The 57,671-nt window shown below is 40.1% G+C and carries 48 protein-coding genes and 2 tRNA genes (2 of these 50 cut by a window edge); 30 read left to right on the plus strand and 20 right to left on the minus strand.

Translation table 11 applies throughout. The features are described from left to right. On the plus strand, window positions 1-2,018 hold the 3' portion of the coding sequence (locus GJV03_RS02875; protein WP_154129423.1) for a Tex family protein. 355 nt of this gene lie to the left of the window's left edge; the window shows 2,018 of its 2,373 coding nt (coding positions 356-2,373); its start codon lies beyond the left edge, outside the window; the stop codon is at window positions 2,016-2,018. A 50-nt stretch (window positions 2,019-2,068) separates the two neighbouring features. Here GJV03_RS02875 and GJV03_RS02880 read toward each other — a convergent pair whose 3' ends face one another. Next, window positions 2,069-2,446 carry a MerR family transcriptional regulator gene (locus GJV03_RS02880; RefSeq protein WP_004725368.1) on the minus strand — a complete coding sequence of 126 codons (378 nt, stop codon included), beginning with the start codon at window positions 2,444-2,446 and terminating at the stop codon, window positions 2,069-2,071. Between the two features lie 99 nt (window positions 2,447-2,545). Between GJV03_RS02880 and GJV03_RS02885 the strand changes: the two genes are divergently transcribed. Beyond that, a complete protein-coding gene (locus GJV03_RS02885; protein ID WP_354666827.1) occupies window positions 2,546-3,637 on the plus strand; it encodes an SDR family oxidoreductase in 1,092 nt (363 codons plus the stop codon). A gap of 38 nt (window positions 3,638-3,675) precedes the next feature. Here GJV03_RS02885 and GJV03_RS02890 read toward each other — a convergent pair whose 3' ends face one another. Continuing rightward, window positions 3,676-4,431 (minus strand): SDR family oxidoreductase, encoded by a 756-nt coding sequence (locus GJV03_RS02890; RefSeq protein WP_004725372.1) that lies wholly within the window; start codon window positions 4,429-4,431, stop codon window positions 3,676-3,678. A 105-nt stretch (window positions 4,432-4,536) separates the two neighbouring features. Here GJV03_RS02890 and GJV03_RS02895 point away from each other — a divergent pair, with 105 nt between their 5' ends. After that, window positions 4,537-5,433 carry a LysR family transcriptional regulator gene (locus GJV03_RS02895; RefSeq protein WP_154129424.1) on the plus strand — a complete coding sequence of 299 codons (897 nt, stop codon included), beginning with the start codon at window positions 4,537-4,539 and terminating at the stop codon, window positions 5,431-5,433. Between the two features lie 2 nt (window positions 5,434-5,435). On the opposite strand, the gene GJV03_RS02900 is transcribed toward GJV03_RS02895, so the two are convergent. Then, window positions 5,436-6,323 carry an SDR family NAD(P)-dependent oxidoreductase gene (locus tag GJV03_RS02900; RefSeq protein ID WP_004725376.1) on the minus strand — a complete coding sequence of 296 codons (888 nt, stop codon included), beginning with the start codon at window positions 6,321-6,323 and terminating at the stop codon, window positions 5,436-5,438. Between the two features lie 357 nt (window positions 6,324-6,680). Then, window positions 6,681-7,034, minus strand: coding sequence for an SEL1-like repeat protein (locus GJV03_RS02905; protein WP_004816626.1), 354 nt, complete (start codon window positions 7,032-7,034; stop codon window positions 6,681-6,683). A gap of 267 nt (window positions 7,035-7,301) precedes the next feature. Between GJV03_RS02905 and GJV03_RS02910 the strand changes: the two genes are divergently transcribed. The 4 genes from GJV03_RS02910 to GJV03_RS02925 are packed head-to-tail and all read left to right on the plus strand — an operon-like array spanning window position 7,302 to window position 13,688. Then, the gene (locus tag GJV03_RS02910) at window positions 7,302-7,778 is read left to right on the plus strand and encodes a hypothetical protein (protein WP_056517521.1); all 477 of its coding nucleotides are present in this window, start codon (window positions 7,302-7,304) and stop codon (window positions 7,776-7,778) included. A gap of 58 nt (window positions 7,779-7,836) precedes the next feature. After that, entirely contained in the window at window positions 7,837-9,201 is a 1,365-nt protein-coding gene (locus GJV03_RS02915) for a TolC family protein (protein WP_154129425.1), read from the plus strand. Between the two features lies 1 nt (window position 9,202). After that, window positions 9,203-10,507: an efflux RND transporter periplasmic adaptor subunit gene (locus tag GJV03_RS02920; RefSeq protein WP_105713822.1), complete on the plus strand. Its 1,305-nt coding sequence runs from the start codon at window positions 9,203-9,205 to the stop codon at window positions 10,505-10,507. Continuing rightward, entirely contained in the window at window positions 10,497-13,688 is a 3,192-nt protein-coding gene (locus tag GJV03_RS02925; protein ID WP_004725386.1) for a CusA/CzcA family heavy metal efflux RND transporter, read from the plus strand. The genes GJV03_RS02920 and GJV03_RS02925 overlap by 11 nt, the downstream gene beginning before the upstream one ends. Before the next feature lie 72 nt (window positions 13,689-13,760). Here GJV03_RS02925 and GJV03_RS02930 read toward each other — a convergent pair whose 3' ends face one another. Further along, complete coding sequence (locus GJV03_RS02930) at window positions 13,761-14,561, minus strand: DUF4198 domain-containing protein (RefSeq protein WP_151956393.1); 801 nt, start codon at window positions 14,559-14,561, stop codon at window positions 13,761-13,763. Between the two features lie 152 nt (window positions 14,562-14,713). Here GJV03_RS02930 and GJV03_RS02935 point away from each other — a divergent pair, with 152 nt between their 5' ends. Next, window positions 14,714-15,682 carry a cation diffusion facilitator family transporter gene (locus tag GJV03_RS02935; protein ID WP_105713824.1) on the plus strand — a complete coding sequence of 323 codons (969 nt, stop codon included), beginning with the start codon at window positions 14,714-14,716 and terminating at the stop codon, window positions 15,680-15,682. A gap of 40 nt (window positions 15,683-15,722) precedes the next feature. Here the strand turns inward: GJV03_RS02935 and GJV03_RS02940 are convergent, their stop codons facing one another. From GJV03_RS02940 to GJV03_RS02960, 5 genes are all read right to left on the minus strand, one after another. After that, window positions 15,723-16,064: a hypothetical protein gene (locus GJV03_RS02940; protein WP_004725393.1), complete on the minus strand. Its 342-nt coding sequence runs from the start codon at window positions 16,062-16,064 to the stop codon at window positions 15,723-15,725. Window positions 16,065-16,216: 152 nt separating this feature from the next. Beyond that, window positions 16,217-16,292 (minus strand) — tRNA-Glu (locus GJV03_RS02945). A gap of 26 nt (window positions 16,293-16,318) precedes the next feature. Further along, window positions 16,319-16,394, minus strand: a tRNA-Ala gene (locus GJV03_RS02950). A gap of 58 nt (window positions 16,395-16,452) precedes the next feature. Then, the gene (gene gltX, locus GJV03_RS02955; RefSeq protein WP_151956394.1) at window positions 16,453-17,961 is read right to left on the minus strand and encodes a glutamate--tRNA ligase; all 1,509 of its coding nucleotides are present in this window, start codon (window positions 17,959-17,961) and stop codon (window positions 16,453-16,455) included. Window positions 17,962-18,099: 138 nt separating this feature from the next. Beyond that, a complete protein-coding gene (locus GJV03_RS02960) occupies window positions 18,100-18,411 on the minus strand; it encodes a hypothetical protein (RefSeq protein WP_056517508.1) in 312 nt (103 codons plus the stop codon). Between the two features lie 363 nt (window positions 18,412-18,774). On the opposite strand from GJV03_RS02960, the gene GJV03_RS02965 reads away from it, so the two are divergent. From GJV03_RS02965 to GJV03_RS03010, 10 genes are all read left to right on the plus strand, one after another. Beyond that, the gene (locus tag GJV03_RS02965) at window positions 18,775-19,767 is read left to right on the plus strand and encodes a sulfate ABC transporter substrate-binding protein (protein ID WP_004725400.1); all 993 of its coding nucleotides are present in this window, start codon (window positions 18,775-18,777) and stop codon (window positions 19,765-19,767) included. A 245-nt stretch (window positions 19,768-20,012) separates the two neighbouring features. Beyond that, window positions 20,013-21,029: a sulfate ABC transporter substrate-binding protein gene (locus tag GJV03_RS02970; RefSeq protein ID WP_154129426.1), complete on the plus strand. Its 1,017-nt coding sequence runs from the start codon at window positions 20,013-20,015 to the stop codon at window positions 21,027-21,029. 101 nt (window positions 21,030-21,130) lie between these two features. Further along, complete coding sequence (locus GJV03_RS02975; protein WP_154129427.1) at window positions 21,131-21,565, plus strand: GNAT family N-acetyltransferase; 435 nt, start codon at window positions 21,131-21,133, stop codon at window positions 21,563-21,565. A 173-nt stretch (window positions 21,566-21,738) separates the two neighbouring features. Then, window positions 21,739-22,665: a 16S rRNA (cytosine(1402)-N(4))-methyltransferase RsmH gene (gene rsmH / locus GJV03_RS02980; RefSeq protein WP_154129428.1), complete on the plus strand. Its 927-nt coding sequence runs from the start codon at window positions 21,739-21,741 to the stop codon at window positions 22,663-22,665. Continuing rightward, a complete protein-coding gene (gene ftsL / locus GJV03_RS02985) occupies window positions 22,662-22,994 on the plus strand; it encodes a cell division protein FtsL (protein ID WP_004725407.1) in 333 nt (110 codons plus the stop codon). Before rsmH ends, ftsL begins: the two co-directional genes overlap by 4 nt. Window positions 22,995-23,003: 9 nt before the next feature. Beyond that, window positions 23,004-24,839, plus strand: coding sequence for a penicillin-binding protein PBP3 (gene ftsI / locus GJV03_RS02990; protein WP_004816649.1), 1,836 nt, complete (start codon window positions 23,004-23,006; stop codon window positions 24,837-24,839). Window positions 24,840-24,846: 7 nt separating this feature from the next. Continuing rightward, the gene (locus tag GJV03_RS02995) at window positions 24,847-26,343 is read left to right on the plus strand and encodes a UDP-N-acetylmuramoyl-L-alanyl-D-glutamate--2,6-diaminopimelate ligase (RefSeq protein WP_354666828.1); all 1,497 of its coding nucleotides are present in this window, start codon (window positions 24,847-24,849) and stop codon (window positions 26,341-26,343) included. 9 nt (window positions 26,344-26,352) lie between these two features. Then, window positions 26,353-27,762, plus strand: a complete 1,410-nt coding sequence (gene murF, locus GJV03_RS03000) for a UDP-N-acetylmuramoyl-tripeptide--D-alanyl-D-alanine ligase (RefSeq protein ID WP_154129430.1) — start codon at window positions 26,353-26,355, stop codon at window positions 27,760-27,762. Next, window positions 27,762-28,880 carry a phospho-N-acetylmuramoyl-pentapeptide-transferase gene (mraY, locus tag GJV03_RS03005; protein ID WP_004725416.1) on the plus strand — a complete coding sequence of 373 codons (1,119 nt, stop codon included), beginning with the start codon at window positions 27,762-27,764 and terminating at the stop codon, window positions 28,878-28,880. Before murF ends, mraY begins: the two co-directional genes overlap by 1 nt. 71 nt (window positions 28,881-28,951) lie before the next feature. Then, complete coding sequence (locus GJV03_RS03010) at window positions 28,952-29,755, plus strand: putative RNA methyltransferase (protein WP_154129431.1); 804 nt, start codon at window positions 28,952-28,954, stop codon at window positions 29,753-29,755. Window positions 29,756-29,816: 61 nt separating this feature from the next. Here the strand turns inward: GJV03_RS03010 and ponA are convergent, their stop codons facing one another. Further along, window positions 29,817-32,360, minus strand: coding sequence for a penicillin-binding protein PBP1a (gene ponA, locus GJV03_RS03015; protein WP_154129432.1), 2,544 nt, complete (start codon window positions 32,358-32,360; stop codon window positions 29,817-29,819). A gap of 163 nt (window positions 32,361-32,523) precedes the next feature. Here ponA and GJV03_RS03020 point away from each other — a divergent pair, with 163 nt between their 5' ends. From GJV03_RS03020 to GJV03_RS03065, 10 genes are all read left to right on the plus strand, one after another. Beyond that, a complete protein-coding gene (locus GJV03_RS03020; RefSeq protein WP_004816660.1) occupies window positions 32,524-33,582 on the plus strand; it encodes a pilus assembly protein PilM in 1,059 nt (352 codons plus the stop codon). After that, entirely contained in the window at window positions 33,582-34,223 is a 642-nt protein-coding gene (locus tag GJV03_RS03025) for a PilN domain-containing protein (RefSeq protein ID WP_004725427.1), read from the plus strand. Before GJV03_RS03020 ends, GJV03_RS03025 begins: the two co-directional genes overlap by 1 nt. After that, window positions 34,220-34,966, plus strand: coding sequence for a type 4a pilus biogenesis protein PilO (pilO, locus tag GJV03_RS03030; protein WP_004725428.1), 747 nt, complete (start codon window positions 34,220-34,222; stop codon window positions 34,964-34,966). The genes GJV03_RS03025 and pilO overlap by 4 nt, the downstream gene beginning before the upstream one ends. Next, on the plus strand, window positions 34,963-35,493 hold the full coding sequence (locus tag GJV03_RS03035) for a pilus assembly protein PilP (protein WP_056517482.1): 531 nt from the start codon (window positions 34,963-34,965) through the stop codon (window positions 35,491-35,493). Before pilO ends, GJV03_RS03035 begins: the two co-directional genes overlap by 4 nt. A 20-nt stretch (window positions 35,494-35,513) precedes the next feature. Further along, complete coding sequence (locus GJV03_RS03040) at window positions 35,514-37,688, plus strand: type IV pilus secretin PilQ family protein (RefSeq protein WP_154129433.1); 2,175 nt, start codon at window positions 35,514-35,516, stop codon at window positions 37,686-37,688. A gap of 36 nt (window positions 37,689-37,724) precedes the next feature. After that, entirely contained in the window at window positions 37,725-38,267 is a 543-nt protein-coding gene (gene aroK, locus GJV03_RS03045; protein ID WP_004725433.1) for a shikimate kinase AroK, read from the plus strand. 36 nt (window positions 38,268-38,303) lie between these two features. Further along, a complete protein-coding gene (aroB, locus tag GJV03_RS03050; RefSeq protein ID WP_154129434.1) occupies window positions 38,304-39,383 on the plus strand; it encodes a 3-dehydroquinate synthase in 1,080 nt (359 codons plus the stop codon). A 16-nt stretch (window positions 39,384-39,399) separates the two neighbouring features. Next, entirely contained in the window at window positions 39,400-40,266 is an 867-nt protein-coding gene (locus GJV03_RS03055; protein WP_154129435.1) for a hypothetical protein, read from the plus strand. Between the two features lie 425 nt (window positions 40,267-40,691). Then, window positions 40,692-45,167, plus strand: coding sequence for a glutamate synthase large subunit (gene gltB / locus GJV03_RS03060; RefSeq protein ID WP_171501830.1), 4,476 nt, complete (start codon window positions 40,692-40,694; stop codon window positions 45,165-45,167). Window positions 45,168-45,257: 90 nt separating this feature from the next. Continuing rightward, window positions 45,258-46,679: an FAD-dependent oxidoreductase gene (locus tag GJV03_RS03065; protein WP_004725441.1), complete on the plus strand. Its 1,422-nt coding sequence runs from the start codon at window positions 45,258-45,260 to the stop codon at window positions 46,677-46,679. 75 nt (window positions 46,680-46,754) lie between these two features. On the opposite strand, the gene GJV03_RS03070 is transcribed toward GJV03_RS03065, so the two are convergent. Continuing rightward, window positions 46,755-47,303: an NAD(P)H-dependent oxidoreductase gene (locus GJV03_RS03070; protein ID WP_056517469.1), complete on the minus strand. Its 549-nt coding sequence runs from the start codon at window positions 47,301-47,303 to the stop codon at window positions 46,755-46,757. Window positions 47,304-47,393: 90 nt separating this feature from the next. Between GJV03_RS03070 and GJV03_RS03075 the strand changes: the two genes are divergently transcribed. Continuing rightward, window positions 47,394-47,747 (plus strand): helix-turn-helix domain-containing protein, encoded by a 354-nt coding sequence (locus tag GJV03_RS03075; RefSeq protein WP_056517466.1) that lies wholly within the window; start codon window positions 47,394-47,396, stop codon window positions 47,745-47,747. 573 nt (window positions 47,748-48,320) lie between these two features. Further along, the gene (locus GJV03_RS03080; RefSeq protein ID WP_056517463.1) at window positions 48,321-49,211 is read left to right on the plus strand and encodes a metal-dependent hydrolase; all 891 of its coding nucleotides are present in this window, start codon (window positions 48,321-48,323) and stop codon (window positions 49,209-49,211) included. Window positions 49,212-49,253: 42 nt separating this feature from the next. Here the strand turns inward: GJV03_RS03080 and GJV03_RS03085 are convergent, their stop codons facing one another. The 8 genes from GJV03_RS03085 to GJV03_RS03120 all read right to left on the minus strand — a co-directional run. After that, entirely contained in the window at window positions 49,254-49,880 is a 627-nt protein-coding gene (locus GJV03_RS03085; protein ID WP_154129437.1) for a riboflavin synthase subunit alpha, read from the minus strand. A 691-nt stretch (window positions 49,881-50,571) separates the two neighbouring features. Beyond that, a complete protein-coding gene (locus GJV03_RS03090) occupies window positions 50,572-50,952 on the minus strand; it encodes a Na+/H+ antiporter subunit G (protein ID WP_154129462.1) in 381 nt (126 codons plus the stop codon). 23 nt (window positions 50,953-50,975) lie between these two features. Then, a complete protein-coding gene (locus tag GJV03_RS03095; RefSeq protein WP_004725452.1) occupies window positions 50,976-51,251 on the minus strand; it encodes a monovalent cation/H+ antiporter subunit F in 276 nt (91 codons plus the stop codon). Continuing rightward, entirely contained in the window at window positions 51,248-51,769 is a 522-nt protein-coding gene (locus GJV03_RS03100) for a Na+/H+ antiporter subunit E (RefSeq protein WP_004725454.1), read from the minus strand. Before GJV03_RS03100 ends, GJV03_RS03095 begins: the two co-directional genes overlap by 4 nt. Further along, window positions 51,770-53,572, minus strand: a complete 1,803-nt coding sequence (locus GJV03_RS03105) for a monovalent cation/H+ antiporter subunit D (RefSeq protein ID WP_154129438.1) — start codon at window positions 53,570-53,572, stop codon at window positions 51,770-51,772. Further along, complete coding sequence (locus tag GJV03_RS03110; RefSeq protein WP_004725457.1) at window positions 53,572-53,937, minus strand: Na+/H+ antiporter subunit C; 366 nt, start codon at window positions 53,935-53,937, stop codon at window positions 53,572-53,574. The genes GJV03_RS03105 and GJV03_RS03110 overlap by 1 nt, the downstream gene beginning before the upstream one ends. A gap of 3 nt (window positions 53,938-53,940) precedes the next feature. Then, on the minus strand, window positions 53,941-56,778 hold the full coding sequence (locus GJV03_RS03115) for a monovalent cation/H+ antiporter subunit A (protein ID WP_154129439.1): 2,838 nt from the start codon (window positions 56,776-56,778) through the stop codon (window positions 53,941-53,943). A 458-nt stretch (window positions 56,779-57,236) separates the two neighbouring features. Next, window positions 57,237-57,671 carry the end of an AAA family ATPase gene (locus tag GJV03_RS03120; protein WP_154129440.1) on the minus strand. It continues 939 nt past the right edge of the window, so only the last 435 of its 1,374 coding nucleotides appear in the window; its start codon lies off the right edge, out of view; it ends in the stop codon at window positions 57,237-57,239.

Here is a 57,671-nt window from a genome sequence, read left to right on the forward strand (position 1 = left end):
CAGGATTAGGGGAATTTGCTGAGAAAATTATCGCAGAGCAAATTGATCCGGCTGAAGCTTTGGCTGGTTTTAGCCATGAAGAATACCCAGATGTTGAAAGCCAATTAGACGCGATTCAACACATCATCATTGATGACTGGGCACAAAATATTTCATTAACCACAGAACTTAAATCAACATTTGCCAAAACAGCGGTGTTAAAAAGTTTGGTGGCATCTGATGAGAAAAAAGAAGTCGGTAAGAAATTCCGTGATTACTTTGATTTCTCTGAAAATTTAAATAAAGTTCCTTCGCATCGTTTATTGGCAATGCTACGTGGCCGCCAAGAAAATGTATTGGGTCTTAAAGTTGATGGTGATGATCATGCACCACTTGCACGTATTGAAACTGAATACGCGCTTGAAAGTGTTCAGCCACAAGCACGTCAAGATTTCTTAAAGCAAATCGCAAAGCTGTTTTGGTTAGGTAAAATTCGCCCAACGATTGAGCATTCTTTGTTGACTGAAAAGCGCCTTGCAGCTGAATCAGAAGCAATGGACGTGTTTGCAGAAAACTTACGTCATTTATTGCTTTCTGCACCTGCAGGTTCGCGCACAACTTTAGGTGTTGACCCTGGTATTCGTACAGGGGTAAAACTGGCGGTTGTTTCAAATTCAGGTGATGTGCTTGCACATAGCACGATTTACCCATTTGCACCAAAAGAAGATAAAGCAGGTTCGATTGCTGAACTTGCACGTCTTTGCCGTGAATTTAATGTGGATTTAATCGCGATTGGCAATGGTACTGCGAGTCGTGAAACTGAAGCTGTTGTTGCAGAAATGATGGCTGCAAATGCGGATCTTACATTAACGCGTGTTTCAGTAAGTGAAGCTGGTGCATCTGTTTACTCAGCATCAGAATTGGCTTCTGCTGAACTGCCTGAGCTTGATGTTGCGATTCGTGGCGCTGTTTCAATTGCACGTCGTTTACAAGACCCATTGGCTGAACTGGTAAAAATTGACCCTAAATCTATTGGTGTAGGTCAATATCAGCATGATGTGAATCAAACCAATTTGGCAAAAACATTAGATGCTGTGGTTGAAGACTGTGTGAATGCGGTGGGTGTAGATGTAAATACAGCATCTCCAGCAATCTTGGGCTATATCGCAGGTTTAAATAAAGCCATTGCACAGCAAATTGTAGATTACCGTAAAGAAAATGGTCGTTTTGACAATCGTCAAGCATTGAAAAATGTACCACGTTTAGGCGAGCGCACATTTGAGCAAGCTGCTGGTTTCTTACGTATTCAAGATGGCTCAGAACCTTTAGATGCATCATCTGTTCATCCTGAATCGTATGGTTTGGTCAACAAAATTGTTGAAGCGAAAGCGACCACAGTGAAAGATATCATTGGTAATACTGAAATTATTCGTCAAGTGAAAGCAGAAGATTTTGCTGACGACAAATTTGGTCTACCGACGATTCAAGATGTGTTAAGCGAGTTGGAAAAACCAGGTCGTGACCCTCGTCCAGAATTCCGTACAGCAAAATTCCGTGAAGATATCACTGAAGTCAGTCAATTGACTGAAGGGATGCAGCTTGAGGGTGTGATTACCAATGTGACTAACTTCGGTGCATTTGTCGATGTTGGTGTGCATCAAGATGGTCTAATACATATTTCAGAACTTGCCAATGAATTTGTTTCTGATCCACATAAAGTGGTGAAACCAGGGCAAATCGTACAAGTACGTGTGTTGACAGTAGATGCTGAGCGAAATCGTGTGAATTTATCGATGCGCCCAGAAGGTTCGGAAGCACCAGCTAAAGCACCACGTCAAAAGCGTGAGTTCAATAACAATGAACAACGTGGTGAGCGTAAGCCTCAGGGTAAACGTCCACAGCAAGGTCGTCCAAACCATGACAATAAAGACAAAGCACCACGTCATGACAAGAAACCACAAGCAGCTAAACCTCAAGAAAACAAAATTGGTGGTTTAGGTGCGTTGTTATTACAAGCAGGGATTAAAGGATCTAAATAAGCCTTAATTTCTCCATAAAGAAACCGCCGTAAGGCGGTTTTTTTTATGGATTAGACAATTGCGGAAAGATCACAATCTTTTTTAAATGGACATGCTTCCCCGACCACAAGATTTTCAAGTAGATTTTGAATATTTTGCAATTGGAGAATTTTTTCACCAATGACACTGAGCTTGTCTTTTAAAATCATATGAAATTGTTCTGCTGGAATTTCATTAACGTTGACCAAGTCTAAAATCTGTTTAATTTCAGCCAAAGTAAAACCTAAATTTTTAGCGACTTGAATCAGTTGTAATTGCTGTAAGTCTTGTTTTGAATAATCCTTATAACCATTATTTCGTGTCAATGGGCGGATAAGATCAAGCTTTTCATAAAAACGAATGGTATCCCGACTGAGATTTAATTGCTCTGATAATTCACCGATTAACATCACTTGCTCCAAATTTTATGTATTTGCAAGAAACACTTGACTGTGGAGTGTACTCCATCCTTTAGCTTAAGTGCGAGCATATAAAGGGTGTATAAAGTGATACAAAATAATCAAAGTGTAGAAAAAGTTGCTTTGGTGGTTGGTGCAACAGGGTTTATTGGTAAATTTCTTGTAGCACGATTACTTCAAAGCAATGACCAAGTTTTTGCTTTGTGTCGCCGTCTGGATCAGCAAGAGCCGAGTTTGAGAGCGTGGCTGGAAAAACAAGGAATAAGTCATCAAAAGTTATTCTGTCTACAAGGCGATGTTACCTTGCCTGATTTGGGTGTTTCAGCTGGAGATTGGGAACGGCTTGCTGAGGTAAATTATTTATTTAATACCAGTGCATTATTTGCATGGAATCTTTCAATACAACAGGCAAGGGAAGTTAATGTTAAGGGCTTAATCAATTTACTTGAATGCATAAACGAGCATTGCCAATTGAAACGGGCAATTCATCTTTCTGGCTATATGTTGACACTCACTCAGCACTTACAAGATGCTGGAGTCTGTTTGGGAAATATCGAGAGAACGAATTGGGGGCGGGTGTACCAAAAACTGGGTGCTTATGAGGCTTCTAAAATTGAAGCTCATTTTGCTTGGGTGAAATGCGCTCAACAGTTGAAAATTGACTGGACAGTGATCCATCCTGCAACAGTAGTAGGGGATGAAAATTCTGGCGAAATTGCAGAAAACCAGCCAATTGCTCACCTGATTACCCAGCTTAAACAGGGTAAAATGACCGCAATTCCTGCAACCCCTCAGCATTATTTACCTTTGGTTTCAGTGACAATGTTGGTCAATGCGATATTCAAAGCATCACAGGATCAACTCACAATTCACCAAGATATATTGATTGCCAATCCTACTCAGATTTCTTTGCAAGCTCTTATTGACAATGCGGCTCACAGATTAAACCTAAAAGCACCGCAATATTTTGTTTCGCTACACATCTTAAAATTGATTTTAAGATGGAAGTGGCTTGCTCAAAAGCTGGATCTATCTGCTGAGATGTTGAGCTTTATCCGAACTGAGCAATTAAATATGGATCAGTTTTTAACATTAAATAAGAAATGGCAAATACCAGAAACCAATCTTAAACAGACCATTGCACTGACTGCAGAATGGGTAGATCGGAATCATCAGATCTAGCAATAAATTGCCCATTTCAATAAATGGGCAATTTATTATTATCGTGTTGTATAACCACCATTGGCAAAAATAGTTTGACCTGTAATCCACCAACCCTCTGTCACTAAAAAGCGTACCAAAGGTTCAATATCTTCAATCTTGGTTAGACCACCCAGTGCAGAGGCAGATTTATGATAGGCCACTGCTTCAGGCGCTTCTTGACCATAGAAAAATGGTGTATCCATTGGACCCGGTGCAACAGCAGTGACGGAAATACCACGATCGCCGTACTCTTTCGATGCTGCACGTGTATAGTGCTCCACAGGTGCTTTTAAGCCTTCATAGGTTGAATATAATCCTGTGTAGGCTGCTAAAAGACTGGTCACGATAGAACAAATTTTTCCACCATTGTTAAGATGTTTACCCGCAGATTGGATGAAGAAATAGGCAATTTTATTGTTAATGTCATTCATTGAATCAAACTCTTGTTCAGTTGTTTCAATCAATGGTTTTTTAAGTACGCGTCCTACGGTATTAATCGCGATATCGACACCACCAAAGATTTCTTTGGCTTTGATGAACAATGTTTCGATATTTTGAATATTAGAGAGGTCTGCTTGTATCAACGTTGCATTAACACCAAGTTGTTCAACGGCTTTGAGTGTTTCTTCTGCATCTTTTTGGGTTTCTAGGCTGTTGTAGTGAATGACAAGATTTGCTCCTTGTTCTGCAAATTTTCGCGCGATCAGACCACCTAGGTTTTTAGCGCCACCCGTAATAATCACTGTTTTATCTTTTAAGCTATGCTGCATCATTTTTATTCTCCAATTCTGATAAATGATGCTGAAATTCTAAAAGCTATTTTTTGTTCTAAATAGTGATTAGAATCGAATAGATTGTTTGAAAAAGTTGAATAATAAATGGATAAAATTGACCGGCTAAAAATTTTTTGCTTAGTTGCGGAAAAACATTCATTTGCCCAAGTCGCTAAAACGCTGGATTTACCACGTTCAACAATTACCTATGCAATACAAGGCTTAGAAAAAGAATATCAAGTATTGTTATTTAATCGAACCACACGAAAAGTTAACTTAACCAATGATGGGGTTCAGTTTCTTAAAGAAGTTCAACAATTGATTTTTCAGGCTGAAGGGCTAAATAAGTTTAAATTAAAAAACCGTCAATATAAGGGACAAGTTAAAATTGGCTTACCGTTAAGGATTTCAACGCAATATCTTCTTCCTTATCTGCATGAATTCTATGCAAAGTATCCCAATATTAAAATTTCAATTTATAGCCACGATCACTATTCGGATTTAATTGAACAGCGACTGGATTGCGTGCTTCGTGTTGGAAATGTGATGAATGAAAATCTAATTGTGAGACCCATCACAAACGTTGATTTATATACAGTTGCTGCTCCAAAATATTTAAATACATTGAAGAATACTCTAGAAAAAGAGCCGTTAAATCAGCATATTATGATTGGTTATCAAATGAAAAATATGGATTCAGATTTTGGAAGCTTAGTATTTAAAGATACCCAGATCAAACTCCCTTATCAACTTTCAGTTGAGGATACCGAAAGTTATTTACATGCGGGCTTGCAAGGGTTGGGGATTATTCAGATTCCAGCTTTTGATGCAATCCCGTTTATCGAGACCAAAAGATTAACCAGAATATTTGAGCAAGAAGCATGTCTAAAAATACCCATTAATTTTCTTTTTTTAGAAAGAAAGTATCGACCAGTATATTTCCAATTCTTTATTGATTGGTTGGAAAGCTTACTCAAGCGTAAACTTTCCATGACATCTTAAGCTTACCAATGCTCACCTGGGAACAAACGCGCATATGCTCTTTGTACCAGATTCAATTTTTGTGGCTCACCCACAGACGCAGTAGAACTTGGGAACAAATTAAAGCCAATTGACATTAATTTGTTATTGATTCCAGGCGCAATCGAATAAGTAATAGAAGCTAAACGGCCTAAGTTTGTCGCAACTTTCTTCGGTCGTTTCACAATCGCATATGCCACTAAATCTGCTGCTTGTTCAGGCGAAAGTGTTGGTACATATTTATAAATTTTAGTCGGTGCAATCATCGGCGTGCGGACTAAAGGCATATAAACTGAAGTAATCGCAATTTTATGTGAATGTACTTCCGCAGATAAACAACGGCTAAATGCATCCAATGCTGCTTTTGATGCAACATAAGCAGAGAAGCGAGTTGCATTCGCCAAAACACCAATTGAACTGATATTGATAATTTGACCGTCTTTACGAACCATCATTTGCGGTAAAATATTCAAAACTAAACGAACTGCGCCAAAGTAATTCAGCTGCATCGTACGTTCAAAATCATGGAAACGGTCAACAGATTCATGTACCGCGCGGCGAATCGAGCGACCTGCGTTATTGATCAAAATATCAATATGATCAACAGAGGCAATGATTTGTTTAGACACTTCATCAATAGCATCCATATCATTTAGGTCGCAAGGGAAAATATCAGCCTGCCCACCTTCAGCCTGAATTTCAGCTTGAACTTCTTTCAATGTTTCTTCAGTACGAGACACTAAAAGTACATGTGCACCTGCTGCTGCGAGTTTTTTTGCAACCGTTAAACCGATACCACTAGATGCACCTGTGATTAGTGCAATTTTACCTTGAACCTTTTTTTGAAAAAGTTGCTCTAATTTTTGATTCATAGCTATTTTCCTGATTCTACTGGCATAAATATATGCTGTATTTTTTGTTTCGGGTGATTGGGTCTTTGTTTAAAAGATGATCACTTTTGTTGGAAGGCAATAATATACAAAAAAAATAAAAATACTAGTATTAAGTGACTGAATTTATAAAATATTTTTAGAGTAAATACTCTATTATATTTTTACTTATTTCGTGATTTTTACCATATAAAAATGAGTATTAAAAGCAAAAAATCAATCTTGCTGTATAAAACATAACCAAATAAATTCACTTGAAAATTTGAATATATTTTTAAGTAAACAGAGTTGATTTCAACTCTGTTTATAGGTGGATATATGTAATATTTTTATCATGATTTATGAAAAAGCAAGCTCATCATATGCTTTTTTTAATTGTTCTTTGGCGTGGGTATGACCTTGATGTGCAGCTTGTTCAAGCCACTTTTCTGCATGACTATAACTTCGGTCTAACCCAAGTTGTCCATTTAAGTAGCTGAGTCCCATTTTATACTGAGCTTCTTGATCTCCACGTAAAGCAGCTCTTAAGTAGCACCACATAGCATTACGATTTGCGATTTCATCTAAACTTAGATTTTGATCTTCAAAATGATGTGCTTGCGCTTTTTCGAGAGCAGCTTCGGAAGCATTCTGTTCAAATGCCCGGCGAGATGTTGAATCTCCTAAAAAACGGTTAAAAATATGTACCAACATATACAACCTCCTTGCTAATCCATTAACAAAGTAAAAGAGACTGCTAATCACAAAAAAATGATTAGATATAATTAATCTAGCTGATTTTTTTCACTTTGCAAATAGTTAAATGTAATTTGTCAATTGCGATTTTTACACATTTGTTAAAAAATACATTATTTAACAAACCAACAATTTTTATTTAAAAGATTAAATCACGCACTGTAATTTTATTACATTGAGAAAATTTGCTATATTTAGGTTGTTTTTTGATTTCGGATAGAATCTGTGAAACGCTCAAGTGTTTTCATCACAGTCTTGCTTAGTTTGTTTATGTTCCAAAGTCTTTGGAATGTAGCGGCAGCTTTTTGTGATCATGAAAGCACTACACTTCCATCACAAAGTCTAATTAGTCAGCATTTTGGACACCATAATGCGCCTGATTGTACTCAGGATCAGCAGCAGCATCCGCAGCTATTGGATGTGTATGGGATAGATAAACCGATTTCTGATCAGTCCGCATCAAAACAATTATCAGCACACCAACATGATGTGCGCTCCAATGATTTCCTTAATCATATAAATGATGATCATCGTGACCATTTGCCTTCCTTTGCGCATTTTATTGTGGTTGATGATCAGCAACAAACAGCGCAGCCTAAGTTTATAGGCTACCCTGAATCCCGCTTTATTGGCTGGAATAATTTGTACCAGTCACCTGATCTATATTTGCCCAATCCTCCGCCTCTCTCATCCCCGCTATAAGGTGGGGTAGCCAAAAAGATTGCCCACCGCTAATGGTTTAATTTAGTGGGGCATTTTTATGTCAAAAGAAATACGTAATTTAGTACAAAAACCTGTATTTGGTTTTAGGCCGTCTTTGCTCGGTGCACTGATGTTGAGTGTGATGTCATCTCTTAGTTGGGCAGACAACCCATCTCAAGCATTAACCTTACAACAGGCAATTGCAAAAACTGAGCAATATCAGCAAACGCAGAACGTCTGGCAAACACAGCAACAAATTGCAACTGCGAACATCAAACAAGCAAAACTGTGGACAAATCCAGAGTTATCCGTATCGCAAACGGGTTTTGGTTCCAATCAAGATCAAGAGCTTTCGATTGGTGTGTCTCAACGCTTGGATATTTTTGGTGAACGTAGGTCAGCACAGAGGTTGGCACAACTTTCAAAAGATCAAAGTGACTTAAATCAGCGGATTTATCAGGCTCAACTTGAATTGGCTGTGAAATACCAATGGTCACAGCTCGCGATTTTTGAATTAGAACGCAACGTGGTTCAAGAGCAGCTCAACGTCAGTGAAGAAAATCTGAATGCGATTCAGAAGCGCTATCAAGCCGGAAGTGTCGCTCAGGTTGATGTAGATCGTGCCAGACTGAGTCATGCAGAAAATGCTCGCTTATATCGTCAAGCCGATTTGCAGGTGCAAGTTGCCAAGCAGCAATTGTCCAACCTTTGGGGGGATGCTGATAAATCGATTCGTATCGGTTTAAATCCTCAATCTTTATGGCCGTCTTCGACACACCAACAGGTACAAGAATATCTCGCGGACAATCTTTTTGAAAAATCACGTCAGTTACAGGTGTTGCAAGCAAAAGCGACAGTGGCGCAATTAAAAGCTTCGGCACGGCCTAATCCGACTGTGAATTTAGGCGTGAATCGTACTCGATCACCTGAAACCTCGACTGACAATGCTTTAGTTGTGGGGGTCTCTATCCCATTGAATATTTTCAACCGCCAGCAATACGGTGTGCAAATTGCGCAAGCAAAGCAGGATTTACTCAGTAGACAACAGGAGTTTTATCTCCGCCAAAATGCTTTGCAGGTGGGAACATTATTGACTGAATTGCAAGGACTGGAAGTACAGTTTAAAGCAGTCGATGAGTCTCAGATTCCGCTTGCAGCTCAGGTTCAACGTAAAACTTTGCAGGGGTTTACTGTCGGTAAATTTGCCGTTAACGATGTGCAACTCGCAACGTTACAGTTGCAAGAAGTGCGTTTGAGAAAAGTGCAATTATTGAAAGATGGCTGGCAACGTGCCATTGAAGCGGAAAGTCTGAGTCTCGGTATTGAACCAAGTCAAATCATGGCAAAAGACGCTTTAGCACAGATCAATCAGAGTTTATGGCAGGAAACACAAGCTTTACCAATCGTGGGCGGGGGAAATTAATATGCTGAATCAATTTAAATCTTTTAAACTTCAGAAAGGCAAAATTTCTCAACGCCTACTGATCATCATTACTATTGTAATGACTGCTCTTATTGCCATGGGGTTGTTCTTTTCAACCAAAAAAGGCACGAGCAAAGAAGGCGGTGAAAAAGAAGCAGAACATGCTGAAGAAGGACATTCACATGATGAAAATGCTAAGGGAACCACCAAAGATGGTTCCGAAGAAGCGAAGCACAGTGAAGAAGAGGGTGGCGAGAAAGAGAATGCTGAAGCCATTAGTCTGACCGCGCAACAGATTACTGAACAAGGAATCAAACTTGCTAAAGTAGAGATGGGCACTGTTACCAAATCAGCTTCTTATCCTGCAAAGGTTATGGTCAATACCGACCGTCAAGCACATGTATCACCTGCATTTAGTGGGCAGGTGGTTGCAGTCAATGTTGAGTTGGGACAGCGTGTGCAAAAAGGGCAGGCATTGGCGACATTGGTGGTGCCTGATTTGGTTGATCAGCAGGCGAATTTACAGGTCGCACAAACAAGCTTAGAGCTGGCACGTCAGGACTATGAACGAGAGCGGCAGTTATGGTCACAAGGTATTTCTGCCAAGCAGGATTATCAACGAGCTTACAATGCCTATAAGCAAGCACAGATTCAGGTACAAGCCACCAGATCTCGTTTATCTGCTTTTGGTGCCTCATCGAGCAGTAATGGTCGTTATGTTCTCACAGCACCAATTGCAGGCATTATCAGTAAAAAAGACTTGGTTATGGGTGAAAATGTACAGCTTGCCAGCCAGTTATTTATCATCGATCAACTGGATCAGCTATGGCTTGAATTTATTGTACCAAGTTCTGAATTCTCAGCGATTGCACCAAATCAACAGCTGGAATTTAAGTCACTGCAAACGGGGAATACCTTTAAAGCACAGATTCAAAGTTTAAATAGTGAAGCTGATGTGCAGACTGGACGTTTACAAGTGCGTGCCAAAGTATTGTCGAATGCGGCTGAATTACGTCCGAATTTGATGGTCAATGTTCAGCTACAACAGCAAGGCACTGCTCAAGCATTGCGTGTACTCAAAAGTGCCATACAGAAAGTTGAAGGAAAGGATATTGTTTTCGTTTCCAGTGAACATGACAAGAAAATCGAGTTTACTGCACAGCCTGTTGTACTGGGTCAGGTATCCGGTGATGGTCAGTGGGTTGAAGTGAAGTCTGGTCTGACTCAAGGTCAGCAATATGCAGGTCAGGGTAGCTTTTTGCTGAAATCTGAATTGGAAAAAGGAGAGGCGAGCCATGGGCATTAATGATTCTTCTGATTCTAAGTTAGATCTCGATGCGGATTCAGCATTACCTCAACCTGAAGGTTTATTTGATCGACTGATTCAATTTTCGATTAAAAATGCCATTTGGGTCATGCTGTTTATTGTGGCATGGATTGGCGTGGGGATTTACGGTTATCAAAAATTACCGATTGATGCTGTACCCGATATCACCAATACCCAAGTGCAAGTGAATACCCAAGCGGCTGGTTTTACTGCATTAGAAGTTGAGCAAAGGATTACCTATCCCATCGAAACTGCGATGGCGGGTTTACCTAAGCTAGAGTTGACCCGTTCTATTTCCCGTTATGGTTTATCGCAAGTGACCATTATTTTTAAAGATGGGACGGATATTTATTGGGCACGACAACAGATTAATCAACGCTTACAAGAAGCCCAAACCGAACTACCAGATGATATTGCACCGACAATGTCCCCTGTATCGACAGGGCTAGGGGAGATTTATCAGTGGGTGATCAAGGCTGAGCCGAATGCGAAAAAACCTGATGGTACGCCCTATACTGCGATGGATTTACGTGAAATTCAGGACTGGATTGTACGACCACAGTTACAGCGTGTTCCCGGCGTTGCAGAGGTCAACTCCATTGGTGGCTTCAATAAAACCTATGTGGTCACGCCCGATTTAAATCGTTTGCAACAATTACAAATCCCTGTCAGTGATCTACAAAACGCTTTAACTGGAAACAATGAAAACCGTGGTGCTGGTTTTATTGAAACCAATGGGCAGCAATTGACAGTACGTGTTCCAGGAACCTTGAACAATATTGAAGATATTCAAAATGTAAGTATCGGCAATAAAAATGGTTTTCCGATCCGAGTTGCAGATGTAGCGACTGTTTCGATTGGACATGATCTACGTACAGGTGGTGCAACTTACAATGGCGAGGAAACAGTACTCGGTATCGCCATGATGATGATGGGTGAAAATAGCCGTACTGTGGCGAAATCAGTGGATGCCAAAATCAAGGAAGTCCAGCAATCTTTACCGAAAGGTATTGTGATTCAAACCGTATATGACCGGACAGCTTTGGTCGAGCGTGCGATTAGTACAGTACAGAAGAACCTTGTAGAAGGGGCAATTCTGGTTATTGTTATTCTGTTCCTATTTCTTGGTAATTTCCGTGCCGCGTTAATTACTGCGTGTGTAATTCCGTTATCGATGCTGTTTACTTTGGCGGGTATGGCTGAGCAGAAAATTAGTGCCAATCTGATGAGCTTAGGCGCACTAGATTTCGGGATTATTGTGGATGGTGCGGTCGTTATTGTTGAAAACTGTATTCGGCGACTGGCAGAGGCACAGCATGCAAAAGGCAGATTACTCTCACGAGCAGAACGTTTTAAAGAAGTTTTTCTTGCGGCTAAACAGGCACGTCGCCCTTTAATCTTTGGTCAATTAATTATTCTAGTGGTGTACTTGCCTATTTTCGCTCTGTCTGGTGTTGAAGCGAAGCTCTTTCACCCAATGGCTATGACGGTGGTATTGGCACTGGTGGGTGCAATCATTCTTTCGGTTACTTTTGTCCCTGCTGCAGTGGCTTTATTTGTTAATGGTGAAGTTAAAGAAACAGAAAGTCGCTGGATGCTGTGGTTAAAGCAAAAATATGAAAAACTACTCAATTTAGCCTATAACTTTAGAATGTTAGTCGTCACCCTTGCGGTGAGTATTCTGTTTTTAACAGGTGTGCTTGCCACTCAAATTGGTAGTGAGTTTGCACCCACCTTGAGTGAGGGCGATTTTGCAGTACAACAAATGCGTTCACCAAGTACTGGCCTAGAGCAGTCTTTACGTATGCAGGAGAATACTGAAAAGTTATTGCTCAAAGAGTTTCCAGAAATCAAAGCTATATTTGCCCGTACAGGGACGGCAGAAGTGGCAACAGATGTCATGCCACCTAATATTTCCGATGCTGTGGTGCTGTTAAAGCCACGTGATGAATGGAAGAATCCAAAGCAAACAATTGATGAGCTACGTCAACGTATGATTGCATTTCTTGGTACATTACCCGGAAATAATAGTGAGTTTTCTCAACCGATTGAGCTGCGTTTCAACGAATTAATTTCTGGTGTGCGAAGTGATGTGGGGATCAAGATTTTTGGCGATGATATGGAGGTGTTGAATCAACAAGCCACTAAGATTGCACAACAAATCAAAGGGATTACTGGCGCAACTGCCGTCAATGTGGAACAGACTTCAGGCCTACCACTTTTAAATGTTGAAGTGAACAAAGCCGCGGCAGCGCAATATGGTCTGTCGGTGAGAGCGATTCAAGACTTGGTGGCAACCAGTGTCGGCGGGCAGAATGTTGGTCAGATCTTACAAGGTGACCGCCGTTTCGACTTTGTGATTCGTCTGGATGATGCTCAACGTACACCTGAACATCTGGCCGTTTTACCTATTCAAACACCGAATGGTGGTCTAATCCAACTTCAGGATGTGGCTAAAGTTGAAAATATCCTCGGTATTAATCAGGTTAGTCGTGAAAATGGTAAACGTCGTGTCGTTGTGACTGCCAATGTCGAAGGGCGCGATTTGGGCTCATTTGTCACCGAATTACAATCGACTTTGGCGAAGCAGGAAATGCCTGCAGGATATTGGTTGAGTTATGGCGGACAGTTCGAAAACCTAACCTCTGCGAAGGCACGTATGCAGCTGGTCGTTCCACTGGCGCTGATAACTATTTTTGTGCTGTTGATGGCCGTTTTCCATAACTTTAAGGAAAGTTTGCTGGTATTTACTGGTGTTCCATTTGCACTGTGTGGTGGTTTGATTGCACTGTGGCTTCGCGGTATACCATTGTCGATGTCTGCAGGTGTGGGCTTTATCGCGCTCTCAGGTGTGGCGGTATTAAATGGTTTGGTAATGTTGACCTTTATTAAGGAATTACGTCAACAACTGGATGTTTATCAGGCCACATGGCAAGGTGCAATTTTACGTTTAAGGCCCGTATTGATGACGGCTTGTGTGGCATCGTTAGGTTTTGTGCCGATGGCGTTGGCTACAGGGACAGGTGCGGAAGTTCAGCGTCCACTGGCAACCGTGGTGATTGGCGGCATCATGTCATCCACCTTACTGACTTTGGTGATTTTACCGGTGATTTATCGCTGGATGAATGAACGTAAAGTTAAAGCACAAACGGATGGTTGATCGTTAATTTAAAAATAACCTCACCGTTCTTAGCCAAGAAGGGTGAGGCATTGAAACTGTATAGACAGTTTATTATTGGCTAACAGGCAATACACCTAAACTAATGATGGTGTAATTTTGATTTACAGGTTGAGTGGTTTTGTTAAATGCTTCACTGACTTCAAGCAAATATTGCCCTGAATAAGGAAAAGTGACTGTCGCTGAACCATCTTGAGCAACCGAAACTTTTTGTGCTTGTTTATCTGTTTGCCCTTGAGCACGGATGAGCAGTTCAGCATTTTTGAGTGCTTGTCCTGATTTTTTAATCAAGATTTGTACAGGTTGCTGCGCAGTAATGCTGTTGGGGTGGGTTTTAAATTCGACTTGTATTGCAGCATCAGTGTTGTTTTGAATAGGTGACGTTTTTTCTTTAGAAATATAGCTTTGGATTGACCATTCTCGGTTAATGGTGATCGGTACAGGCGGTTTCTTAAAGTCAGCAGGAATCACATATTCGCGCTCAGCGATCTTACCTGCTTTCTCAGCAGGGACATCAAAAAGCATTTTCCATTCTTTATTATGTTGGACATATTTGAGTGGGAAAGACGCTTTACTGAACAGGTGATAGGTGCCTGCTTGTGGTAAGGCTAAGTCAAACACCGTAGCCGATTTTAAAGTGCTTGCAGCTTCAACTTGTAACTTGCTCTGATCTGGTTGAATCACGTTGAGCGCAGTTTGTTTCATGGCATGTTCTGCATTCAGTGCTTCTTCAGCATAGGATGCAATCACTGGTATTTGTGTATTTGTGGTGTTATAGCCCAGAGGCGCAACATAGGGTTCATGTGCATAACTATAAGAGCAAAGAAGTACAGAAAGGTAGAGGTATTTTTTCATTGTCGATATTCCATTAACAGGGGTATTTGAACTGTGGAAAATATAGTCGCCATTATATAGAAGAAACCTTATTATTGATAATAATAATTATTATCAATAATAAGTAGAAAAAATATTCAATATTTTGATAAAACAAAATCAGAGGTATGAACATGAGTGAACAACAAGGGCATGATCATAGTCATGCTGTCGTCACAGAAGGAAATGTAAAAAAACTAACCTTTGCATTGGCGTTAACCAGTACCTTTCTAATTGTTGAAGTGATTGCGGGTTTCATGACGCAAAGCTTGGCTTTATTGTCCGATGCAGCACATATGTTTACTGATGCAGCAGCATTGGCAATTGCATTGGTTGCCATCAAAATTGGTAAATTACCCGCAGATGATAAACGGACCTTTGGCTATCAGCGTTTTGAAATTTTAGCAGCGCTGTTTAATGCCATGATGCTGTTTGTGGTTGCAATTTATATTCTCTATGAGGCGTATCAGCGCTTTAGCCAACCCCCTGAAATTCAGAGTGTCGGTATGATGGTTGTGGCGGTTATTGGGTTGGTGATTAACCTCATTTCAATGAAGATTTTATTCTCCAGTTCAAAGGAAAGCCTCAATATAAAAGGTGCTTATCTGGAAGTGTTAAGTGATGCACTGGGTTCTGTGGGGGTGATCATCGGGGGCGCAATTATTTATTTCACCGGCTGGATGTGGGTGGATACGATTATTGCTGTACTCATTGGCTTTTGGGTCTTACCAAGAACATGGGTTCTGCTAAAACAAAGTATCAATATCTTACTGGAAGGTGTGCCTGAGGAAATTGATATTGAAAAATTACGTAATGATCTTTTATCGGTTAAAGGTGTAGAAAGTATTCATCAACTTAAGGTTTGGGCCATTACATCTAAAAATGTGCATCTGACAGTACATTTATTTGCACCAGAAGCGGATCGGAATCAACTGTATCAACAGGTCATGGAAATGCTCAGCCATCAACATGGGATTACTGAGATGACGCTACAAATTGAAGACAATGAGTGTATGGTGCATTCGCATGAATCAGATGGGCATGATCACAGTAATGCTGATGATGACACACATACAGATGAAGCAAAAAACCATTCACATTAAGGTGAATGGTTTGATTTGAACATGAGGCAAAGCTGAAGGATTAGATTTGCCACTCATGATTGCAGTCACGGCACTTCCAGCTTTTATTGGCTTGCATAAATGATTGCATTGATATTTTAAAATCAGGCAGATCACGCCAAAACATTACCCCTGCAATCACAGCTGCAATGAAGACCACGACTGTTGCAATTTGCAATGTTTGACCTGCACCGTTGCTGAAAATCCACATCACAATACTAATGACGACCAGTAACAACAAAATAAACAGTAACGGAATCAAAAATACCAAGCTTTTTGGAACAACAGGACGTACAGCAGGCGTATTTCCATGGGTAACAGGCAAGATTTTTCGACTTTGGCACTTTGGACATTGGTATTGCATGGTGGCTCCACATTTATAATCTAAGCATATTCTAATCGTTCTATTTTAGAATGCAAAAAAGACTGAATTGCAGCTTAAAAGCAAAATTTAGGCAATAAAAAACCCAAGTCATTGTGCTTGGGTTTTTTACAAAGATGTCGCCATCTTGAATATGGCGTCCCTACGGGGATTCGAACCCCGGTTACCGCCGTGAAAGGGCGATGTCCTAGGCCTCTAGACGATAGGGACAAGTGAGGCAACACAGGTAAAACTTTTGGTGGAGTCAAGGAGGATCGAACTCCTGACCTCTACAATGCCATTGTAGCGCTCTACCAACTGAGCTATAACCCCCAGTCTGTGTGAGCGCAATATTAGGGATATTGCGCTCACACGTCAACAGAAAATTTAATTAAGCTTCATCAACTGCATCATTTTTCGGCAATTTGATGCTTTCGTTCAGTTTTTCCCAAACTTTTGCTTCTTTTTTGCTCGGGCCACCCACAATTTCAAGTGCATGACGTAAACGGGCAAAGGTTAAATCCGGGCCAATGGTGACCATCGATTGCATCACAGGAGTAGATGATGTTGAACCAGCAATTGCGATAAAGAATGCTGGCATGAAATCACGGAGTTTGATTTCCATTTGATTCGCTAAATCCATCAATGTTTGGCTCACAGTATCGTTGTTCCAGGTAAACAAGCTTTCTAAACGCCAAATTGCAAATTGTAAGCTTTGACGAACTTGTTCTTCAGTCAACTTTTTGCTGTCAAATTGCTCTTTGGTCAATGTTGGGAATTGATTGAAGTAAAAACCAGCCCAATTTACTGCTTCAGACAGTAAGTTAATACGTGGTTGAATGGCCGCAGCAATATCTTCTAAGGTTTGGCGATCAGATTTCCAAGCCAAAAGTGTATTTAACAGTTCAGCAGGGCTGAGTGCTTTGATCCATTGTCCATTGAGCCAGTTTAGTTTTTCAACATCAAAAATTGGACCACCCAAAGACACACGTTGAATATCAAAGTGTTCAATCATTTCAGCCAAAGAGAATTTTTCTCTTTCATCTGGCATTGACCAACCCATACGGCCTAAATAGTTTAGTAAGGCTTCAGGCAGCACACCGATGTCTTTATAGTAGTTGATTGAGGTTGGATTTTTACGTTTAGACAATTTTGACTTGTCTGGGTTACGCAACAATGGCATATGGCACAATGTTGGCATGTCCCAACCAAAATATTGGTAGAGCAACTGGTGTTTTGGTGCAGATGGAATCCATTCTTCACCACGAATCACATGGGTGATTTCCATTAAATGGTCATCGACTACATTGGCTAAATGATAAGTTGGCAAACCATCTGTTTTGAGTAGAATTTGCATGTCGACTTGCGCCCAAGGAATCTCCACTTCACCACGAAGTAAGTCATTGAATTGGCAAACGCCTTCTTCAGGGACTTTCATACGGATCACATGGGCTTCACCCGCAGCCAAACGCTGTTGTACCTCTTCTGGGGAAAGTTTTAGGCCACGACCGTCATAACCAGAGGTTTCACCACGGGCTTGTTGTTCAGCACGCATTTGATCAAGCTCTTCCGCCGTTGCGAAACAGTAAAAGGCATGACCTTTTTCAACAAGTTCTAAAGCATATTGTTTATAGATTCCCATTCGCTCAGATTGGCGATAAGGAGCATGAGGTCCGCCGATATCAGGCCCTTCTGACCAATTTAAACCTAACCAACGCAGCGAATCTAAAATCATTTTTTCAGATTCAGGGGTTGAACGGAGTTGGTCGGTATCTTCAATACGAAGAATAAATTCGCCACCATGTTGTTGTGCAAAGCATAAATTAAACAAGGCGATATAGGCAGTGCCTACATGCGGAAAACCAGTTGGAGAGGGTGCAATACGAGTACGGACTTTCATAACTAAATATTATTCAGAATGTAAATTGAAACTATTATAACGAAAAAGCCCAACTGCTTAAGGGTTAATTCACCAATAAACGATTGGGCTTCTAAATTCTTTTGAGGAGCGTAGAATTTATTTTTCTAAATCAAATTTTTACAAAGTATGCGGTTGGAATAAAGCTTGTACAAAACAAGAAAATTTTTGATGTTGTTCAGCTAAAAAGTTTTGTGAGGCTGTGGTTTTAATCGACGTTAAAACTTTAAGCTGATCTTTATCTGAGATCAGTTTATTCTCGCCACGCTTTTGTTGATTGAGCGCTTTTTCAATCGGTGATTGTTTATCTACCACAACAATTAATGATTGTATTGGCTTGGTCGTATCTTTAATTGCAGCAGTATGGCCTGTTTGTGCCATCACTGTGAGTCCTAGACTTAAGCCCAAGATCTTTAAATAAGAATCATTCATTCCATCGGCTCCCCTTGACGGTCAAATTTTTGTTCTTGAACATGTTTATTGTAGCAAAACAACTTACAAAAAGCATAACTACGTCACATTTTTTAATAATACTACACAAAAAATGTTTAAAAAACAATCATTGAAACGAAATGTAATATTTTAATTGATAACATATAAATGTGGATGAATCGTGAAGAATTCAAGTTTAGGTTAATTTGTGTAAAAAATATACTCAATAATTTACATGAGTAATACACATTTTTAGATATCTTAAATTATGAATAAGATAGTTTAAATATTTATAAGTAATTGATTGTTAAATTAAAACAATAAAAATATAGTGCTTCTAAATCATTAGAAACCGAGAAAGAAATGAAAAAACTACTGCTTTTAAGTGCGATCAGTTTAATCGTCACAGGGAATGCCTATGCAGCGAAAGAATTTTTAAATGTATCTTACGATCCTACCCGTGAATTTTATCAAGAATATAACAAGAGTTTTGGTCAATTTTGGAAATCAAAAACAGGCCAAGATATTGAATTTAAGCAGTCTCATGGTGGTTCTGGTAAGCAAGCACGCTCAGTGGTAGATGGTTTGCAAGCAGATGTGGTGACACTGGCTTTGGCTAATGATATTGATGAAATTGTCAATGCGGGTCTGATTGAAAAAGGCTGGCAAAAAGAATTTCCGAATAATTCTGCACCCTACACATCTACCGTTGTTTTTTTAGTACGTAAGGGCAATCCCAAAGCAATTAAAGATTGGAATGATTTGGTAAAACCTGGGGTTGAAATTATCACACCAAACCCTAAAACAGGCGGTGCGCCGCGTTGGATTTATTTATCAGCGTGGGGCTATGCATTAAAACAACCAGGTGGTAATGATGCAAAAGCGCGTGAATTAGTCAAACAAATATATAAAAATGTCAAAGTGTTAGATTCAGGCGCACGTGGCTCGCTCACAACATTTGCGGATCGTGGTATTGGCGATGTTTTGTTGTCTTGGGAAAATGAAGCAATTTTGGCGACGTCTGGTCCAGATAAAGATAAATATCAAATTATTTATCCATCCATTTCAATCCTAGCTGAGCCTTCAGTCGCAATCGTCGATAAAGTGGTTGATAAAGATGGTAATCGTAATTTAGCGAAAGGCTATTTAAATTATCTTTATTCACCTGTAGGGCAGGACTTGGCAGCAAAATATAATTTCCGTCCGCGTAATGCCAAAGCTGCGGGCAAATATGCGGCAAAATTTCCAAAAATTAAACTCTTTACCATAGATCAAGTTTTTGGTGGTTGGGCAAAAGCGCAAAAAACCCATTTTGCCAATGGGGGAATTTACGATCAATTTACCGCTGAAAAGTAATTTGAATCAAATACAAACAAGTCCTCTTTGATCAAAGGGGGCTTTTTTTAGCCTTATACTTTTGTGATGAAAATAAATAAAACAGACAAAATATAAACCACAGCGATGTTGAGCGCTTTCATCAATTAAAACAATAGATTGATTTTTAATCTGTGCTGAGTTTGCTGGTATTTCGCTTTTTGATTGAAGTTTATTCGCTTATTTCATATATTTAGAATAATTTTAGCGATGTTAGCACTCATAATATGAAAACTAATTTTAAAGCACTGATGAGTGCTGTGGTTATTGCGACGGGATTAACTGTTGCAACGACAGCAAGTTATGCTGCTGACCGTGAATTTTTAAATGTGTCTTATGATGCAACGCGTGAGTTTTATGATGAGTTTAATAAATCATTTGGTGCTTACTGGAAATCTCGTACAGGCAAGACTGTTGATTTTAAACAATCGCATGGTGGTTCGGGAAAACAAGCGCGTGCCGTGGTTGATGGCTTAAAAGGTGATGTAGTGACCTTAGCTTTGGCCAATGATATCAACGAAATTGTGAAATCAGGTCAAATTAATCCAGGTTGGGAAAAAGAATTTCCAAATAACTCAGCACCGTATACGTCTACCGTTGTGTTTTTAGTACGCAAAGGCAATCCCAAAGGTATCAAGGATTGGACAGATTTGACCAAACCTGGTGTACAAATCATTACCCCTAATCCTAAAACAGGCGGTTTACCACGCTGGATCTATCTCTCAGCTTGGGGCTATGCACTTAAACAACCGGGTGGTAATGATGCTAAAGCACGTGAGTTTGTTTCTAAGATGTACCATAACGTAAAAGTTATGGATCCAGCTGCACGTGCATCGATGACCACATTTGCTGAACGTGGGATTGGTGATGTTTTACTGACTTGGGAAAATGAAGCCATGGTGAGTAAGAAAGCATCTGGCAATAAATTTGATATTGTCTATCCATCGATGTCAATTTTGACTGAACCGTCAGTGGCAATTGTTGATAAAACAGTAGAGAAGAATGGCAATAAATGGTTAGCAACGGGTTATATTAACTATTTGTATTCTCCAATAGGTCAAGATATGGCAGCACGTCATTTCTATCGCCCGCGCAATGCAAAAATCTTAGCTAAATATTCCAACCAATTCCCTGTACTGAAAACATTTACCATTGATGAAGTCTTTGGTGGTTGGGCAAAAGCACAGCAGACGCACTTTGCCAATGGCGGTGTTTTCGATCAGATTTATAATAGCAAGCGCTGAGCATCCACTATTTTGATTGAAAAAACCTCCTTTTTAGGAGGTTTTTTCAATCTGTTATGAATCAGTTAGACTAATATCAAAGTGAGTAATCAATTTAAACTATGGATATTACGCTAAGGCTTGCGACTGAAAATGATATTGAGGTTATTTTTGATATACGAACGTCAGTCAAAGAAAACCATTTGTCAAAACAACAACTGACTGAACTGGGTATCACTGAGTCGGTCATATTGGATTTAATTCAAAATACTTCGACTGTCTGGCTTGCAGAGGTGCAGCATCAAGTGTGTGGTTTTTCGATCGTAGATTTAACCGACGGCAGCGTATTTGCCATGTTTGTCCACCCTGATTTTGAAGCCAAAGGTGTCGGAACTGTACTTTTGAAAAAAGCAGAAGATTTATTATTTGAATCTTTTCAAGAAATTTGCTTGGAAACCGATCACAAAAGTCGTGCTTTTGAATTTTATCTCCGACAAGGTTGGCGTGTTTCAGCGTATTTTGACAATGGTGATGTAAAAATGCTCAAGACACGATAACGCTTTATCGCAGGATGGATGAGCTATTTTTTGTACTGAACTTTTATAAAAAGCACTTTAAAACGGTTTTCTCTATAAAAAGTAATATTTCCCTACAAAAAGTCGTTTGGAGCTTTGGCAAAACAAGGTAATAATGTGCAGTTACTTTTTTTGCTTAAACTGAAACCATAATTATGTCTCATATTTCTGTATTACTACATGAAACTGTCGATGCTTTACTTGCAGATCGCAATACAGGAATTTACGTGGATGGGACATTTGGACGTGGTGGACACACCCGTTTATTGTTGTCTAAATTAGATGAATATTCAAAAGTTTATGCTTTTGATAAAGATCCACAAGCGTTAGAAGTGGCATATCAGTTAGAAAAAGAAGATCCTCGTTTTAAAATTATTCATGCCAGTTTTGCAGATTTACAACAAGAATTAAATCAATTAGATATTTATCAAGTCGATGGGATTATGGCAGATTTAGGGGTGTCATCACCACAGCTAGATCAAGCAGATCGTGGTTTTAGTTTTATGAAAGATGGACCACTTGATATGCGTATGGATAATTCTCAAGGACAAACAGCCGCAGATTGGCTAGTGGATGTAGACGAAGAACATTTGGCCAATGTGATTTTTCAATATGGTGAGGAACGTTATAGTCGTCGTATTGCACGTGCGATCAAGCAAGCAGGTTATATTGAAACCACGGGAAAATTAGCGGAAATTGTGAAAGTTGCGCATCCAAAGTGGGAAAAGAATAAACATGCTGCGACACGAACGTTCCAAGCTATTCGTATTGAAATTAATAAAGAACTCGATGATGTACATACCTTTTTACCTCAAGCCGTAGATTTGTTAAAATCAAATGCACGTTTGGCCGTCATTAGTTTCCATTCACTTGAAGACCGGATTATTAAACAATTTATTCAAAAAGAATCAACGTTACCAGAAGATAATGGTTGGGGATTGCCTCAAAAAGTACAAGATACTCGTCGACTGAAAAAAGTTGACAGAATTCGTGCCAGTGAGGAAGAAGTCAAAGCCAATCCTCGTTCACGTAGTGCTTGGCTTCGAGTTGCAGAACGCTTAGAACAAAAAGGCGCAGAATGAAACAAGAAATTATAGAAGAATCAAGTCATAAGCTGGCAATAAAAAAAGCGATTGTTTATGGCGTATTGGTTGTCGCAGTGTTGATCAGTGCCTTTATGGTGGTGTTGCAAGTCTTTGCTTATCGTCATGATTTTCGTGATTTAAATAGTTATATGCGTGAACGTGAAGATATCAATGCGGAATGGGGACGCTTGCTCATTGAACAACAAACATTTGGTGCAACTGCGCAAATAGGAACACGCGCAGTAACACAATTGAGAATGTATTCACCGCCAGCTGCGCAAACAGTTGTCATTTCATTACCAACTGAATCAGAGCAGAAGAAGTAAGGCATCTGTATGGCAGATAAGCAAACTAAACCGACTCGGCAGCCACGTAAAAAGCAGCCTTCCATTACCCAGAAAAGTACTGTATCGATAGATATGTGGCGCTTCTATTTAATGTGGGGTGTGGTGCTTTTATGTTTTGTCGGCTTGGTCGGACGTGCATTTTATGTGCAAGTGATTAATAAAGACTTTTTACAAAATAAAGCCAATGCCAATATTCTACGTTCTGAAACATTAAAAGCCATGCGTGGTGTGATTAGTGATCGTCATGGCGTGCCTTTGGCAATCAGTTCTCCAATCATGAAAGTGGTGATTGATCCGCGCGAATATTTTGAGACTAAAAAACAGTTTGATACCATTACGGCTGAATTACAGAAGACACCTAACAGTCGTAAACTCAAACGCCAATTGCCTGATGAAAATTTAAATTTAGATGAATTGGCAGATGCGGTCGGTCTTGATCGTGCAGACTTAAAAAAACGTTTAAATGAACGTCCACGTTCTCGTTATTTGGTACTTAAAAAAGAAGTTCCGCCACCACAAGCAGATTTTATTACCCAACATAAATTTGCTGGCGTTTATGCCGAGAAAACCTATAAACGTTATTATCCTCAGCCGCAACCCAATGCGCAAATTATTGGTCTCACCAATAGTGAAGGGACGGGGATTGAAGGTTTAGAGATGCAGTTAAACTCCCGTCTGGCTGGTGAAGATGGTGAGCAAAAGATTTCTCGTGATAAACATGGTAATCGTATTACCACCCCTGAAGTTGTAAAAGAAGTGAAAGCAGGGGAGAACATCACCTTAAGTATCGACTCACGTTTGCAATATATTATGTATCGTGAGTTGACTGCGGTGGGTGTTGCCAATAATGCACGTTCTGCTTCCGCAATTGCTGTGGATGTAAAAACGGGCGAAATTCTGGCTATGGCGAGTTGGCCTTCTTATAACCCCAACGATAAAAATGGCTTAAGTAATAAAGATGCCATGCGTAACCGTGGTGCAATTGACATGTTTGAACCGGGTTCAACCATGAAACCTTTTACCATTGCAGCGGGTTTGGAAAGTGGCAAATATACCCCAAACTCGGTGATTAGTACCAGCCCAGGTTCGATGCGTTTAGGTTCACATACCATTCGTGATACGCATAACTATGGTTCGTTGACCGTCACTGGTGTGATTATCAAGTCCTCGAACGTCGGTTCGGCAAAAATTGCTTTGTCTTTACCAAAAGAAACCTTGCCAAGTTTCTTTAGAAAGGTCGGTTTTGGTCAGCGTTCGGCGGTTAAATTCCCTGGTGAGAGTGGAGGTTTAGTGCTTCCACCTGAAAAGTTAAATTCTTCGCAAATTGGTACAATGGCTTATGGCTATGGTTTAAATGCGACGATTTTACAGTTGGCGCAAGGCTATGCGATGTTGGCCAATCATGGTGTGGAATATCCTTTAAGTCTCTATAAATTAAACGATCAGCCCAAAGGCAAACAGGTTTTAGCGCCTAAAATTGCTGATGAAGTTTTGTTGATGTTAGAGCAAGTTACGATGCCTGGTGGTACTGCAAAACAAGCCAATATTCCTGGTTATCGCGTGGGTGGTAAAACAGGTACAGCACACAAGTTACGTCCTGACCATAGAGGCTATTCGAATACTGAATACCGTGCTTTATTTGCCGGTGTGGCGCCGATTAGTGATCCTCGTTTGGCGGTTATTGTTGTAGTCGAAAATCCGCGTGGACAATACTATGGTGGTTTGGTTGCAGCTCCAGTGTTTGCTCGAATTATGCAAGAATCTTTACGTTTAATGAATGTGCCTTTAGATAAACCTCTTGAAACGGCTAAGGCCAAGCCATAGGTAAACCATAATGATTAATTTTCAAGATATTTATAAAGTTGATAATACAAAGGCTTGGATGTCTGAGTCATTTAATGGCTTTTCTTTAGATAGTCGTTATATACAACAAGGGCAAATTTTTATTGCTTTGACCAGTTATTCGCAACCAGAAAAAACGGCACAATTCGCTCAAATCGCTTTAGACAAAGGCGCATTGGCCATTATTAGTGAAACAGATTTAGGTTTTGAATTTGCATTGATCTGCCCAGATGTTCGTCAGTTGATGGGACAATGGCAAAAACAATATTTACAAGCGACATCCCCTGTAAAAGCTGCGCGAATTCTTGCAGTCACGGGAACCAATGGTAAAACTACGATTTCACGCCTCATTGCAGAATTACTGGCATTACAAAATAAAAAATGTGCAGTGATGGGAACTACGGGGAACGGGATTTTACCAAACCTAGAAGCGTCTTCGCATACCACTTTAGATGCATTACATTTACAAAATCTTTTGCATGATTTTGCTATGCAAGGTGCCGAATTCGCTTCAATTGAGGCAAGTTCTCATGGTTTGGAACAAGGTCGTTTAAATGGTTGTGATATTGAGATTGCTGCATATAGTAATCTGAGTCGAGATCATTTGGATTATCACGGGACGCTTGAAGCCTATGCTGAAGCGAAAGCTTTGCTGTTTAAATTTGCTGCGTTAAAAGTTGCAGTGATTAACATAGATGATGCGCATGCAGATCTGATGATGAATGCGGCAAGCAGTAATCTGTCACATCCGAAAGTATTGACTTATTCAACCTCTAAAGCGGCTGATTACCAAGTATTTGGAATTAAATATAGCCTAGATGGGGCAACATTCCATCTCAAAACAGCCAAAGCTGAATTTACCGTGAATAGCCCATTGCTGGGGCATTTTAATATTGAAAATTTGGTGGCCAGTTTAATTGTTGCTGAACAAGCAGGTTTTGATTTAAAACAACTTATCGCAACCGTACCTAATTTGAAAGGTGCACCAGGACGTATGCAGGTGATTCGTGATCAGGATCGTCTGTTTGTGGTGGATTATGCACATACACCAGATGCTTTAACTCAGGTTTTAAAAACCTTAAAACGTCATGTTGAAAATCAGCTTTGGGCCGTCTTTGGTTGTGGTGGTGATCGTGATCGCGGTAAACGTCCATTGATGACCAAAGCAGCTTTGGAACAAGCCAATCCTGTGATGATCACTTCAGATAATCCGCGTACAGAAAATCCTGAGCAAATTTTTGCCGATATGAAGCATGAAATTGATTTTAGCCAGCATGAGGTTCACGAAATTCGTGATCGCCGTGAAGCAATCAAATATGCAGTAAAACTTGCCCAATCAGGTGATATTGTTGTGATTGCTGGAAAAGGGCATGAAAATTATCAAGAAATTGATGGTGTTCGTCATTGGTTTGACGATGTCGTTGAAGTGCAATCGGCAATAGACGCACAACACCATAAACCCAATTCAGCTTATCCAGCTCATTAGGAATAAGAGATGCACACCTCTACCACCAGTACTGTGCCTTTGGAGCCATGGTCAGCAGCACAACTTGCTGAAGCAACTCAAGGTTATTGGTATTTAGATCAAGCACCACAAGGTGAAATTAAACGTATTTTGACTGATTCACGTCATGCTGAATTAGGTGATGCTTTTTTGGCGCTCAAAGGTGAGCGTTTTGATGCACATGATTTTGTTGCCCAAGTGGCTGCGAATGGCTGCCAAATTGCCATCGTGAGCCATCCTGTTGATGTAAATATCTGTCAACTTGTCGTGGCAGATACACGTTTGGCATTGGGGCATTTAGGCGCGTATCGTCGTGCTCAACATCCACAATTAAAAGTGATTGCACTTACAGGCAGTAGTGGCAAGACCACCACCAAAGAGATGTTGGGGAGTATTCTTTCACGTTTAGCCCCGACCTTGATTACACGTGGCAATTTAAATAATGATCTTGGTGTGCCAATGATGCTATTGGAGCTGCGTTCAGAGCATCAATATGCGGTGATGGAACTTGGTGCAAGCCATCAAGGTGAAATTGATTACACCTCAAATCTTGTACAGCCACATGTTGCTGGTATTTTAAATATTGGAACTGCGCATTTAGGCGAATTTGGTGGACGTGATGGAATTTGCCGTGCCAAATCTGAAATTTACCGTCATATTGATCAAGCTGGAACAGCAATTGTTCCTGCTCAGGATGATTTTACCGATACGATTCGCCAAGTGGTAGACACTGAGCAAGTGTTAAGTTTTGGACAGGGTGGCGAGGTCTTTGCAACAGATGTTCAGTTATACGCACAGTCTGCAATCTTTACCCTTAATACGCCTCAAGGTGCAAGAACCGTCAATCTTCCTTTTGCAGGTGAACATAATGTCCATAATGCAGAAGCAGCGGCAGCATTTGCCTTAGCGATTGGTGTTGGTTTAGACGATATTGTGATCGGCTTGGAGTCGGCACAAGGTGCAAAAGGGCGTTTGAATTTTATTCATAAGCACAAGCATTTATTTATTGATGATACCTATAATGCCAACCCGACTTCAATGCGTGCAGCAGCTGAAGTACTTGCGCAACAGCAAGGGATCAAAGTGATGGTGATTGGCGATATTGGTGAACTAGGCGATACTGCTGCGCAGCAACACTATATGTTGGGTCGTGATCTGGTTTCAGTGGATGGGATTCAATTTGTTGTTGCAGTAGGTGAGTTTGCTCCTGCTACACAAGAAGGTGCGCGAAGCACTCAATATGGTAAAAAATTACAAGCTTTTCTTAGCCAAGAACAAGCTTTACCTTTATTGTTAAGTTTAATTGCAACACATCAACCACAGTCCATGAGTTTCCTGTTTAAAGGTTCTCGCTATACCCATATGGAAACGTTGATGGCTGATTTGATGGAGAAAGTTTAATGCTGTATTGGTTATTTCAACACTTGGCGGGTTATGAGAACGCGTTCCAAGTTGTTCGATACTTATCGTTACGAGCATTGCTCAGTGTATTGACTGCACTTGCGATTGGTTGGGCCTTGGGACCAGTAATGATCCGTAAATTACAAGCGCTCAAATATGGTCAGGCTGTCAGTTCATATGCACCTGAAAATCATGCCAAAAAAATGGGTACACCGACAATGGGCGGGATTTTAATTCTGCTTTCGATCGGGATCAGTACCTTGCTTTGGGCAGATTTATCCAATCCTTATGTATGGATTGTCTTGGCTGTTATGGTGATCTTTGGTGCTGTAGGTTGGGCGGATGATTGGATTAAAGTCCGTTATAAAGACAATGCGGGTTTACCTGCCAAGAAGAAATTCTTTTGGACTTCGGTTGGCTCTTTGGGGGCGGGTATTGCGTTGTATATCATTGCAACTCAGCAAGACAGCCCCGTACATACAGCGAATATGCTGGATTTGTTGATACCATTTTTTAAAAATCTGAGTATTCCATTGTCTTCAATTCCATTGGGTATTGGCTTCATTATTTTTACCTATCTGGTAATCAATGGTGGGTCAAATGCAGTGAATTTGACCGATGGGTTAGATGGTCTGGCGATCATGCCGATTGTTTTGGTTGCCGCAGGTTTAGGTGTTTTTGCATACTTGGCAGGTGATATACGCTTTGCCAATTATTTACATATTCCCTATGTAAAATATACCTCTGAGCTGGTGATTATTTGTGCTGCAATGATTGGAGCGGGTTTAGCATTTCTTTGGTATAACGCGCATCCAGCCCAAGTCTTTATGGGAGATGTCGGTGCATTATCATTGGGTGCAATGCTGGGCACTATCGCGGTAATGGTTCGTCAAGAGATCGTCTTTGCAATTATGGGCGGGGTCTTTGTAGTAGAAGCAATCTCGGTATTCTTACAAATCGGATCATTACGTATGCGCAATAAACGTGTATTTCTTATGGCACCGTTGCACCATCATTATGAGAAAAAAGGCTGGCGTGAGACTCAAGTGGTGATCCGTTTTTGGATTATCACAATTATGCTGGTAGTTTTAGGTCTAATGACATTAAAATTACGTTAAGCCAAAGTGATTTGAAAAGTCGGCATTTGCCGGCTTTTTTTATGGCCTAAAAATATCTTTTGGAGAATACGATGAATTTGTTGATGTGCCCTGTATGTCGTGAGGCATTGAGCCTATCGGATCGGACTTGGCGCTGTGTAAATAATCATAGTTATGATGTGGCAAAACAAGGCTATGTAAATTTACATGTAGTACAACATAAGCATAGTAAAAATCCAGGGGATACGCCTGAATCTGTACAAGCACGACGTGGATTTTTAAGTGGTGGATTTTATGCACCTTTACAGCAAGCCGTGGTTGAGAAAATTCGTGAGTTACAGGTTAAAAACCTGCTGGATATCGGCTGTGGTGAAGGCTACTATACCGATGCAATGCAACATCAAGTGATGCAATGTATTGGGGTTGATATTGCAAAAAATGCGGTTCAAGTTGCTGCAAAACTCAATAAAGATGTAACATGGATTGTGGGAACAGGAGCGACTCTACCTGTTTTGGATCATTCGATTGATTTGTGTACCAGCTTATTTAGCCCGATCCCAGAAGAAGAAATACTCCGAGTACTTATGCCGAAGGCTTATTTGATGGTGGTAACACCTGCACCAGAGCATTTATATGGGATGCGTCAGGGCTTGTTTGATGAAGTTAAAGCCCATGAACCGCAAAAGTTTGTCACGCAATTACAGGCATCTTTTGAATTAATAGAGCAGCCGATTATCGAAACGACGTTTGAGCTGGATCAAGCACAACTCAAAAACCTGATTGCGATGACTCCTTACGCTTATAAAGCAAAACCTGAAAAGCGGTTAGTTTTGGAAGCACAAGTTAAAACGATGTTAAAGGCAGCCTTTCAAATTTATATTTTTCAGAAAAAATAATAAAAAACTAAGCCATAAAAAAATGCCATCAATTGATGGCATTTTTTATTTGAGAAACTAATTATTGAACTTCATTAATCAAATTCTCAAGAGAATCACTTTCTCGTTTTGCACTGCCTTGATTCATTGCAGGCGGTGTTACTTTGTTCGGTTTGAGCGGTTGATCTGAACCTTCATCAGGTAAGTCTTCAAAGTCATTTGATGAATTACGTGATGGTGTAACAGGTGCAGGTTTAAAGATTGGACGGGCTAAAGGCGGTGATGAACCATTGCCTTCATTTTGAGTAGCACCTTCAACTTGTGTCTGATTACGTTCTTCACGAGAGATTGGTGCTTTGGCATTTTTATCAAAATGTACCCAAGCAGATGGCGTGTCTTTTAAGGCTTTACCCATAAAGCCTGTCCAAACTGGAAGCGCTGCGATCCCACCATATTCACGACGACCAAGTGTTGAAGGCTGGTCAAAACCGACCCAAGCAATCGCAACTAATTTGCCGTTGAAGCCAGCAAACCACGCATCTTTAGCATCGTTGGTTGTCCCTGTTTTACCACCAATGTCATCGCGACCAATTTTAAGTGCTGCACGACCAGTACCATGCACAATCACATCACGAAGAATATTTGCCATATCAAAAGCCGATTGTGATTTTAAAATCCGTTGTGCTTGACGATATTTACTTTGTTCTTCTTTGCTTAGTGGGGTTTGAACCTCATCCACTGTAAGGTTTGCACCTTCAATCACTTCATCATCAGGGGTGATGGCTTGGGTATCGACTACCGTCTCTTTTTGATTGATACATGGAATACACGCATATTCAGGCGCTGCTTCATAAATGGTTTTGCCATAAGCATCTTCAATACGGCTGATGAAATGCGGTTGAATGCGATATCCACCATTGGCAATTGCGGCATAGCCAGTTGCCATTTGAACTGGAAGTACTTGTGGGGTACCGAGCGCAATCGTGAAGTTACGTGGGATTTGATCTTCTTGTAGGCCAAAATCCATCAATAATTGGCGCGCACGTTCTACGCCTACGCTTTGTAATAAACGTACAGATACCGTATTACGAGATAAGTACAACGCACGACGCAAAGGAATCATACCCAAATAACGACCATCTGAGTTTCTTGGTGACCAACGACCAATCGTAATAGGGCTGTCATTGACCATGGTATAAGGGGTCATACCGCGTTCAAGCGCCAGTGCATAGACGAATGGCTTAATGGTTGAACCTGGTTGACGCCAACCTTGTATTGCGCGGTTAAATTTAGATTGGTAAAAGTTGTATCCACCCACCACAGCTTCAATTGAACCATCATTCGGGTTGATTGCAATGAGTTGACCTTGTGCTTTCGGTGTTTGAACCAATGACCACGCGGTTTTATTTTCATTGGGACGTAAGCGAATAATATCTTTAACACTTACAATCTGCGAAGCGCGGCTTGGTGCCCCACCAACTGCATTGGCATTGATATATTTTCTTGCCCAAGACATACCTGACCAAGGCACAGTCACTGTTGAACCATCTTGCATTTTGGCATCAAAACTATTGCTGCCTACCTTGATGACTTCAGCAGGGTAGGTATTGGCATAAGCAATGAATTCTTTTAAAGGTTTATCATGTGCTTCAGCACCACGCCATCCATGACGACGATCATAATCTTCCAAGCCTTTTTGTACTGCATCTTCTGCATATTGTTGGCGTTTGCTGTTGACCGTTGTATAAACTTTATAACCCGAATCAATTGCTTGTTCACCAAACTTTTCAACCAATTCTGAGCGAACCATTTCACCTACATAGGGAAATCGATTACTTAAGCCGCGATCAGGCATACTCAGATTAATCGGCTCAGCGACAGCTTTTTCGTATTCTGCTTGTTTAAGATAGCCAAGTTGTAACATGCGGCCAAGAATCCAGTTGCGACGTTCTAATGCGCGTTCAGGATTCACTACAGGATTGTATTTTGATGGTGCTTTGGGTAAGCCCGCAATCATCGCCATTTGTGCGACACTGAGTTGATCTAAGCTTTTGTCATAATAAATTTTTGCAGCAGCAGCAATACCATAAGCATTTTTACCCAAAAATATTTTATTGACATATAAAGATAAAATTTCTTCTTTCGATAGATTTTGTTCTATTTTACGTGCCAAAAAAACTTCGGTAAGTTTGCGCTTAAGTGTTCGTTCAGGTGATAAATAATAATTTTTAGCCACCTGCATGGTAATTGTTGAGCCACCTGTTTGTACATTTGATCCAGTGACACTTTCACTCACTGCACGCCCTAAGCCTTTAAAGCTAATCCCGCTATGTTCGAAGAACGATGAATCTTCAGCAGCAAGGAAGGCATGAATGAAATGCGGTGGGATCTGCTTGTACTCAACAGGCACCGAAAGCTTGCCACCATATTCAGCGATCAGCTGATTATCTGCTGAATAAACTTGCAAAGGTTTAAGCAATGGCGCCTTTTTTAAAGAGCTCATTTCTGGTAGTGATGGGGCAATATATAGATACATTCCATAAAAGCCCATCGGAATTGCGACTAAAATAATGATAATCAGCAAAAAAAAGGGATGAATATAACCTGAACAAGATAGCTTTTTCATAACAAGTAAGTTTTAATAATAGCTAATGGCAAACTAATTGCGTTCAGTATAGCTTCTCATGTGATGGATTGTTAGATGGGATATTGTATCTGTAAAAAATTAAGACCAAATGCAGTCGGTTTGTGTTATTTATTGGGGATAAAAAAATAATAGGAAATCAATCGTGCTTAGACTATATCGTAAGCCAAATAAGGGGTTAATAGGAGTAGATATTAGTTCTACTACTGTAAAGATTTTAGAGCTCTCTGTTAAGAACGGTCGTTACTGGGTTGAAAGTTATGGATTAAGTCCACTGCTTGATGGGAGTGTTGTTGAAAAAAACATTCTTAATCCTGAAGCAGTTGCTGATGCGTTGGAAAGGGCTGTCAATATTGGCAATCCTCAATCGCAAAATGTTGCGGTTGCTGTACCTACATCTATGGTGATTCACAAAATCATCGAAATGGATGCCGATATGTCGGATGAGGAAAGAGAAGTTCAGATTCGAATGGATGCTGAACAATATATCCCTTTCCCGCTGGATGAAGTCAGTTTAGATTTTGAAGTGTTAAAAGATAAGCTAGCAAATCCAAATCGAGTCAATGTGTTACTTGTTGCAACACGTGCAGAGAATATTGATTCTCGTGTTGAAGTTTTAGAAATCGCAGGCTTATCACCTAAAATTGCAGATGTAGAAAGTTATGCAATTGAGCGTGCTTTTGATGTCTTTTCCGATACCTTACCAATCGGTGTAAATCTTGTGGGTATCTTGGATATCGGCCATACCATGACCACCTTGTCTGTGATGCAAAATGGCAAGATCATTTATACCCGAGAGCAAGTTTTTGGTGGCAAGCAGCTGACTCAAGATGTACAGAACCGCTATGGCTTGTCTTATGATGAAGCTGGTCGGGCCAAAAAAGATCGGACTTTACCTGACGATTTTGAAACAGAAGTCTTAATGCCGTTTTTAGAAGCAGTGGTACAACAAGCTGCTCGTTCATTACAGTTTTTCTTTTCATCTTCTCAGTTTAACGAGATCGACCATATTTTATTGGCGGGTGGTAATGCCAATATTCCTGGGTTGGCAAAATTATTACAACAAAAACTCGGTTATCGGGTCACGATTGCAAACCCTTTCTTGCAGATGGGGTTTTCACCACAAATTGACTTAAAAAAAATAGAAAATGATGCACCTTCTTTAATGGTTGCGTGTGGTTTGGCTTTGAGGAGTTTTGATTAATGGCAAAGATTAACTTACTCCCTTGGCGTGATGAGCTAAGAGAACAGAAGAAGAAGCAATTTGTTGCAATATGTGTTGGGGTTGCACTGATTGGCTTAGTTACAGTGTTATTGGCGTGGTTCTATTTTGATCATAAGTTAGAAGATCAGGAGCAAGCCAATCAATTGGTGACCAGTACCAATCAAAATTTAGATACGCAATTAAAAACTTTAGATGGTTTACAAGAACGTCGTAATGCCATTATTGAACGGATGAAACTGATTCAAGGCTTACAAGGTCAACGTCCTGTGATTGTTCGCCTCGTTGATGAATTGGTTCGGATTGTCCCTGCACAAATGTACATCACAAAATTTAGTCGTGTGGGCGATAAATTTACCATTGAGGGGAAAGCTGAAAGTCCAAACACAGTTGCTGAATTGTTGCGTGGATTAGAAGCTTCTGAATGGTATCGAAATGCGTTTATGAATTCATTCTTAGCCGCAGATGAAAATAAAAATAAAGAACAGACTTCGGTGATTCCTCGTGTGGAAGAATCATATGGAAGTTTTGTTGTGACTGTAGATATCGGTGAAATAGCAGCGACTGCAGATGGGGATACAACTAAAGCTGAACAAGTTCCAGCTGCTGGGGGTGCAAAATGAGTCGTGAAGATTTTGAGCAATTAGAATCATCTGTAAATGATGCTCCAAAAAAGAACAAGATGACCGTTGAGAAGTTTTTTCAACAGTTTAATACCTTGGATATGAATAACTATGGCAGTTGGCCTCTATCCGTTAAAGTAACTTGTTGGGTATTCTTGTTTTTTTTGGTGTGTGCAATTGGCTATTTTTTAGCAATTAGACCTAAATTAGATGCAATTGATCAAGCGCGTACAGTTGAACAAAACTTATTAAATGAATTTAAAGAAAAGGATTCTAAATTAAGAAACTTGCAGCAATATCAAGCGCAATTGCAACAAATGGAAGCAAATTTTAATCAGCAATTAGAACAGCTTCCTAAAGAAACTGAAATTCCGAGTCTGGTTGAAGACATTAACGTGACAGGAGTAAGTTCTGGTTTGAAATTTAAGAATATCAAATTAGAACCAGAAGTGAAGCAGGAGTTCTTTATTGAGCAGCCAATTTCGATTGATGCAACAGGGGATTATCATTCATTCGGCAGTTTTGCAAGTAGTCTGGCGGCGTTACCACGTATTGTCACTTTGCATGATTTCACAATTACAGGAACACCTAGCCAAGATAAAAAATCTGATGTGCCAGTGATTGACTATACAATTAAAGCAAAAACCTATCGCTATATCGGTGCTGATGAGCAGAAGATAAATAAATCTGTCAATACTGCTGCGCAGACAACGACACCTCAGCAAGGAGGGACGCCACAATGAAACAGCTCAGTAAAATAGTTTGTGGAATCTCATTTGCGATGCTGTTGGTGGGGTGCGATTCTAGAATTGATGCCGTTAATCAAGAAATGGCAAATATTAGAAATCAGCAACCATTGCCGATTGAACCTGCGCCAGTATTTAATCCAGTGCCAAGTTTTAATTATTCTGCTCAACAGTTACGCAGCCCATTTTTGCCAAACTCATTAGCAAATGAATTGAAAATCATGTCAGGCAAGCGCGTCTACCCGAATTTTTCAAGACAGCCACAGCCGCTTGAAAGCTATCCTTTGGAGTCATTAACACTGAAAGGAAGTATGAAAGGGGCCGTTGGTCAGACCGTGGGTTTGATCAAAACACCAGATGGTGAGATTGAGCGGGTACAACTTGGCAATTACATGGGCATGAATCAGGGGCGAATTATTGAAATTACGCCGACCCGTATTGATTTATTGGAAATTGTTCCAGATGGTCGAGACGGTTATATAGAAAGACCACGGAGTCTAGTTCTAATCGGTCCAATAGATTAAAACGGAATAAAGGAATAAAAATGAAAAAGAGTTTGAAAAATATCTTTAACGGGGATGGTAAGTTTATGAATAGTCAACTTCGTCAATTTACTATGGCGGCAGTGTCAATTGCGATTATGCAGGTTGCAGCAGCACAAACAACCATGACCAATATTGTACCGATGAAAATACCGGGGCAAGGTACAGAAATTCGGGTGATGTTTAATGGCTTACCGCCACAGCCTCAAGCCTATCAATTGGATAATCCATCTCGACTGATTTTGGATTTTGATCAGGCGAAGCAAACGATCAATCAGCCGTCTATTGCTGTGGCAAGTGAAGAAGCGTCGACGGTGGATATTGCGGCCGATGATCAACGTTCACGCTTAACGGTAAATTTAAAAAATAGTGGTTCTTTTACAACACGTGTTGAAGGGAATACCTTTATTTTAAAGATTAACAATGCCAATCAAGCTGCTGCTTTACCGACTTATGCCTCATCTGCATCTACGCTGAATAAACAAAATCAAGGCATCGCAGATATCGGTTTTCAGCGTGGCAATGCGGGTGAGGGCCAGGTTATTGTAAATCTGTCTGGTGCAAATACACCTGTGGATGTGCAACAACAGGGCAGTAAAGTTGTTATTCGAACCTTAGGGAATAAAATTCCAGCACATTTAATTCGTCGATTAAATGTCAATGATTTTGCGACCCCAGTTTCTTCTGTGGATGCTTATAATGATGGTTCCAATGGTGTAATCACCATTCAATCTTCGGGTAGCTATGAATATATGGCTTTCCAAGCGGAAAATAAATTAACCGTGAGTTTAAAGCGTCCTGTAGAAAATAAAGTAAATCGTCCCAATGTGAGTCAATCTTATACTGGTAAGAAAATCTCGCTTGATTTTCAAGATATTGAAGTACGCCGTGTGCTACAGCTACTTGCTGATTTTACCAGTATTAATATGGTGGCTGCGGATTCGGTTCAAGGTAATATTACTTTACGTTTAAAAGATGTACCTTGGGATCAGGCCTTAGATATTATTTTAAAAACCAAAAATTTAGATAAGCGCCGTAATGGTAGTGTGATTTGGATTGCGCCTGTCACCGAGCTGATTAAAGCAGAAGAAGATGAAGCCAAAGCGATTGCACAAAGTGTAAAATTAGCACCGATTCAAACTGAATATATTCAACTTAATTATGCAAAAGTTGCAGAAGTTCTTAAACTGTTACAGGACTCTAGAAACCCTAAAGGTGCGCAGGCGAATAATACCAATAATACAGATTCTTTAGCTTTAGAAAGTCTACTGAGCTTAAGAGGAAGTGCGGTTGCAGATACACGAACAAATACATTAATTATTAATGATACTGCAAATAATATTGATAAAATCCGTAAAATGATTGATCTATTGGATATTTCGGTAAAACAAGTCATGGTTGAAGCACGTATTGTTCGTGCTACGACAGATTTTACCAAAGAAATGGGGGTAAAGTGGGGCATTTTATCTCAAGGGATTACCAAGAATAATGATTTGCTGGTTGGTGGAAGTGATCAAACACTTTGGGATTTAAAAACCCCAGATAGTAATGGTAAATATACCATTACTCGCCCTGATAATTTAAATGTAGATCTTGGTGTCACCACTGCGGGTGCAAGTAAGATTGCATTTGGTTTAATTAGTATGTCTGATTTTATGTTAGACCTAGAATTATCGGCTTTACAAGCTGATGGTTATGGGGAAGTGATTTCAACACCAAAAGTGATGACTGCAGATAAACAAAAAGCCAAAGTTGCTTCGGGTCAACAAATTCCATATCAGTCAACGCAAACGGCAGGAGGCAGTGCCGTTGCAACAACTGAATTTAAAGATGCTTTGCTTAGTTTGGATGTTACACCAAGTATTACTCCAGAAGGGAAAGTGCAAATGCAGCTAAATGTCACAAGTGACTCAGCTGGCCAAATAGTGAATGGAAATGTGGCGATTAACAAGAATGAAATCAATACCAATGTCTTAGTCGATGATGGAGAAACCGTGGTATTAGGTGGGATTTTTGAACAAGAAACTAAAAACAGTCAGACTAAAGTTCCATTTTTAGGCGATATTCCTTATCTAGGGCGATTGTTTAGAAAGGATGTAAAGTCTGATAATAAACGAGAGTTATTAATCTTTGTGACACCAAGAATTGTTAATGACAGTCGTACCAGAAATCATTAATATACTTTCAATGAAAGCAATTCGATAGGTGACTCCTTGCCAAGCAAAGAGTTGGAAACCCTACCAAATATTTATTTGGTAGGGCCCATGGGAGCAGGAAAAACAACAGTTGGTCGGCATCTAGCGGAACTGTTAAGTCGTGAGTTTTTAGACAGCGATCATGAAATAGAAAGAAAAACTGGGGCATCTATTCCTTGGATTTTTGAAAAAGAAGGCGAGCAAGGTTTCCGTACAAGAGAAACAATCGTGATTGATGAGCTCACATCAAAAAAAAATTTAGTGGTTGCAACAGGTGGTGGTGCTGTTACTCAAGCCATGAATCGAGAATATCTCAAGCATAGAGGTATTGTGATTTATTTATATACCCCTGTAGAAATCCAATTATTACGTACACATCGAGATAAAAATCGTCCTTTATTGCAAGTCGAGAATCCTGAGCAAAAGTTAAAGGATCTACTTAAAGCACGAGATCCACTGTATAGAGATGTTGCACATTATATTATTGAAACCAATCAGGGTGCTGCGCGAGATTTAGCGCTGAGAATATTGCAACTGATCGTTTCAAAAGAAATTATTTAGTCAGTAAATTATCATTCATTGTTATTTGGCAGAATCATGCAAACTTTACATGTTGAACTGGGTGAACGTCGTTATCCAATCTTTATTGGTAGTCATTTGAATCCTCAAGAATTGCTTGAACCTTATATTCAGGGACATCAAGTGATGATTGTTACAAATACCACAGTTCAGCCTTTGTATTTGTCGCACTATGTTGAAGCAATTCAACAATTGGGGAAGCAGGTTACAACATGTGTTTTGCCTGATGGTGAGAAATATAAAGATATCCAGCACCTCAATTTGATTTTTGATGCTTTGCTTCAAGCTGGCTTTAATCGTGATTGTACGGTTTTGGCTTTAGGTGGTGGGGTGATTGGTGATATGGCAGGTTTTGCCTCCGCCTGTTTCCAGCGAGGCGTATATTTTATCCAAGTTCCGACCACATTATTATCTCAAGTAGATTCGAGTGTTGGTGGGAAAACCGGAATTAATCACCCTTTAGGCAAGAATATGATTGGTGCATTTCAGCAACCTCAAGTGGTTTTGGCTGATATGGCACAACTTAAAACCTTGCCTGAACGTGAGCTTTCAGCAGGTTTGGCTGAGGTGATTAAATATGCGTTACTGGGTGATTTAGACTTTTTAGCATGGTTAGAAGAGCATATGGATGGGCTGATTGCCCAAAATCCAGAATTATTGGCTGAAGCTGTTTATCGTTCTTGTGCGCATAAAGCAAGAATTGTGGCCAATGATGAGAAAGAGCAAGGTGAACGTGCTTTATTGAATTTAGGTCATACTTTTGGTCATGCCATTGAATCGTATCTCGGTTATGGGGTTTGGTTGCATGGAGAAGCAATTGCAACGGGTATGGTGATGGCTGCTGATTTGTCTCAGCGTATGGGATGGATTTCATCCGATGATCTGGAACGTACAAAAAAAATCATACAACGTGCCCAATTACCTGTAGCATGTCCTAAAATTCCGCTCGATGAATTTTTGGCATATATGTCACATGATAAAAAAGTATTAAATGGTCAACTTCGTTTAATATTGATAAAACAACTCGGCCAAGCCATCATCACTAAAGATTTTGATGTTGAGTTGATGAAACAAGCGATTCTCGCGAATCAGATATAGAAAAGGTTAGTTCCAAATGGCAGCAATTCGTACAAATTGGCAAAATATTCGACAATATATTTGGTTGGTTGGTGGATTAATCTGTCTTTTGGTGGCACTGGTTTTTTGGGCAGTGACCGACACCAAAGATCTGGTCACTGTGGTCAATCCGATTGAAGAGTCCCAAGTTCAAATTCAACCTGAAAAAGTTGCTGCGACATCGCATTTAGGTGCTTTGATGGATGAAGTACGTCCACTTGAAATGACCACACGTATTGTGACTGCGGGCAGCCATGATGCAGAATTTCGTGGTACAAAGTTTTTTCAAGAAAATAAGAAAGCTTGGTCGATAGAGTTATTTAAGACCTCGGATGAAGATGTCATCCTGGGATTTTTACAGAAACAAGCGGATCGTAAAAATTTTATTTATTTCCGTTTAAGCGGTGAAGATCAAGCAGAGCAATATGTTTTAGCCTATGGTCTATTTAAAAGTGATGATCAGGCCAAGAGCCAGTTACAACAATTAAATTTAAAACTGCCAGCATCTATCCATCCACAAGCGATCCAATTTGAAAAATATAGTGCTTTAGTTAATGATCTGGGCTCAGATGAAATGGCAAGTGCAAATAAACTCTATCAAGTGAAATTAAAATCTGCACCTTTACCTGTAGTTGATGAAACGCTATTGGCTCAAGCAAAATCAGCATTGTCATCTTTAACGGGTTCAACTCCTGCAAATCAGACCACCAAAACTACAATTACCCGTCGTGATGCATCTGGCAATGTGGTAGATGTACAAAAGTCGCAATCTCGTGCACAGCCTTCAGGTAACAGCAAAGAGCCAACAGGCGCTACTGCTGATAAAAAACCAGCTGAACATGAAGTCAGTGATCCATTTAATTAAAATTAGCTCTAAAATGAAGCAGAATTAATTATTTAATTTTATATTTGCACAAAAATGGTGCTATAAATGCCTTTATAAGACGCTTAGAATTTTAAAGAATATCTTTATTTCACTATCTTTTAGTGATTTGGTGAACAAAAATAAAATTTGGCATATTTTTTGCTTTATTGTTGCGCTAATTGAGTTGATTGTCCCTGTTTTGGAGCGAAATGATTCAGTTGGTGTGCGATTTAAGTCTGATTGAGTGCTTTATTTCAGTGCGGAAGTTGTAAAACAATCTTGCAATTAAAGTAAAAACAGACTGGTATTCGATTCTGACTAAGTGGTTTACTTGGGCTAAGAAAATACTTAAAAATCGTAATTGAGTGTTCGAATGTTTTTCGCCCTTTCATGGGCCTATGTAGAAAGAAGGGTACGCTATGCACATGCCATCGCCTAACACTGTAGCTCCCGCTCAAGGTTTATACCAACCGGATGAGTTTAAAGATAACTGTGGTTTCGGCTTGATTGCCCATATGCAGGGTGATGCGAGTCATGATTTAGTCAAGACCGCGATTCATAGTCTAAGCTGTATGACGCACCGTGGTGGTATTGCCGCAGATGGTAAGACCGGTGATGGTTGTGGCTTGCTCTTGGCTATGCCTAAAGCATTCTTCCGTGAAGAAGCAAAAAAGATCAGTGACATTACACTGAGTGAAATTTTTGCGGTCGGGACGATATTTTTAAATTTAGATCCAGCACTTGCGGCCCATGCAAAGCAAATTCTAACCCATGAAATTGAAGAAGAAGGTTGCCGAGTCATTGGTTGGCGTATCGTTCCAACCAATAATGATGCCTTGGGTTCAATCGCAATGCAGTCTTTACCTGCATTTGAACAAATTTTTGTCAATTGCCCAATGGGTGTGACTGAGGTTGAATTTAACCGTAAGTTACTTATGGCACGTCGTCGTGCAGAACAACAATTAACAGCTGATCCCTATTTTTATGTGACCACACTGTGTTCTACAGTGATCACCTATAAAGGCTTAATGATGCCTGCATATATTGCAGAATTCTATACAGACCTTGCTGATGAACGTTTGGACTCACACATTGTTGTATTCCATCAACGTTTCTCAACCAATACTTTACCCCGTTGGCCATTGGCACAGCCGTTCCGTTATTTGGCACATAATGGTGAAATCAACACCATTACTGCTAACCGTAACTGGGCAGTGGCACGTACACCAAAGTTTGAAAACCCATTATTGCCAGGCATTACTGAGCTGAATCCAATTGTAAACCGTACAGGCTCAGACTCATCAAGTATGGACAATATGCTTGAGCTGCTTGTGGGTGGCGGGATGGATTTATTCCGTGCATTACGTATGCTTGTTCCACCAGCGTGGCAAAACGTTGAAACATTAGATGCAGATTTACGTGCATTTTATGAATTCAACTCTAAGCATATGGAAGCTTGGGATGGCCCAGCGGGTCTAGTGATCCAAGATGGTCGTCATGCAATTTGTATGTTAGACCGTAATGGCTTACGCCCTGCACGTTGGGTAATCACTAAAAATGGTTATATCACTTTAGCATCAGAAATTGGTGTGTGGGGTTATGAACCTGAAGATGTGATCTCTAAAGGTCGTGTAGGTCCTGGTCAAATTCTGGTGATTGATACATTGACTGGAAAATTGCTCGATACTAAAGATGTGAGCAATCATCTGAAAAAAATGCGTCCTTACCGTGAATGGTTACGTGAAAACTCAGTTCGCTTACAAGGTAGTCCAGAGCTTGAAGAGTATTTATGTGATCAAGGCTTAAAAGGTGATGACCTTAAAGCGGCTCAAAAAATGTTTATGGTGACATTTGAAGAGCGTGATCAACTGCTTCGTCCAATCGCTGAAAGTGGACAGGAAGCTGTCGGTTCAATGGGTGATGATACACCAATGGCGGTATTGTCTCGCCAAGTGCGTCATGTGACGGATTATTTCCGTCAGCAATTTGCGCAAGTGACCAATCCACCGATTGACCCATTACGTGAATCCATTGTCATGTCATTGGAAACCTGTTTTGGCCGTGAGCAAAATGTATTTGAACAAGGTCCAGAGCATGCAGATCGTTTAATTGTATCGAGCCCAGTCCTTTCAAATTCTAAAATGCATCAGATTCGTACCCTTGGTCGTAAAGGTTACGAAATTGCAGATATCGATTTGAATTATCCTGTAGCTGAAGGTCTTGAAGCCGCGATTTCACGTATTTGTGAAGAAGCTGCACAAGCGATTCGTGATGGTAAAACCTTATTGGTCATTTCAGATCGTAAAATCCGTGAAGGCTTTTTACCGGTAAATGCTGCAATGGTGACGGGTGCAATTCATCACTTCTTGATTAATGCTGGTTTACGTACCGATGCAAACATCATTGTTGAAACTGCACTTGCACGTGATGCACATCAGTTTGCCGTGATCTTAGGTTTTGGTGCAACTGCGATTTACCCATATTTGGCATATGATGTGATCAACGATTTGATTGCAAAAGGTGAATTATTGGGTGATCCAATTCATGCACAAGCGAATTTCCGTAAAGGTATTGATAAAGGGTTGCTTAAAGTCCTTTCAAAAATGGGGATTTCAACAGTCGCATCTTATCGTGGTGGACAGTTATTTGAAGCAGTCGGTTTATCTGAAGAAGTTGTTAGTAAGTGCTTCACAGGTGTGCCAAGTCGTATTAAAGGTGCAACATTTATTGACCTTGAAAATGACTTGAAAAAACTAGCAGACATTGCTTGGAAAGCACGTAAGCCAATTGAACAAGGTGGTTTGCTCAAGTTTGTCTTTGATAAGGAATACCACGCATTTAATCCTGATGTGATCAATGCGTTGCATAAATCGGTGCGTTCAGGCAATTATGCTGACTTTAAAGAATACGCAGAGTTGGTGAACACGCGTCCAATTGCGACAATTCGTGACTTATTAAAACTCAAAACTGATCATTCTATACCATTAGAAGCTGTTGAATCAGTTGAAGAAATTCTGCCACGTTTTGACTCTGCTGGCATGTCTTTAGGTGCATTGTCACCGGAGGCACATGAAGCCATTGCGATCGCAATGAATACAATCGGTGGTCGTTCGAACTCGGGTGAGGGCGGTGAAGATCCTGCACGTTATGGCACTATTCGTAACTCTAAAATTAAGCAAATTGCTTCAGGTCGTTTTGGTGTAACACCTGCATATTTAACATCTGCTGAAGTGTTACAGATCAAAGTAGCGCAAGGTGCAAAACCAGGTGAAGGCGGTCAGTTACCGGGCGGTAAAGTGAATGGCTTAATTGCGCGTTTACGTTACTCGGTTCCAGGTGTGACTTTGATTTCACCACCACCACACCATGATATTTATTCTATTGAAGATTTATCACAGCTAATCTTTGACTTGAAGCAAGTCAATCCACAAGCCATGGTGTCTGTGAAGTTAGTATCAGAGCCAGGGGTGGGAACAATTGCAGCAGGTGTTGCAAAAGCCTATGCAGATTTCATTACCATTTCTGGATATGACGGTGGTACAGCGGCTTCACCTTTATCCTCTATTCATCATGCGGGTTCACCATGGGAATTGGGTCTTTCAGAAGCGCATCAAGCACTTCGTGTCAATGACCTGCGTGGTAAAGTACGTGTACAAACTGATGGTGGTTTGAAAACAGGTTTAGATGTGGTTAAAGCTGCGATTTTAGGTGCGGAGAGCTTTGGTTTTGGTTCTACCCCAATGATCGCGCTTGGATGTAAATACCTGCGTATTTGTCACTTAAATAACTGTGCAACAGGTGTGGCAACTCAGCAAGATCATTTACGTCAAGAGCATTATATTGGCGAGCCAGAAATGCTGATTAATTTCTTCCACTTTATTGCGGAAGAAACACGTGAATGGTTGGCTGCTTTAGGTGTTGCATCATTGAAAGATTTGATCGGTCGTACTGATCTACTTGAGATGTTGCCAGGTGAAACGGATAAACATGCGCATTTAGATTTAAGTGCATTGTTAGAATCACACCCATCTGCGGAAGGTAAAGCGCAATATTGCCAAGTACAAGGCAATGAACCTTTTGATAAAGGTATTCTTGCTGAGAAAATGGTGGCAGAAATGCTACCTGCGATTGAAGCAAGTACCGGTGGTGAGTTCCATTTTACTGTGGGTAACTGTGACCGTTCAATTGGTGCGCGTCTTTCAGGTGAAATTGCCAAACGTTATGGCAACCTCAGTATGGAAGCACATCCTGTTAAAGTGAATTTAAAAGGAACTGCGGGTCAGTCATTGGGTGTTTGGAATGCGGGTGGTTTGCATATCAGCCTTGAAGGTGATGCAAACGACTATGTGGGCAAAGGTATGGCAGGTGGTCGAGTATCGATCTTCCCACCAAAAGGTTCACCATTCCAAACTCAAGAAACGGCAATTATCGGCAATACCTGTTTGTACGGTGCGACAGGCGGTAAATTATTTGCTGCGGGTACAGCGGGCGAGCGTTTTGCTGTACGTAACTCTGGCGCGTTTGCGGTCATTGAAGGTGCAGGCGACCATTGCTGTGAATATATGACAGGCGGTATCGTGACTGTACTGGGTAAAGTTGGACACAACTTTGGTGCAGGTATGACTGGTGGTTTTGCTTATGTACTTGACTTAGATAACGACTTTGTTGATTACTACAACCACGAATTGATTGAATTAAACCGTATTTCTACAGAAGCGATGGAAGAACATCAAGAATTCTTACTTCGTATCTTAGATGAACACATTGCTGAAACAGGTAGTGCTTGGGCGTACAAGATTCGCAACGAGTTTGATTTCTATAGCCGTAAATTCTGGCTGGTGAAACCAAAAGCGGCTAATTTACAAACGCTTTTGAAAACAACTCAAGCAGATCCACAATAATTCCACTACTCAAATTTTAGGTAGGTGTGGATAACTTCGCAGATATACACAAGCGAATGAGGTTATCCACGCTCACCCACGGAGAGAGACATGGCTGAACGCCTGAATAATGACTTTCAATTTCTGGATGTAGCACGCCAAGATCCAGAGAAAAAAGATATTAATGTCCGCAAAGCAGAGTTTGTGGAAATTTATAAACCTTTTACAGCGGAAGTTGCAGCAAACCAAACCCACCGTTGTTTAGGCTGTGGTAATCCATATTGTGAATGGAAATGTCCAGTACATAACTATATTCCAAACTGGTTAAAACTGATCGCAGAAGGACGTATTTTCCAAGCGGCTGAGCTTTGCCATCAAACCAATACCTTGCCAGAAGTATGTGGTCGGGTATGCCCACAAGACCGTTTATGCGAGGGTGCTTGTACCCTGAATGATGGTTTTGGTGCTGTGACCATTGGTAATGCCGAAAAATATATCAACGATACCGCCTTTGCTTTGGGCTGGCGTCCAGATATGTCATCGGTAAAATGGACCAACAAAAAAGTTGCCATTATTGGTGCAGGTCCTGCAGGTTTAGGTTGTGCAGATATTTTAGTTCGTAACGGGGTAAAACCTGTTGTATTTGACAAGCGTCCTGAAATTGGTGGATTGCTTACATTTGGTATTCCAGAATTCAAAATGGAAAAAGATGTGATGAAACGCCGCCGTGAAATTTTCACAGGTATGGGTGTTGAATTCCGCTTAAATACTGAAATTGGTACAGATATCACCATCGATCAATTGCTTGCAGACTATGATGCTGTATTTATGGGTATGGGAACTTATACCTATATGAAAGGTGGCTTTGCAGGTGAAGATTTTGATGGTGTCTATGATGCACTGGATTTCTTGATTGCAAATGTTAACCGTACACAAGGTTGGGAAAAAGATCCATCTGAATACATTAGTGTTCAGGGCAAAAAAGTCATCGTTTTAGGCGGTGGTGATACTGCAATGGACTGTAACCGTACTTCAATCCGTCAGGGCGCAGAGTCGGTAACTTGTGCTTACCGTCGTGATGAAGAAAATATGCCAGGTTCACGTCGTGAAGTGAAAAATGCGCGTGAAGAAGGGGTGGACTTTCAGTTCAACCGTCAGCCAATCGAAATCGTTGGTGAAAACGGTAAAGTGACGGGTGTAAAAGTTGTGACTACCCAGCTGGGTGACCCTGATAGCCGTGGTCGCCGTAGTCCTGAACCGATTCCAGGCTCTGAAGAAGTTTTACCCGCAGATGCGGTATTACTGGCTTTTGGTTTCCGTACCAGCCCAGCAGAATGGTTTGCAGGTGCAAATATTGGGTTAGATGGTTCTGGCCGAGTCATTGCAGCTGAAAAACAACAATTTAAATTCCAGACCTCTAATCCAAAAATCTTTGCAGGTGGTGATATGGTACGTGGTTCTGATTTGGTGGTGACTGCAATCTGGGAAGGTCGTGAAGCTGCTGAAGGAATTTTGGATTATCTTGATGTTTAATTTTTAGACATTAAATAACATCTATTTAAGAGCCCGCAGTCATGCGGGCTTTTTAATGCAAAAAAAATCAAAAAATTAATCTGAGTCAATCGTTTGCAGATAATGACTTAGCTTTAAGCTATGTTGTTTTGCCCGAGTTCTGATTTCAGTATGTGTATGTCCTAAAACAGTTGAAATATCATATAAGAACACGGGTTTTAAATATTCCATTCCGGTATAAAGTGCTGATTTTTGAATTGGAGATAAAAAGTCCTCCAATAATGAATGCTGTTGTTCTGTACTAAAATTCTGCTCAGGTTGGCCAATGGTCATACTCAGCAAAAGCTTTTTATTTTTAAGCTTGTCTCCTTTGGAACCATAGGCGAATTGATATGTAAATACCTGATCAAACCAAATTTTTAAAATGGCAGGTATACTGAACCAGTACATAGGACATTGTAAAATGATCAGCTCATGTCTTAATAGTGCACTTTGTTCTGCAGCAATATCGACTTGATAATCTGGATATAAATCATGAATATGGCGAATTTCTAAATCAGTTTGAGTTCTTGATAATTCATCGACAATGGTTTTATTTGCGACAGATTCAGTAAAACTGGGATGCGCTAAAATCAGTAATGCCATCTTGGTTTTTCCCACTATAAAAATTATAGTGAATATAAATATTATAGTTTTTATGTACAATAACTATCCATTTTGATAGCTGGCAGAAAAATGAATACTGAGCAAAACACCTGTGAAGTGACTTTTCACGATAAGACTTATCATTGTCCGATTAGCATGGTGATGGATTTAATCGGTGGGAAATGGAAAACAGTGATTCTTTATTATCTAAAGGAGGAGTCAAAACGCTTTAATCAACTTAAGCGTGATATGCCAGATATCACAGAAATGACCTTAAGTTTGCAACTCAAGCAACTGGAAAAGAATGGTTTTATTTCCAGAACCGTATTTGGTGACAAGCCTCCAGTCAAAGTGGTGTATGAATTAACTGCATTTGGTCAAACATTTATTCCTGTACTGGACGCTTTATCTGCTTGGGCACATGGCTTTTCAGAGCAAAACTGATTCAAAGTGGAGGCATTGAAATAAGTAGTTTTAATGGTTAAATCGGCTATGGAAAAGCGACGAAAAGTGCAATTTAGCAATAAAATTTGCCAATCACACTAAAGCAACAATTTGTTTTTTTAATAGAAAAAAGTTCCTAGACGAATCATATTTGTTTGGGTTCTATAAAACACATGCTTTTTTGTTGAATGTTTATATGACGTTGCAAGCATAAATATTTATAAATTGAGTTCTAATTTTGAATGGATCCTATGTGATTGTTTTAAAAATGAAAACACAACTCAACCTGATTGAAAAATGTCATTTAAGTCAATAAAAGCATGCTTATAAATCTCGATTTTAGGCTTTGTGTAAACGATAAAGCACTTTTTTGTGAATATAAGAAATATATTTATTTTTAATAAGTTTAATTATATCAATAGATTATGTTTTTAATTTTTTTAGATTTTTAATTAAGCCATGTGTTTTTTTGAAAATGATATTTTAGGTCAACTGTGTGGATGATTCTGCAATATACAAATATTGAGATTGTGCCAATATAGCTTAAATTCAGACAAATGTAGGATTATCCTTATGTCAACAGTTCAAGCGACGGCAGAAAAATCATATTTAAATCGTCCTAAAGCTATTGGTATTAAAGTCCGTAAACCAAGCTTTAACCCAAAAGCAATTCGCAGACATTTTTTTGCGAATTCTCCTGTGATGTCACATTTATTGACTGCGCTTTCTTCAACATTTCCGATTGGTGAGCAGTTCTTTGTACATAGTGTGCGTAATGTACGTGACAAAATCACGGATGAAAAATTGCAAGCGCAAATTGCAGCATTTATTGGTCAAGAGGCCATGCACTCCAAAGCCCATACTGAATTTAATGATGCATGGCGCCGTGATGATTATAACTTAGACAGTTTTCAAGCATGGTTAGCACGTCGAGATGCACTGATTAAAAGTGTACATCCAAAATTACAACTTGCTGTTACCGCAGCTTTTGAGCATTTTACTGCATTATTGGGTGGCTATATTCTTCGTCATCCTGAAGTTTTAAGCACTCTGGATGATGATGCGGTTAAACTTTGGGTATGGCATGCAATCGAAGAAATTGAGCATCGTGCAGTGGCATTTGATGTATATCAGGCGATTTATAAAGATGATCGTACTCGTCGTACAGTGATGCGTAATGTGACTACGGGTTTTGCAAGTTTAACGTTTTATTCGGCTACCCGTTTGTTTATGCAAGACTGGAGAAAAAGTTTACCTAAAGTGCCGCAAAATATCTTCGGGGTATATATGATTTCTAAAATGTTGATTTCATTGATTCCTGAATATTTATCTTATTACAAATCTGACTTTCATCCTGATGAAATTGATTATTCGAAGATTGTGGCGTACTGGAAAGAAAAGCTGGCAGATGATTATGGAATGGAAAGTTTCCAAGATGAAGTGCACCTGCCGTTATATAGTTAAGACAATCTTTTAGATCAAAGGGCCAATTTAGAAAATTGGCTTTTAGTCTTCTTGCTGACGTTGATGGATACTTTCTAAAGTATCGACCATAGTGCGGGTCATTTGGTCAATTTCATAATTGAGTTTGCCACCAATTTGGACATGTTTAAATGTCGTCAAACGTAAGGTTTCGGGGATTAAATCCACTGAAATTTCATTGGTTTTCCGATCCACGCGATTGACCGTCAGGCTGCAACCTTGCAGTCCAATAAAGCCTTTTTTAAAGAAGTATTTGATATTGTCATCTGGAATAATGATATCAATGTGTAGCGTTTCACCAGTATGAACCACATCTTTAATGGTTGCCATACCCTCGATATGCCCAAAAATATTGTGCCCACCGTTTTCCATGCCAGCTTTGATGGATCTTTCAATATTGACTTCATCACCAATTTTTAAAAATTGTAATGTAGTGAGAGAAGTGGTCAGTGCTGAAACATCAAATGAGGCTATATTTGCAACAGCATCAAAACTTGTTGCGGTTAGGCATGTCCCATCGATTGCAACACTGGCACCAATAAAAACATCGTTAAAAAAGCCATTTTCATTGGAAATATAAAGGGTTGTAAAATTATCACCTTGTTGGATGTTTACAACTTTTTCTAAGCCTTGAACGATACCTGTATACATCGCTGATCTCTTTTATTTAGCTGATTTTTATTGTACAGATTTCATTGAAGAGGACTAGGGCTGAATTTTAGATTTATGTTGTATAGAAGAGTCTAACATCATACTTAGATGATTTTTTAAAAGAGAATGAATATAGCAGTAAGGTTGCACAGGCTTATTTTATAGGGAAAATTCTAAATCATTGATTATATAGTCAAATCACCTAAATCATTATACAAATTATTGATTATAAATAAATTTATATTTCTCATGAACCTTTAGAAACTATTCGTTATCAATTCGTTTTTTGTATTTTTGAATCTTAGATGGTTGTCCTACCGTGTGGCGACATGGATGTCGCCGTTGGGCGGGGGTACAGGACGTACCCCTCGCCAAACTGAAGATTTTTGTCATCTTTTCATCTCTGAAAAGTGAGGCATCGCCTACGCAACGGTATTTAAACTTTGAATGTAAGGTGTGGCATTGCAAACAATTTATTTTTCCATACAATTGATTTAATTGGAAATATTAATCAAGAGAAATTATATTCTTGTGTATGCATTTTTTAATAGGTTGACTATAGTTTGATGATAACGTATTTCAGACGATCTAAGTTTGGTTGTGGCTTAAATCGGACTAAGTCAATATGCATTTACACTCAGTCCAATTCAATTTAGCCAATCAACCAATCAACAATTAGTCAGAAAATGAATTAAATCTTATCTTTAAACTGTTTTATGATTTTTTGACGTTGCCATGGTAAAGGACGATTAATCGCTTCAGGTACATCACCAGAGGTTGAACGCAGACGTAAATGAATTGCTGCCTGCGCAATTAAGTTTGCAGATACTGGGGCTGTAACAAAGGCAAGCAGGGTGATCAATAACTCTGCAAAACCTAAACGACTGTTAAACGCTGCGTAAATCATCCCCGCGATTAAAAAGCTGCCTAAGCCCAAGGTGCTGGATTTGGTCGGTGCATGTAGACGCATAAATAAGTCTGGTAATTTGACCATACCTATGCCACCCACCAAGGTAAAAAATGCACCGACAATCAAGAAGAATGAAACGATGATTTCCATGACAATTTGCATATTATTTTCCATGTACTTTCTCCTTAATCAACCACATGACCCGTTGTAAAATAACGAGCCAGTGCAGCAGTTGAAACAAAGCCCAGCATTGCAACCAATAATGCGCCTTCAAACATTGAAGTGCTTGCCCAATAAATACCAAGAATGACAACTAAGCAGGTTGCATTTAAAAACAATGTATCCAATGCCAGTAATCGATCTACGATAGAAGGGCCCATCACCAAACGAATCAAACATAACAACATAGAGATGGTCACAGCGAGCAGGCAAATGCCAAGTGCATAAGGTAAAATACTCATGAACGTGCTCCTCGTTGCAGGTCAAAGATTTCGATTAACGGAACTTCATAGCGGGTTTTAATGGCTTGAATTTCTGCATCTACATCATCACAACTTAGTGCATGAACCAAAATATCGCCACGTTCTTGATCAATTCCAGCACTGACTGTACCTGGTGTGGTGGTAATGATCATCGCCAGTAAAGTATTGACATGTTCATGGTCAGTTTCCAATGGAACTCGAAACCATTTTGGGGTGAGATTTTTGGTTGGGCCTAAGACTTGTTTAGCAACTTTAATATTGCTGACGATGATGTCCCATAGCACCACAAAAAATAATTGAATGGCGCTTTTCCAATGAATATTGGGTGTATGAATGATAAAGGGTTGAATCAGTTTAGGAATGATTAATCCCAAACTGATTGCCACAACAAAATCAAAGCTTTCAGCACTATGGTTCAACATAAGCCAACTCATTGCCACAATCACCGACACAAAAGGATGCGGTAAAATACGAGCGAATAATGATTTATTTTGCATTTATTGCTCCATAGGCTTGAGTTGAGCATTTTCAACATGTTGTTGCTGTTCTTGCCCCTGAATTTGGCGTTGCTTAAATTCAGAGATATGTTCGCCTTTTAGGGTTTCTGGGCTAATGATATAGGGAATATAGTGTGCATTTGGATCAACCATTTCACCATTGTATTTTGTTTCAGGTACATAGTGCGGATCGAAAGGTTGTACACTGATAGTTTCACCATGCCCATCCAATTTTAAAATACGCTGTTGATAAAGTGATGCATCAGAAACTTGCAGCGCTGTTTTTTCAACATAATTTAAAATTGGAGCAGCACAAACCACATAGACAATCAGTCCTGCCAATAGCAGGTAAACGCTTTTGTCATTGCGTGCAGGAGCTTGCTCGGGTAAGTCCTGATAGGCTGTATAAGCCTCTTCTTTCGGGTTGTCCTCAGGTGTCGTCGCTCGCCAAAACAGGATAAATCCGACTCGTGTAAATGCCAGAATACTTAAAAAACTCACAATCAAGATAATCGCAATAATCCAGCCTTGTGCAGCCAAGTTTGCAGTTGCCTGTAAGATTAAGACTTTGCCTAAAAAACCACTAAATGGCGGCAAACCTGCCATCATCAAAGCGATAAGAAAGAACGTCATGGCAATGACTTTGTCTTGCTTCATCTTTGGTGCGACTTTGAGATGATCTTTCATTGCACCACGTTGTGAGGTAATCCAGCCACAGAGCAAATAGAACGAAGCGGCTATGATGGTACTGTGAACGAGGTAGTACAACCCAGCAGCCCATGCTGGTGTGTTAAACATGGCAATGGCAACTAAAATCGTTCCGACTGAGGATAACACCATAAAGCCAACGAAGCGGCGTAAGCGTTCAGCTGCCAGTGCACCGATCACACCATATAATGATGTGATTAAACCAATTGGCAATAAGTAGTTGCTAAAGATCGTTTGTCCAAGCTGATCATTAAAGACAGTACCATTGACCCGTAAAATTGCATACACACCCACTTTGGTCATGATGGTGAAAATAGCAGCAACAGGTGTCGCGGCAACAGCATAGGTTTTTGGCAACCAGAAACCCACAGGTAACATGGCTGCTTTGATGCCAAATACAACAAATAGAAGCAAACCACCTGCTATAGCAAGACGATGTTGATCATGTTCCAAGGTTGGCAATAAACGACCGACATCGGCCATATTCAAACTGCCCACACTGCCATAAATCATACCTAAACCGATGAGGAATAGAGCAGAAGCCAGTAAGTTGATGGTGACGTAGTGAATGCCTAATTGGAAACGGGCTTTGCCTTGACCATGTAACAGCAAGACATAAGATGCCATCAGTAATATTTCAAAGAATACAAACAGGTTAAATAAGTCACCTGTTAAGAATGCACCAGTCAAACCCATTAAAAGAAGATGGAACATGGCATGAAAATAACGCCCACGTTCATCCCATTCTTTGCTGGCAAACCACAATATAGGCGCGGCAAGTGTGTAGGTGAGAACCAGCATTAACGCGGATAAGCGATCCAGTACCAAGACAATCCCAAATGGTGCAGACCATTCAGCAAGTTGATAAACAAAAATTTTCCCGGTATTGGCTTGAATCAGGTAAGCAATCGCAGTGGCGAGTCCAAGCATAACCGAGATTAAGCTAATACCACGGCGCCAAGGTTGTCGCCAATCATGTTTTAAAGCGCCTGAACCAGGATTGCCTAATAAAATCAGCATAAAGCCTGTAAATGCAGGAATTAAAATACTCAGGATTGGAGAATGAGCATACCAAAAATCTAAAAAGCTGGTCATTATGGCTCATCCTCACGTGGGTCAAAATTACTCGGTTCCTCTTTGGTGTCTACATGGTCTGTCCCAGACTCATAACGACTGCGTAATGCCAATTGAACGATAAAAGCAGTCGTTGCAAAGCCAATGACAATTGCGGTTAGCACTAAAGCTTGAGGCAAAGGGTCAGTGACTTTGCTGGCTTGGGTTAAAATCGCAGGTGAACTGATTTGTATTCTTCCCATCGAAAACAGGAAGATATTGACTGCATAGCCAATCATGGCTAATCCAAGAACGACTGGAAAGGTACGTGCACGAAGAATCAGATAAATTCCTGAGGCAACCAATAATCCAATCGCAGATGCAATTAAAAATTCTAAACTGATCATGCATTACTCCTTGGGTACTGGACCAGACATGCTTGAATGTCTAGAGTCGCCTAAAACAGAAATGAGTAACATTGCTGCACCAACAACCGTGACGTATACGCCAAGGTCAAATCCGGCAGCAGAGGCCAGATGGAATTTGCCAAATAGTCCTGATTCCACATAAATATGTGCACTGGTAAGAAACGGACGTGCCCAGAACCATGAAGCCAGACCTGAAAGCCCAGCAATGATCAGCCCTAAACCAATCCAAATTTCATATAAACGACCAGATTGAGCACGCAGCATTTTTTCAGCCTGATCTTGTCCAATCGCGATATATTGGATCACCAATGCCATGGAGGTAATTAAGCCTGCAATAAAGCCTCCGCCTGGATAATTATGTCCTCGTAAGAAAATATACAGACTTACTACAAGTGCGATCGGCAATACCCATGAAGCAGTCATACGGAACATCAGCGGCGATGGATTAAAACGATAGCTCAGGCCTTGAGTGATCGTGGTGCCATGAGCACGCATTCCATCCATCATGCACAGTGCACCAATGGCTGCGATACCCAATACGGCAATTTCACCAAAGGTATCGAAACCACGGAAATCAACCAGAATGACATTGACGATGTTTGAGCCACCGCCTAACGGAATTGACTGCTGAACAAAGAACCATGAAATCGAGTTATGATCACGTGTCATGATTAACCAGGTAATCCAACCAATACCAATGCCGCCACCAATTGCAATGACTGCGTCACGCCAACGACGGGTTTGGCTGGACTCATAAGGGGTCAATTGAGGAAGCAGTGATAAGCTCATCAATAGCAGAACAGTCGTGACAACATCCACGGTAATTTGTGTCAGTGCTAAGTCTGGCGCAGAGAGTGTGATGAAAATCATTGTCACGACCAAACCAATTGCGCCACTAATCAGAACTGCTTTGATACGTTCATGGTGAAACCACAGCATCATCCAGCAGGCAGAGAACAACAACAACCACAGCACGATCGCAGTAAAGGGTGCATGTGTGAGTTCACGTGTTCCTGTGGTTAAATTTTGGTTGATCAATGGCGTGGCAACCACGGCAATACTTAAGGCCAAAATCCACAATAAATAATTTTGTAATGAGCCAGTTTCAGTCTTTTTCTTAATTTTGCGTGAAATCAGCAAGAGATTTTTAAGGAAATCTTCAAATAATAATTTGCCTTGGAAACGACCTAAGCGTGGATCAAGATCAATTTCACGAATTCGCCCGCCTTTGGCCAAGGCGAAATAGAAAATCACACCACCAATTAAGGCAGTTGCACTCATCAGTAACGGTAAATTAAAACCATGCCAGATGGCTAAATGAACCCCTTCAAAACTTGCAATTTGTGTTGATGCGCGTGTTCCCGCATTGACAATGTTTTCAACCAGCAGTGCAGGAATGATCCCCACTAAAATACATAAAGTTGCCAATATGATTGCTGGAATTCGCATACCGATTGGCGGCTCATGGGCATTTTTATTGGGAACATTAGGCCCCACATCACCATCAAAAAATACACCATGTACCAGACGAACTGAGTAAGTAACCGCAAATAAACCTGCCAATGTCGCAACAATAGCTGCCAACACAACATAGCCACCAGATAAGTTTGCCAATAGCTCAGTAAAGAACATTTCTTTTGAGATAAAACCATTGGTCAAAGGTACACCCGCCATACTTGCGGCGGTAATCATGGTTAATGTTGCTGTAAATGGAAGAAGTTGCCAAAGCCCACTTAACTTTCTTAAATCCCGTGTACCAGATTCATGGTCAATGATCCCAGCGAGCATAAATAATGCCGCTTTAAAGGTTGCATGATTGATGATATGGAAAACTGCAGCAGCCACGGCTAAAGGTGAGCCTATACCCAAAAGGCACATGATCAGACCTAAATGACTGATGGTTGAATAAGCCAGTAAGCCTTTTAAATCTTCTTTAAAGATGGCAAAAAATGCCGCCATACATAAGGTCAGCAGGCCAATTGTGGTGACAAGATTATGGAACAGTGCTGAGCCAACAAAGATTGGCAGTAAGCGTGCAACCAGAAAAATCCCTGCTTTTACCATGGTTGCTGAATGCAGATAGGCTGAGACAGGGGTTGGTGCTGCCATGGCATTAGGCAGCCAGAAATGGAAGGGGAATTGCGCACTTTTGGTAAATGCACCCAATAAAATCAACAATAAAGCGGGAACAAATAAACCACTATTTTGAATTGTACTCGCCATCATGGTGAGTTGGTCAATTTGATAGGTTCCTGCGATTTGACCAATCAGAATAAATCCACCTAGCATGGCTAAGCCACCCATACCTGTGATGGTGAGTGCCATCCGTGCACCACGTTGCGCGGCGTCGTAGTTACTCCAATAGCCTACTAACAAGAATGATGAAATACTGGTCAATTCCCAAAAAACCAATAAAATAATTAAATTATTCGATAAAGAAATACCCAACATTGCGGCCATAAACAGCATCAACAATGCATAGAGCTTACTGAGAGAATTTTTTGGGTTTAGATAATAATAGGCATAGATATAAATCAGTGTGCCGATCCCCGTGATCAGCAATGAAAAAATTAAACTTAACGCATCTAATCGGAAACTAAAATCAATACCAATTTGAGGTAGCCATTGCCACTGCTCTAAAACGGCTTGTCCACTTAATACTGTTTTCGCTTGAGTCAGCAGCAGGATAAAACTGCTTAAACTGACCCCGATTGCCCCTAAGGCTGTTACCCCGCGAGAGAATTGCTTCAGCCACAGAACAACGATAGTGCCAAGTATTAATGGTAAAAGAATAATAATCGGAAGCACACGCGTATCCATTGTCGTGAATAGGTCGTGAAACCTATGTGAATCTTATCTTTCAAGGATTTGAGGAATGCAAGGAACAGTCCAATAACTTAAATCTTGAAAGCCGAATTAAATTAGTAATTAAAAAATGAGTTGTGTTGCGCAACTTGAGAAAGCGATTAGAAAATCAATTTGCATTGAAAAATCTAATTTAAATTGATTTTTTCATCTTATTACATGAGTAGAATAACATCAATTTATTTTGTCGTTTTTTACGCAAACATTTGTAATTATACGCTTCATGTGACTTTTTGCTGCTTGAAAATCATGCGCTAACAATCAATCTAGTATGTTTGGAATTTTATAGAACAAATAGAACAATGAATATGAACGTGAATATATTCATGATTTGAGAATGGAGTATAAAAGACAGTGTTTCACAATTGATGATCATTCACTGTCTGCTATTGACGGGTTTAGCCTGAGGTTTCTTATAATAAGAACTTATGTGACGTTTGGTCATCACCAGACTGCATTAAACGTTTTAATTCGGTCTTTTGTTCTTCACTCAGGTGTTTAAACTGCTCAAAAAGCTGTTGAACATTTACTGGCAGATTAGGTTCGGGTTCAAGCAAGTCCTGTTCAGCGCTTTTGGGAACCTCTTTGAGCAAGTTTGCATAAATATCTTGGTATTCTTGCCACACTTTATTGTTCTGAATTTCATAAAGCTTTTTATTGTCCAGTTTAAAACATTGATATTCGTCGGCTTGCTCAAGCAGCTCTTCATGGCTGGCTGTGGCGATGATCTGTAAACGAGGAAAGGCTTGATTTAAACGATCGAGAATTAACTGTAGGCCAAATTGGTCTAAATCAACATCAATTTGATCAATCAGTAAGATGCCTTCACCTTCTTCACAAGGATAAAG

The sequence above is a fragment of the Acinetobacter sp. RIT698 genome, from assembly GCF_009668065.1.
In the GTDB taxonomy this organism is placed as follows: domain Bacteria; phylum Pseudomonadota; class Gammaproteobacteria; order Pseudomonadales; family Moraxellaceae; genus Acinetobacter; species Acinetobacter guillouiae.

Excerpts from the sequence above, each read along its gene's own strand:
- GJV03_RS02880 (WP_004725368.1), bottom strand. The coding sequence starts at position 2,446 with ATGTTAATCGGTGAATTATCAGAGCAATTAAATCTCAGTCGGGATACC.
- GJV03_RS02890 (WP_004725372.1), bottom strand. The coding sequence starts at position 4,431 with ATGATGCAGCATAGCTTAAAAGATAAAACAGTGATTATTACGGGTGGC.
- GJV03_RS02895 (WP_154129424.1), top strand. The coding sequence starts at position 4,537 with ATGGATAAAATTGACCGGCTAAAAATTTTTTGCTTAGTTGCGGAAAAA.
- GJV03_RS02900 (WP_004725376.1), bottom strand. The coding sequence starts at position 6,323 with ATGAATCAAAAATTAGAGCAACTTTTTCAAAAAAAGGTTCAAGGTAAA.
- GJV03_RS02905 (WP_004816626.1), bottom strand. The coding sequence starts at position 7,034 with ATGTTGGTACATATTTTTAACCGTTTTTTAGGAGATTCAACATCTCGC.
- GJV03_RS02915 (WP_154129425.1), top strand. The coding sequence starts at position 7,837 with ATGTCAAAAGAAATACGTAATTTAGTACAAAAACCTGTATTTGGTTTT.
- GJV03_RS02920 (WP_105713822.1), top strand. The coding sequence starts at position 9,203 with ATGCTGAATCAATTTAAATCTTTTAAACTTCAGAAAGGCAAAATTTCT.
- GJV03_RS02925 (WP_004725386.1), top strand. The coding sequence starts at position 10,497 with ATGGGCATTAATGATTCTTCTGATTCTAAGTTAGATCTCGATGCGGAT.
- GJV03_RS02930 (WP_151956393.1), bottom strand. The coding sequence starts at position 14,561 with ATGAAAAAATACCTCTACCTTTCTGTACTTCTTTGCTCTTATAGTTAT.
- GJV03_RS02935 (WP_105713824.1), top strand. The coding sequence starts at position 14,714 with ATGAGTGAACAACAAGGGCATGATCATAGTCATGCTGTCGTCACAGAA.
- GJV03_RS02940 (WP_004725393.1), bottom strand. The coding sequence starts at position 16,064 with ATGCAATACCAATGTCCAAAGTGCCAAAGTCGAAAAATCTTGCCTGTT.
- gltX (WP_151956394.1), bottom strand. The coding sequence starts at position 17,961 with ATGAAAGTCCGTACTCGTATTGCACCCTCTCCAACTGGTTTTCCGCAT.
- GJV03_RS02960 (WP_056517508.1), bottom strand. The coding sequence starts at position 18,411 with ATGAATGATTCTTATTTAAAGATCTTGGGCTTAAGTCTAGGACTCACA.
- GJV03_RS02965 (WP_004725400.1), top strand. The coding sequence starts at position 18,775 with ATGAAAAAACTACTGCTTTTAAGTGCGATCAGTTTAATCGTCACAGGG.
- GJV03_RS02970 (WP_154129426.1), top strand. The coding sequence starts at position 20,013 with ATGAAAACTAATTTTAAAGCACTGATGAGTGCTGTGGTTATTGCGACG.
- GJV03_RS02975 (WP_154129427.1), top strand. The coding sequence starts at position 21,131 with ATGGATATTACGCTAAGGCTTGCGACTGAAAATGATATTGAGGTTATT.
- rsmH (WP_154129428.1), top strand. The coding sequence starts at position 21,739 with ATGTCTCATATTTCTGTATTACTACATGAAACTGTCGATGCTTTACTT.
- ftsL (WP_004725407.1), top strand. The coding sequence starts at position 22,662 with ATGAAACAAGAAATTATAGAAGAATCAAGTCATAAGCTGGCAATAAAA.
- ftsI (WP_004816649.1), top strand. The coding sequence starts at position 23,004 with ATGGCAGATAAGCAAACTAAACCGACTCGGCAGCCACGTAAAAAGCAG.
- murF (WP_154129430.1), top strand. The coding sequence starts at position 26,353 with ATGCACACCTCTACCACCAGTACTGTGCCTTTGGAGCCATGGTCAGCA.
- mraY (WP_004725416.1), top strand. The coding sequence starts at position 27,762 with ATGCTGTATTGGTTATTTCAACACTTGGCGGGTTATGAGAACGCGTTC.
- GJV03_RS03010 (WP_154129431.1), top strand. The coding sequence starts at position 28,952 with ATGAATTTGTTGATGTGCCCTGTATGTCGTGAGGCATTGAGCCTATCG.
- ponA (WP_154129432.1), bottom strand. The coding sequence starts at position 32,360 with ATGAAAAAGCTATCTTGTTCAGGTTATATTCATCCCTTTTTTTTGCTG.
- GJV03_RS03025 (WP_004725427.1), top strand. The coding sequence starts at position 33,582 with ATGGCAAAGATTAACTTACTCCCTTGGCGTGATGAGCTAAGAGAACAG.
- pilO (WP_004725428.1), top strand. The coding sequence starts at position 34,220 with ATGAGTCGTGAAGATTTTGAGCAATTAGAATCATCTGTAAATGATGCT.
- GJV03_RS03035 (WP_056517482.1), top strand. The coding sequence starts at position 34,963 with ATGAAACAGCTCAGTAAAATAGTTTGTGGAATCTCATTTGCGATGCTG.
- GJV03_RS03040 (WP_154129433.1), top strand. The coding sequence starts at position 35,514 with ATGAAAAAGAGTTTGAAAAATATCTTTAACGGGGATGGTAAGTTTATG.
- aroB (WP_154129434.1), top strand. The coding sequence starts at position 38,304 with ATGCAAACTTTACATGTTGAACTGGGTGAACGTCGTTATCCAATCTTT.
- GJV03_RS03055 (WP_154129435.1), top strand. The coding sequence starts at position 39,400 with ATGGCAGCAATTCGTACAAATTGGCAAAATATTCGACAATATATTTGG.
- gltB (WP_171501830.1), top strand. The coding sequence starts at position 40,692 with ATGCCATCGCCTAACACTGTAGCTCCCGCTCAAGGTTTATACCAACCG.
- GJV03_RS03065 (WP_004725441.1), top strand. The coding sequence starts at position 45,258 with ATGGCTGAACGCCTGAATAATGACTTTCAATTTCTGGATGTAGCACGC.
- GJV03_RS03070 (WP_056517469.1), bottom strand. The coding sequence starts at position 47,303 with ATGGCATTACTGATTTTAGCGCATCCCAGTTTTACTGAATCTGTCGCA.
- GJV03_RS03075 (WP_056517466.1), top strand. The coding sequence starts at position 47,394 with ATGAATACTGAGCAAAACACCTGTGAAGTGACTTTTCACGATAAGACT.
- GJV03_RS03080 (WP_056517463.1), top strand. The coding sequence starts at position 48,321 with ATGTCAACAGTTCAAGCGACGGCAGAAAAATCATATTTAAATCGTCCT.
- GJV03_RS03085 (WP_154129437.1), bottom strand. The coding sequence starts at position 49,880 with ATGTATACAGGTATCGTTCAAGGCTTAGAAAAAGTTGTAAACATCCAA.
- GJV03_RS03090 (WP_154129462.1), bottom strand. The coding sequence starts at position 50,952 with ATGCAAATTGTCATGGAAATCATCGTTTCATTCTTCTTGATTGTCGGT.
- GJV03_RS03095 (WP_004725452.1), bottom strand. The coding sequence starts at position 51,251 with ATGAGTATTTTACCTTATGCACTTGGCATTTGCCTGCTCGCTGTGACC.
- GJV03_RS03100 (WP_004725454.1), bottom strand. The coding sequence starts at position 51,769 with ATGCAAAATAAATCATTATTCGCTCGTATTTTACCGCATCCTTTTGTG.
- GJV03_RS03105 (WP_154129438.1), bottom strand. The coding sequence starts at position 53,572 with ATGACCAGCTTTTTAGATTTTTGGTATGCTCATTCTCCAATCCTGAGT.
- GJV03_RS03110 (WP_004725457.1), bottom strand. The coding sequence starts at position 53,937 with ATGATCAGTTTAGAATTTTTAATTGCATCTGCGATTGGATTATTGGTT.
- GJV03_RS03115 (WP_154129439.1), bottom strand. The coding sequence starts at position 56,778 with ATGGATACGCGTGTGCTTCCGATTATTATTCTTTTACCATTAATACTT.